46 protein-coding genes (2 of these 46 cut by a window edge) are annotated in these 57,671 nt (G+C 69.4%); 22 read left to right on the forward strand and 24 right to left on the reverse strand.

Going from position 1 to position 57,671, the window contains the following annotated elements; all coding sequences use genetic code 11:
• Together QHF84_RS15415 and QHF84_RS15420 are read left to right on the forward strand one after the other, a co-directional pair.
• Positions 1–1,788: the 3' portion of an IPT/TIG domain-containing protein gene (locus tag QHF84_RS15415; RefSeq protein ID WP_281314055.1), read on the forward strand. 480 nt of this gene lie to the left of the window's left edge; the window shows 1,788 of its 2,268 coding nt (coding positions 481–2,268); its start codon lies off the left edge, out of view; its stop codon occupies positions 1,786–1,788.
• Between the two features lie 32 nt (positions 1,789–1,820).
• Entirely contained in the window at positions 1,821–2,666 is an 846-nt protein-coding gene (locus tag QHF84_RS15420) for a hypothetical protein (RefSeq protein ID WP_281314056.1), read from the forward strand.
• A 6-nt stretch (positions 2,667–2,672) separates the two neighbouring features.
• Here the strand turns inward: QHF84_RS15420 and QHF84_RS15425 are convergent, their stop codons facing one another.
• Positions 2,673–3,977, reverse strand: a complete 1,305-nt coding sequence (locus tag QHF84_RS15425) for a hypothetical protein (RefSeq protein ID WP_281314057.1) — start codon at positions 3,975–3,977, stop codon at positions 2,673–2,675.
• Positions 3,978–4,141: 164 nt separating this feature from the next.
• Between QHF84_RS15425 and QHF84_RS15430 the strand changes: the two genes are divergently transcribed.
• From QHF84_RS15430 to QHF84_RS15440, 3 genes are read left to right on the forward strand one after another with little or no spacing between them, the layout of a single operon-like run.
• Complete coding sequence (locus QHF84_RS15430; RefSeq protein WP_281314058.1) at positions 4,142–5,800, forward strand: hypothetical protein; 1,659 nt, start codon at positions 4,142–4,144, stop codon at positions 5,798–5,800.
• Positions 5,797–6,522: a hypothetical protein gene (locus QHF84_RS15435; protein ID WP_281314059.1), complete on the forward strand. Its 726-nt coding sequence runs from the start codon at positions 5,797–5,799 to the stop codon at positions 6,520–6,522. Before QHF84_RS15430 ends, QHF84_RS15435 begins: the two co-directional genes overlap by 4 nt.
• Before the next feature lie 13 nt (positions 6,523–6,535).
• Positions 6,536–7,987, forward strand: a complete 1,452-nt coding sequence (locus tag QHF84_RS15440) for a DUF1501 domain-containing protein (RefSeq protein ID WP_281314060.1) — start codon at positions 6,536–6,538, stop codon at positions 7,985–7,987.
• Positions 7,988–8,048: 61 nt separating this feature from the next.
• Here the strand turns inward: QHF84_RS15440 and QHF84_RS15445 are convergent, their stop codons facing one another.
• The 3 genes from QHF84_RS15445 to QHF84_RS15455 all read right to left on the reverse strand — a co-directional run bounded on the left by QHF84_RS15445 (position 8,049) and on the right by QHF84_RS15455 (position 14,552).
• A complete protein-coding gene (locus QHF84_RS15445; protein ID WP_281314061.1) occupies positions 8,049–10,625 on the reverse strand; it encodes an EGF domain-containing protein in 2,577 nt (858 codons plus the stop codon).
• 25 nt (positions 10,626–10,650) lie between these two features.
• Positions 10,651–13,227, reverse strand: coding sequence for an EGF domain-containing protein (locus tag QHF84_RS15450; RefSeq protein WP_281314062.1), 2,577 nt, complete (start codon positions 13,225–13,227; stop codon positions 10,651–10,653).
• Between the two features lie 65 nt (positions 13,228–13,292).
• Positions 13,293–14,552, reverse strand: a complete 1,260-nt coding sequence (locus tag QHF84_RS15455) for a vWA domain-containing protein (protein WP_281314063.1) — start codon at positions 14,550–14,552, stop codon at positions 13,293–13,295.
• Positions 14,553–14,805: 253 nt separating this feature from the next.
• On the opposite strand from QHF84_RS15455, the gene QHF84_RS15460 reads away from it, so the two are divergent.
• Positions 14,806–15,525, forward strand: coding sequence for a hypothetical protein (locus tag QHF84_RS15460; protein WP_281314064.1), 720 nt, complete (start codon positions 14,806–14,808; stop codon positions 15,523–15,525).
• Between the two features lie 4 nt (positions 15,526–15,529).
• Here QHF84_RS15460 and QHF84_RS15465 read toward each other — a convergent pair whose 3' ends face one another.
• Positions 15,530–16,798, reverse strand: a complete 1,269-nt coding sequence (locus tag QHF84_RS15465; RefSeq protein WP_281314065.1) for a hypothetical protein — start codon at positions 16,796–16,798, stop codon at positions 15,530–15,532.
• Between the two features lie 62 nt (positions 16,799–16,860).
• On the opposite strand from QHF84_RS15465, the gene QHF84_RS15470 reads away from it, so the two are divergent.
• Positions 16,861–18,033 carry a metallophosphoesterase gene (locus QHF84_RS15470; protein WP_281314066.1) on the forward strand — a complete coding sequence of 391 codons (1,173 nt, stop codon included), beginning with the start codon at positions 16,861–16,863 and terminating at the stop codon, positions 18,031–18,033.
• A gap of 8 nt (positions 18,034–18,041) precedes the next feature.
• Positions 18,042–18,551 (forward strand): peptidylprolyl isomerase, encoded by a 510-nt coding sequence (locus tag QHF84_RS15475; RefSeq protein WP_281314067.1) that lies wholly within the window; start codon positions 18,042–18,044, stop codon positions 18,549–18,551.
• 22 nt (positions 18,552–18,573) lie between these two features.
• Here the strand turns inward: QHF84_RS15475 and nadE are convergent, their stop codons facing one another.
• Together nadE and QHF84_RS15485 are read right to left on the reverse strand one after the other, a co-directional pair.
• Positions 18,574–20,493 (reverse strand): NAD(+) synthase, encoded by a 1,920-nt coding sequence (nadE, locus tag QHF84_RS15480; protein ID WP_281314068.1) that lies wholly within the window; start codon positions 20,491–20,493, stop codon positions 18,574–18,576.
• Between the two features lie 38 nt (positions 20,494–20,531).
• On the reverse strand, positions 20,532–21,482 hold the full coding sequence (locus QHF84_RS15485; RefSeq protein ID WP_281314069.1) for a hypothetical protein: 951 nt from the start codon (positions 21,480–21,482) through the stop codon (positions 20,532–20,534).
• 47 nt (positions 21,483–21,529) lie between these two features.
• Here QHF84_RS15485 and pfp point away from each other — a divergent pair, with 47 nt between their 5' ends.
• Entirely contained in the window at positions 21,530–22,852 is a 1,323-nt protein-coding gene (pfp, locus tag QHF84_RS15490; RefSeq protein ID WP_281314070.1) for a diphosphate--fructose-6-phosphate 1-phosphotransferase, read from the forward strand.
• 11 nt (positions 22,853–22,863) lie between these two features.
• Positions 22,864–23,328 carry a GNAT family N-acetyltransferase gene (locus tag QHF84_RS15495; RefSeq protein WP_281314071.1) on the forward strand — a complete coding sequence of 155 codons (465 nt, stop codon included), beginning with the start codon at positions 22,864–22,866 and terminating at the stop codon, positions 23,326–23,328.
• Positions 23,329–23,336: 8 nt separating this feature from the next.
• Here QHF84_RS15495 and QHF84_RS15500 read toward each other — a convergent pair whose 3' ends face one another.
• From QHF84_RS15500 to QHF84_RS15515, 4 genes are all read right to left on the reverse strand, one after another.
• The gene (locus QHF84_RS15500) at positions 23,337–24,950 is read right to left on the reverse strand and encodes a DUF4139 domain-containing protein (RefSeq protein WP_281314072.1); all 1,614 of its coding nucleotides are present in this window, start codon (positions 24,948–24,950) and stop codon (positions 23,337–23,339) included.
• Positions 24,943–27,045 carry a DUF4139 domain-containing protein gene (locus QHF84_RS15505; RefSeq protein ID WP_281314073.1) on the reverse strand — a complete coding sequence of 701 codons (2,103 nt, stop codon included), beginning with the start codon at positions 27,043–27,045 and terminating at the stop codon, positions 24,943–24,945. Before QHF84_RS15505 ends, QHF84_RS15500 begins: the two co-directional genes overlap by 8 nt.
• 67 nt (positions 27,046–27,112) lie before the next feature.
• Entirely contained in the window at positions 27,113–28,918 is a 1,806-nt protein-coding gene (locus QHF84_RS15510; RefSeq protein ID WP_281314074.1) for a hypothetical protein, read from the reverse strand.
• A 102-nt stretch (positions 28,919–29,020) separates the two neighbouring features.
• Positions 29,021–30,889, reverse strand: coding sequence for a MutS family DNA mismatch repair protein (locus QHF84_RS15515; protein ID WP_281314075.1), 1,869 nt, complete (start codon positions 30,887–30,889; stop codon positions 29,021–29,023).
• Between the two features lie 65 nt (positions 30,890–30,954).
• Between QHF84_RS15515 and coaBC the strand changes: the two genes are divergently transcribed.
• Complete coding sequence (gene coaBC / locus QHF84_RS15520) at positions 30,955–32,178, forward strand: bifunctional phosphopantothenoylcysteine decarboxylase/phosphopantothenate--cysteine ligase CoaBC (RefSeq protein ID WP_281314076.1); 1,224 nt, start codon at positions 30,955–30,957, stop codon at positions 32,176–32,178.
• Entirely contained in the window at positions 32,175–32,927 is a 753-nt protein-coding gene (locus tag QHF84_RS15525; protein ID WP_281314077.1) for a CPBP family intramembrane glutamic endopeptidase, read from the forward strand. Before coaBC ends, QHF84_RS15525 begins: the two co-directional genes overlap by 4 nt.
• Positions 32,928–32,990: 63 nt before the next feature.
• Here QHF84_RS15525 and QHF84_RS15530 read toward each other — a convergent pair whose 3' ends face one another.
• Together QHF84_RS15530 and QHF84_RS15535 are read right to left on the reverse strand one after the other, a co-directional pair.
• Positions 32,991–33,833: a hypothetical protein gene (locus QHF84_RS15530; RefSeq protein ID WP_281314078.1), complete on the reverse strand. Its 843-nt coding sequence runs from the start codon at positions 33,831–33,833 to the stop codon at positions 32,991–32,993.
• 201 nt (positions 33,834–34,034) lie between these two features.
• Positions 34,035–34,784, reverse strand: a complete 750-nt coding sequence (locus QHF84_RS15535; protein WP_281314079.1) for a YebC/PmpR family DNA-binding transcriptional regulator — start codon at positions 34,782–34,784, stop codon at positions 34,035–34,037.
• A 275-nt stretch (positions 34,785–35,059) separates the two neighbouring features.
• Between QHF84_RS15535 and thrS the strand changes: the two genes are divergently transcribed.
• Genes thrS through QHF84_RS15555 form a run of 4 tightly spaced genes read left to right on the forward strand, consistent with a single transcriptional unit; the run spans position 35,060 to position 39,936 of the window.
• Positions 35,060–36,889 carry a threonine--tRNA ligase gene (gene thrS, locus QHF84_RS15540; protein WP_281314080.1) on the forward strand — a complete coding sequence of 610 codons (1,830 nt, stop codon included), beginning with the start codon at positions 35,060–35,062 and terminating at the stop codon, positions 36,887–36,889.
• Positions 36,890–36,905: 16 nt separating this feature from the next.
• A complete protein-coding gene (locus QHF84_RS15545; protein ID WP_281314081.1) occupies positions 36,906–38,225 on the forward strand; it encodes a hypothetical protein in 1,320 nt (439 codons plus the stop codon).
• Positions 38,222–39,565 carry a hypothetical protein gene (locus QHF84_RS15550; RefSeq protein WP_281314082.1) on the forward strand — a complete coding sequence of 448 codons (1,344 nt, stop codon included), beginning with the start codon at positions 38,222–38,224 and terminating at the stop codon, positions 39,563–39,565. Before QHF84_RS15545 ends, QHF84_RS15550 begins: the two co-directional genes overlap by 4 nt.
• Complete coding sequence (locus tag QHF84_RS15555; protein ID WP_281314083.1) at positions 39,562–39,936, forward strand: zf-TFIIB domain-containing protein; 375 nt, start codon at positions 39,562–39,564, stop codon at positions 39,934–39,936. Before QHF84_RS15550 ends, QHF84_RS15555 begins: the two co-directional genes overlap by 4 nt.
• Before the next feature lie 6 nt (positions 39,937–39,942).
• Here the strand turns inward: QHF84_RS15555 and QHF84_RS15560 are convergent, their stop codons facing one another.
• Positions 39,943–40,551, reverse strand: coding sequence for a hypothetical protein (locus tag QHF84_RS15560; protein WP_281314084.1), 609 nt, complete (start codon positions 40,549–40,551; stop codon positions 39,943–39,945).
• A gap of 17 nt (positions 40,552–40,568) precedes the next feature.
• Positions 40,569–41,399 (reverse strand): PPK2 family polyphosphate kinase, encoded by an 831-nt coding sequence (locus QHF84_RS15565; protein WP_281314085.1) that lies wholly within the window; start codon positions 41,397–41,399, stop codon positions 40,569–40,571.
• Between the two features lie 108 nt (positions 41,400–41,507).
• Between QHF84_RS15565 and QHF84_RS15570 the strand changes: the two genes are divergently transcribed.
• A complete protein-coding gene (locus QHF84_RS15570) occupies positions 41,508–42,683 on the forward strand; it encodes a hypothetical protein (protein ID WP_281314086.1) in 1,176 nt (391 codons plus the stop codon).
• A 27-nt stretch (positions 42,684–42,710) separates the two neighbouring features.
• Here the strand turns inward: QHF84_RS15570 and QHF84_RS15575 are convergent, their stop codons facing one another.
• From QHF84_RS15575 to QHF84_RS15585, 3 genes are read right to left on the reverse strand one after another with little or no spacing between them, the layout of a single operon-like run.
• Positions 42,711–45,968, reverse strand: a complete 3,258-nt coding sequence (locus QHF84_RS15575) for a VIT domain-containing protein (protein ID WP_281314087.1) — start codon at positions 45,966–45,968, stop codon at positions 42,711–42,713.
• A gap of 51 nt (positions 45,969–46,019) precedes the next feature.
• Positions 46,020–46,403 carry an Hsp20/alpha crystallin family protein gene (locus tag QHF84_RS15580; RefSeq protein ID WP_281314088.1) on the reverse strand — a complete coding sequence of 128 codons (384 nt, stop codon included), beginning with the start codon at positions 46,401–46,403 and terminating at the stop codon, positions 46,020–46,022.
• Between the two features lie 34 nt (positions 46,404–46,437).
• Positions 46,438–46,932 (reverse strand): Hsp20/alpha crystallin family protein, encoded by a 495-nt coding sequence (locus tag QHF84_RS15585; RefSeq protein WP_281314089.1) that lies wholly within the window; start codon positions 46,930–46,932, stop codon positions 46,438–46,440.
• Positions 46,933–47,310: 378 nt separating this feature from the next.
• On the opposite strand from QHF84_RS15585, the gene QHF84_RS15590 reads away from it, so the two are divergent.
• The gene (locus QHF84_RS15590; protein ID WP_281314090.1) at positions 47,311–47,859 is read left to right on the forward strand and encodes a YtfJ family protein; all 549 of its coding nucleotides are present in this window, start codon (positions 47,311–47,313) and stop codon (positions 47,857–47,859) included.
• Between the two features lie 28 nt (positions 47,860–47,887).
• On the opposite strand, the gene QHF84_RS15595 is transcribed toward QHF84_RS15590, so the two are convergent.
• Positions 47,888–48,850, reverse strand: coding sequence for a MerR family transcriptional regulator (locus tag QHF84_RS15595; protein ID WP_281314091.1), 963 nt, complete (start codon positions 48,848–48,850; stop codon positions 47,888–47,890).
• A 75-nt stretch (positions 48,851–48,925) separates the two neighbouring features.
• Here QHF84_RS15595 and QHF84_RS15600 point away from each other — a divergent pair, with 75 nt between their 5' ends.
• The 4 genes from QHF84_RS15600 to QHF84_RS15615 are packed head-to-tail and all read left to right on the forward strand — an operon-like array spanning position 48,926 to position 53,673.
• Entirely contained in the window at positions 48,926–50,425 is a 1,500-nt protein-coding gene (locus tag QHF84_RS15600) for a phytoene desaturase (RefSeq protein ID WP_281314092.1), read from the forward strand.
• Complete coding sequence (locus QHF84_RS15605) at positions 50,406–51,431, forward strand: phytoene/squalene synthase family protein (protein WP_281314093.1); 1,026 nt, start codon at positions 50,406–50,408, stop codon at positions 51,429–51,431. The genes QHF84_RS15600 and QHF84_RS15605 overlap by 20 nt, the downstream gene beginning before the upstream one ends.
• Positions 51,428–52,858, forward strand: a complete 1,431-nt coding sequence (locus tag QHF84_RS15610; RefSeq protein WP_281314094.1) for a lycopene cyclase — start codon at positions 51,428–51,430, stop codon at positions 52,856–52,858. Before QHF84_RS15605 ends, QHF84_RS15610 begins: the two co-directional genes overlap by 4 nt.
• Before the next feature lie 8 nt (positions 52,859–52,866).
• On the forward strand, positions 52,867–53,673 hold the full coding sequence (locus tag QHF84_RS15615) for a lysophospholipid acyltransferase family protein (RefSeq protein WP_281314095.1): 807 nt from the start codon (positions 52,867–52,869) through the stop codon (positions 53,671–53,673).
• Here QHF84_RS15615 and QHF84_RS15620 read toward each other — a convergent pair.
• From QHF84_RS15620 to crtD, 5 genes are all read right to left on the reverse strand, one after another.
• Positions 53,627–54,511, reverse strand: coding sequence for an STAS domain-containing protein (locus QHF84_RS15620; RefSeq protein WP_281314096.1), 885 nt, complete (start codon positions 54,509–54,511; stop codon positions 53,627–53,629). The two genes, QHF84_RS15615 and QHF84_RS15620, sit on opposite strands and share 47 nt — an antisense overlap.
• 172 nt (positions 54,512–54,683) lie before the next feature.
• Positions 54,684–55,163, reverse strand: a complete 480-nt coding sequence (locus tag QHF84_RS15625) for a sterol desaturase family protein (RefSeq protein ID WP_281314097.1) — start codon at positions 55,161–55,163, stop codon at positions 54,684–54,686.
• Positions 55,160–56,353 (reverse strand): glycosyltransferase, encoded by a 1,194-nt coding sequence (locus QHF84_RS15630; RefSeq protein WP_281314098.1) that lies wholly within the window; start codon positions 56,351–56,353, stop codon positions 55,160–55,162. The genes QHF84_RS15625 and QHF84_RS15630 overlap by 4 nt, the downstream gene beginning before the upstream one ends.
• Positions 56,350–57,171 (reverse strand): carotenoid 1,2-hydratase, encoded by an 822-nt coding sequence (locus tag QHF84_RS15635; protein ID WP_281314099.1) that lies wholly within the window; start codon positions 57,169–57,171, stop codon positions 56,350–56,352. The genes QHF84_RS15630 and QHF84_RS15635 overlap by 4 nt, the downstream gene beginning before the upstream one ends.
• A gap of 56 nt (positions 57,172–57,227) precedes the next feature.
• Positions 57,228–57,671 carry the final stretch of a 1-hydroxycarotenoid 3,4-desaturase CrtD gene (gene crtD / locus QHF84_RS15640; protein WP_281314100.1) on the reverse strand. Its footprint extends 1,089 nt past the window's final position, so the window shows 444 of its 1,533 coding nt (coding positions 1,090–1,533); its start codon lies beyond the right edge, outside the window; it ends in the stop codon at positions 57,228–57,230.

Raw genomic sequence — 57,671 nt, forward strand, 5'->3', positions numbered from 1 at the left:
ATCGTCGAGCCGCCCGCCGTCGTCGAGCCGCCCGCCATCGTCGACAAGCCGCCGGTGCGGCTCGAGATGCATTCGGCGCTCGACCTCGAAAAGGAGCTGGACAAACCCGCGGCGGAGGCGCCCGCAGAAGGGGCGACGAAGGCCGCGGAGGAGGGTGCCACGTCCGAAAAGCGCGGGACCGAGCCGCCGCCGCCCCCGCCGATGATGGGCGCGCCGGGGCCCATGCTCACCGCGGCGCGGCCGGCGAAGGTGTCGGTGCAAGGCGGCACGAAGATCTCGCTCTACGGCGCGAATTTCGCCGACGGCTGCCGCGTGCTCGTCGACGGCGACGATTGTACGAAGCCGAAACGAAGCGACGATTTCACCTTGGAGATCGAGGCGCCCCCGCACGCGCCCGGAACGGTCGACGTCGTCGTGGAAAACCCCGACGGGCAACGCTCCGTCATCCAGATCGTCTACGACGAGGGCCCGGCGATCGAGCGCTTCTCCCCGCTCGAAGGCTCGCCGCGCGGCGGCACGGAGGTCGTCGTCGAGGGCCGCAACTTCGAGGACGGCTGCCGCGTCACGTTCTTCGGCAACCGCGCGCCCGAGGTCATCTTCGAGAGCGCCTCGCGCATCCGGTTCGTCACGCCGCCGCAGGAGCAGCTCTTCCACGGCGAGCTGCGCGTGACGAACCCCGACGGCCTCTCCGCGCTCGCGGCCGACCTCTTCACGTATCGCCTCGCGACGCCGCACGCGCGCGAGGTCTCGCCCGCGTCGGGCCTCGTGGGCGGCTCGAAGCGCGTCGTCGTGACGGGCGTCGACTTCCATCCGCAATGCGTGGCGCGCCTCGGCGGCAAGCAGGCCTCCGTGACGTTCCGCAGCGCCGAATCGCTGGAGCTCGTGACCCCGCGGGCAAACGAGCCGGGGCTCGTGGACCTCGAAATTGAAAACCCCGACGGGCAAATCACGAAGCTCGAAGGCGCATTCACGTACGAGGCCGAGCCGACGCCGCCGCTGCTCGTCGAGGTGCGGCCGGACCGCGGCTATTGCGCGGGCGGGCAGACGATCCGGCTCGTCGGCGACAATTTCGAGGCGGATACGGTGGTGCGCATCGGCGAGGTGCGGGCCATCTCGCGGACGCGGTCGCGGCACGAGATCGAGGTGGAGCTGCCGCAACGGACGCAGCCGGGCCTCGTGTCGATCGAGCTCGTCGATCGGCACGGCGTCGTCGTGCGCCGCGAGGATGCATTCACGTACGAGTCGCGGCCGGCGCCGCGCGTGGACAGCGTCACGCCGCGCAATGGTCCCATGGTCGGCGGCACGCGGATCGTCCTCGAAGGCGATTTCTTCGACGAGCACGTGTTCGTGCGGATCGGCGGGCAGGCGCCGAAACGCGCCGTGGTCCGCTCGGCGACGACGATCGAGCTCGTGGCGCCGCCGTCACGCGCGTCGGGGTTCGTCGACGTCGAGGTCGGCCGCGGCGATGCGGGCACGACCGTCGTGAAGAATGCATTTCGTTACGACCCCTCGCCCGCCCCCGCGATCGACTCCGTCGCGCCCAACAAAGGCTCGGTCGAGGGCGGCACCGAGGTGAGCATCGAAGGCAAGAACTTCGTCGCGGAGTCTGCCGTGCTCTTCGGCGGCAAGCCTGCGCAACGTGTCAAGTTCGTCTCGGCCTCGACGCTCGAAGTCAAGACGCCGCCGGGCAAAAATGGCGACATGGTCGACGTGGTCGTGCGTAATCCCGACGGCAAAGAAGCCATCACCAAGCGCGCGTTCCTGTACGACGCGCGTTACCGTTCCTGACGTCTCGGCCTCGCGGCTCTATGAGGAGAACCGTGCGAACGTTCTTGGTGGTCACGCTCTTCGGGTTTTTCTCGGCGCTCGGCGCGGCCTGCATCCCCGAGGGCTCGACGACCCTCGATTGCCCGGAGGGAGGCGGCTGCGAGCAGAGCTGCGCGACGAACGAGGATTGCACGTTCACCTGCGAGACGGGCAAGTGTGATCAGACCTGCTCGGACACGCACGATTGCAGCATGGACTGCAACGCCGGCGGCTGCGCGCAGCTCTGCTCGGGCAGTCAGTGCGTGATGACGTGCGACGTCGAGTCGTGCACCCAGGGCTGCGACAGCCACGTCTGCGGCGAGCGGTGCAGCGCGGGCGGGTGTACACAAAAATGCGACAACGACGAGACCTGCGCGCTCGATTGCAGCTTCGGCTGCCCGCAGACGTGCACGAGCCCGTCCTGCGGGCTCGTCTGCGCCACGAGCCAGTGTGATCAGTCCTGCAAGGCGGGCCTCTGCGACGCCTCGTGCGAAGGCGATTGCCTGCAAAACTGCGAGGGCGATACCTGCCGGCTCGAATGCGGGGAGAGCGGCCATTGCACGCAAGCCTGCACGAAGCAGAGCGGCGGCACCTGCAACCAGGCCTGCGCGGGCGGGAGCTGCACGCAGGAGTGTACCCAGCCGACCTGCGTGCTCGACTGCGCCGGCGGCAATTGCAACCAGAAATGCCTCCAGGGCACGTGCGACCTCCACTGCGGCGGCGGCGGGTGCATCGTGGAATGCATGACCACGTGCGTGGTCGATTGCCCCGCCGGCGGCTGCCAGGTGACGTGCCCGGGCGGCACGCCGCCGATCAACTGCCCCGGAGGGACGCTGTCCTGCGGGGCGAATTGCCCGTGAGCCGGCTCAAGGCGCCTTCGTAATCGCCCACTCCTTCACGATCGCGATCTTGTCCGCCGGCAGCTTCTTCTCGTAGTTCGGCGGCGGCATCGATCGCTCCTCGGCCACGCGCGCGACCACACGATCGACGAGGCCGAGCGCGACGTCGTAGTTCTCGAAATCGATCTTCGGCGCGCCGCGCGTGCCCGAACCATGGCAATCGGCGCAATACTCGCGCATGATGGGCCTCACGTCCGTGAGGAACGAGAGCGGCGTGCCGAGCGCGAGCTTGCGCGTCGTTTTCCCCTCGCCCGCATACACGTCGCCGATCTTGTCGACGGCGAGCGAGCGTGGCGCCTCCGCCGGCCCGAGCGTCGCCACGACCTCCGGCACCTCGCCCGCGCGCACGCGGAGCACCCAGCTCCCCGCGAGCGCGTAGAGCCGCTGCTTGCTCGCGTCGAGCGCGAACGCGTCGATCCCGACCGCGGACGCGCCTTCCGCGGCGAGCGGGTAAAGCGAATACTCGCCGCTCGGCGAGCGCTCGACGAGCCCCGCGTCGGACGCGAAATACACGAGCGAGCCGTCCTCGCACGCGAGGCTCCCGCACGCCATGGCCCGGACGAACCCCACGTCGAAGACGAGCGGATACGCTTTGCCGCTCGCCTTGTCGATCTCGTAGACGCGATCGCCGTACGCGAGATAGACGCGCTCCTTCTGCGTGAGAACGGCCGTGGGCGCGCCCTCCTCGCCCTCCACGGTCCACGTCACGAGCGCCCCGCCGCCGAGCTCGTATGCACCTGTTTCGCCACGAATCGCGAGGTGCGTCTCGGCCGTCCCGTCGCCGTCGTCGTCGGCCACGCGCGCGCGCATCGCCTGAATGCCGAGCGGCGTGAGCTCCGCGGCGCCGAGCGATTGCTGGAGCACGCCGCCGGGCGTGAAGAATACGCCGGCCTCGGCCGCGACGAGCACGCCGCTTTCATAACCGACCATCGCGCGCACGGCGCCGGTCTCGCTCGGGAGATCGGGCGCGTCGCCGACGATCGGCAGGAGCGTCGCGCCCGATGCCGCGAGCTCGTAAACACCTGTCGTCGTGCCCACGGTGACGAGCGCGCCCTGGCTGCCCATCGCGGTCGAGTATCCCTCGATCGTGAACGTGGCGGTCTCGGGTTCGGCGTTTGGCGTCGCGGGCGCGCCGTGCACGACGGCGAGCACGGGGGGGCCTTCGGTCCCTCCGCCGCTCGGGCCGGCATTCGTGGGGGGCGCCTCGCTGCAAGCCGCCGTTGTGATCACGGCGAGCATCGCACCGAGGCTCGATAGGAGCCAACGCGGCATTCTTCGATGGGACTGTAGATGGAGGGAGTCGAGCACGGCCTGGCAGGATAACAAATTTCGTCCGTGCTCCCAAGAGATGTTGACGAAACGTTATGGCTCGGTTCCACTGGAAGATGGTCCGCTCCCGCCCGCGGTGCCTCCCCCTTCCGACCCCGAGCTGTAACATGAAAAGCAAACGACGCTGGCAAGCGCTCTGCTTCGCCCTCCTCGCGGCTGCGCCCTCGGTGGCGCTCGCCGAAGATGGAGAGCAATGTTTTTTACACCGGGAGTTGCCTGTCGAACGGCAGCTCCGACGCCTTTCGATCGATCTGCGTGGGACCGTGCCCGACGTCGCCGAGTACGACGCGGTCGCGGGGCTCTCCGAGCTGCCCGATGCGCTGATCGACGAGTACCTCGCGAGTGACGCATTTCGCATCCAGATGCGTCGTTATCACGAGAGCCTGCTCTGGACGAACCCGAACATCGCTCTCGCCGACGTGACGTTTTCGCTGAACACCGTCAACTACGACGGGAGCCCGGTCTACTATGTCCCCGGCCAGGGCAAGAGCGCGCTCTACCGCGGCGGCGATGGCACGCACACCTGCCAGAACAAGCCCCAGGACGCTCTCGGTTACGATCCCGTGACGGGAATGCCAAATACGGAAGTCATGGGGACCGACGGCGTGGGCACGTGGTCCGCCGATGGCTGGGTCGAGGTGCATCCGTTCTGGGAGGCCGACCCGGCGAAAAAGGTGAAGGTCTGCGCGTTCGACGCTCAGACGACGGAGACGTACACCCTGCCGCCCGGGGATCCGGACGCGGGGACGCATTCGTGTGATCACTTGATGGCCACGGGCAAGGCGAAGACCTGCGGTTGCGGGCCGGAGCTCAGCTATTGCATGCCGGCCGGCATCGTGCAGCCGATCGTGCTCGCGGCGCTGCGCGAGCAGGTGCTCCGTCTCGTCGACGAGCACACGGACGGCACGCAGCCGTACTCCGGGCTGCTCACGACGAGGCGCGTGCATTACAATGGCCCGCTCGCTCATTACTTCCGCTACCACGCGCAGCGGCAGACGCTCTCGCGCACCCAGAACGAGCACCAGCCCTCGGACGGCCCGCTGCCCGAGCTCGCGTTCACGGACGTCGATACCTGGGTCGCCGTGGAGCGCGAGGCGCCGCATGCCGGCCTCATCACCCTGCCCGCGTTCCTGCTCCGCTTCCAGACGAACCGCGGCCGGGCGAATCGCTATCGAATCGCGTTCCTCGGGCAATACTTCCAGCCGCCGAGCACGAAGGACACGAACTGCGCGAAGGAAGGCGACGACCTCACGCAGCGCTGCGTCTGCCGGAGCTGCCACGTGACGCTGGAGCCGCTCGCCGCGCACTTCGGCCAATTCACGGAGGCCGGCAGCATGTCCCTGCACGATTTTGCCCGCGAATACCCCACCCGCAAGGCCTGCGCCCAGGGCCTCGCGCCGCAGAGCGCGGCGTGGTGCGACCGCTATTACGTACCGGTCTCGGACGAGACGGACCCCGATCTCCGGACGTACAAGCTGAAGGCGCTTCAATATGCCGACGACGAGCACCCGGAGCTCGCGCCGAATTTCGAGGCGGGCCCGGCCGCGCTCGTGAAGGCCGACCTCGAGAGCGGTCGTTTCCACGAGGTGGCCATCGAGCACCTCTTCTCGTACCTCATGAAACGCGAGCCGAACCTCGATCCGACGACGAGTGATTACGAGGGCGACGCGCTCGCCAAGATCGCCGCGGACTTCCGCGTCCACGACGACATTCGTCAGGCGGTCCGGGATCTCATCAATCTGCCCGCCTACCGGAGGATGCCATGAGCGCGTCTCGCCTCAGTTCCCTCTGCGCGCTCGCCGCGCTCGCCGCGGCCGCGTGCACGAAAGAAGCGCCGTCCGCCGGCACGACCGATCCGCAGGAGCCCTGGGAGGCGCCCGCGGTCGCCGCGAACGGTGATAGCGAAAATGCCCCCGCGGACCTCGGCGGCGGCGCGCTGCCCGGCCCTTCGCGTGGCGTGCGGCGCATGCGCATCGACACGCTCCAGGCCGCCATGAGCAAGGTCGCCGGAAATGACGTTTACGGCGCTCCGATCCTCTGGAAGGTGAACACCAGGGACGGGTTCAGCGACCTCGCATTCGGCAAGGCGCTCGGCCGGCCCGATTATCAAACGTCGACCGAGGAGAGCACGGTCTCGAACGCGCTCTACCTCAAGTTCGTCGGGGACGCGGCGCGCGACATCTGCATGCAGATGGCCAAGAACGACATGAAGCGCTCGGACGCTTCGCGCGCGCTCTTCCCGAAGGCGCCCGCGGACGGGACGGCGACGGACGCCCAGGTGACCGAGAACCTGCAATACCTCGTGCTCCGCTTCCTCGGCCTGCGCGTGGCGGCGGACGATTCGATGGTCACGAACCTGCGCGCGGTCTACGACGCGGGCGTGGCGAGCGTCTCGTCGCCGAACGGCGGCGAAATCACGGCGGCGGCCGAGGGATGGCGGGGCGTGTGCGTCACGCTCTTCGAGTCTCCCCTTTTCCACAACGATTGAGGAGGAACACGCCATGAGCCAAAAAGGCCAGATTTCACGACGCACGCTCCTCGGCGCGCTCGGCGCCGCGAGCGGCGCGCTCCTCCTCGACGGCCTGCTCGGCCTGCGCCACGCGCGCGCGGACAACGTCGATCCGGACAGCGCTCCGCTCCTCGTGATGTGCGAGTTCTCGGGCGGCTGGGACACGCTGTATTGCCTCGACCCGCGCAACCACCACGAGTACGGCGAGCCCGCGGGCGGCATTTACACGGGCTTCGACATGGTGACCGATGGCCCGACGAAAAAGGTCATCGAGGACGATACCGGCGGCACGGGCCTCGTGAAGCCGGTGGGTTCGAGCGTGGCTTACGGGCCGACGATGGCGAAGCTCGCCACGAACCATTACAAGGATCTCTGCGTCGTGCGTGGCATGAGCATGGGCACGCTGACGCACGAGGTCGGGCGGCGGTATTTCCTCACGGGCAAATTCCCGCGGGGCCTCGCCGCGAGCGGCAGCTCCCTGGAGACGTGGTGGGCGGCGGCCTCGGGTATGCTCGAGCATCACGAGATTCCGAACCTCGTCGCGGGCGGCGCGGAGACGTACAACGAGGGGCTCTCGCCGCTCGCGAGTGGCCTCTCGGTGCCGAGCTACAACGAGATGCTCCAGGTGCTCCGGCCGCTCAATGCGTCGCTCTCGCTCGACGGAAAGGTGGAGCAGGCCGCCTCCAAGTTCCACCACGACGACTATTGCTTGCACCAGCAGCTCGACGCCCGGGGCGGGCAGGTCTCGACGCACCTCTCGGCGTGGCGCTCGGCGCAGACGCTCGCGAACGGCGGGCTCTGGAAGCATTTCGACTTCAAGCCGAATCCGCCCGCCACGAGCCAGCTCGCGAAGTTCTACGAGACGTTCGGCGTGAACCCGACGAACCCGGGGGCGACGCTCGCGGGCCAGCCGAAGGGTCAGGCGGCGCTCGCGGCGCAGGCGCTCGTGAATGGCATCTCGCAGGTCGTGCTCCTCAGGCTCGTCAACGTCACGGACGCCCATTTCGATGACGATTGGCCCTCGAACCACCCGGCGCGGCAGCGGGCGGGCTTCGACGCGGTGAGTGATCTCATCACGTACCTGAAGAACACGCTCGATAACAATGGCAAGCCCTACTGGGACCGGACGACGCTGCTCTGCTTCTCGGAGTTCGCGCGCACGCCCCGGATCAACCCGCAGGGCGGCCGCGATCACCACCTCGCGTCGGCCTGCCTCGTCGCGGGCAAGGGCATTCGAGGCAACATGGCGATCGGCGCGACGAAGGACACGAACTACGACGTGCGCCCGATCAACCTCGACACCGGCGCGCCGGACGACGAGATGGGCATGGTCGTAAAACCGTCGGACGTGCACGCGACCATCCTCACGGCCGCGGGTTTGCCCTACGATCACATCTCGAATCAGGATCCGAAGCTCATCAAGGCGATGCTGAAGAACGCCTGATGGCCTGACGCCGAGAGAAGGGCCTCGCCCGGCGGACGAACCGGGCGAGGTCTTTTTCTTTTCAGATGGGATCGAGCACGAGCGTCGGCGTCGAGAGGAACGGCAGGCCGCTGCCGAGCTGCCCGTAATACGCCGCGCCCCAGCACGAGAGCACGCCGTCCTGCGCGATGCCGCAGGTATGCTCGTTGCCGAGGGAGAGCACCTTCCACGGGCCAACGCTCGGGATCTTTTGCGGCGCATTGAAGCTCGACAGGTTGCCGAGGGCGAGCTGGCCGAAGGAGCCGACGCCCCAGCAATAGAGGTCGCCGTTTTTCCTCGTCGCGCAGGTGGTCAAGCCCTGGCCGAGGAAGGGCCGCGCCCAGTCGGTCGCACTGCCGACCTGCGTGGGGGTCGTGATCGGCGTGACGGCATTGCCGAGGCCGATCTCGCCGTTGTTGTTGCGGCCCCAGCACCAGAGCGTGCCGTCGAGGCGCACGCCGCAGGTGTGGTTCGCGCCCGCGTCGATCGCCGCGTACGTCCCCGGGACGGCTTTCGGCACGTTCACGGGGGAGACCGTGTCGCCCTGCCCGAGGTGGCCGAGGTTGTTCAGGCCCCAGCAAAACACGTTGCCGCCCTCGCGGAGGCCGCAGGTGAAATCGCCGCTCGCCACGACGTCGAGCCAATCGGCGGGCTCCGCCGGGGCGATTTGCTTCGGATCGGGCCGGGTCGTCGTCGAGGCGTCGCCGAGCTGGCCGCTCGCATTGCGGCCCCAGCACCAGAGGGTCTTGTCCTGCCTGACGGCGCAGGTGTGGTTGTACCCCGCCGCAATCTCGACCCAGGGCGAATCATTGCCGACGGTGAGGTTCACGGCGGTCGGTACGTTCTGGTTCGTCACGACGGACCCATTGCCGAGCTCGCCGTTTCCGTCGAAGCCCCAGCAATACGGGACGTCCGGGCCGCCGCCGTCGCTCGCGATGCCGCAGGTGTGCGTGCGGCCGAGCGTGATGCGCTTCCAGACCTTGCCCGCGCCGATCTCCACGGGCGTGACGCGCGTGCGCGTCGTGCCATCGCCGAGGTGACCGTAGACGTTGCGGCCCCAGCAGAAGAGCTTTCCGCCGGTGCGAATGGCGCAGCCGTTGTCGAGCTGCGTGTCGACCCGCTCCCAATCCGTATCGGCGGAGAGGGGCGTGGCCTCGGTCCGGTCCGCGGAAAAACCCGCCCCGAGGGCGCCGCGGCTCGCCGAGCCCCAGCAGAGCAGATCGCCGGTTTGCCGGACGCCGCAGGCGAAACGCAGGCCGCTGGAGAACGAGACCCAGTCGCTGATGTTGGCGACGGGGAGCGGCGTCAACGTGGGCCCCTCATTGTCCGGCTGGCCGGTTTGTCCAACGCTGCCATCACCCCAGCAATGGAGCTCGCCGCTCTTCTTCTGGGCGCAGCCGGCGAGATCGCCGACGTCCAGGTTCGCGGACCAATCCGTGGCCATGTCCGCAGCCTTCGGCGTGAGGACGGTCGCGACCAGACCATCGCCGACCTGCCCCAAGGAATTCGTGCCCCAGCAATGGCGCGTCCCGTCGGTCTTCGTGGCGCAGGTGAACGCATTGCCCGTCGACACGCTCGCCCAGTCGGTGGCGGCCGTGAACTCCTGTGTGGGCACGAGCCGCTGCCCGGCGTTCGTGCCGTCGCCGAGCTGGCGGGCATTGTTGAATCCCCAGCAATGAAGCGTCCCGTTCGCCTTGACGCCGCAAGTGAACTCGGTCCCTGCCGAGACCATCGACCACGGGCCCGCGTCGATGAGCACAGGCGAGAGCGCGTTCGTCGTGGTGTTATCGCCGATCTGGCCGCGGTTGTTCTGGCCCCAGCAATAAAGCGCGCCGCCCGTGCGAATGCCGCACGCATGTGTCGAGCCGGCGCTCAGGGCGATCCAGTCCTCGTAGCCGCCCGCGCCGATGGCGGGCGTCGATTGCGCGACGCCGAGGCCGTCGCCGATCTGGCCGACGTTCCCCGAGCCGAAGCACGAGATGCGCTTGTTCTCGTCGAGCGCGCAGGTGAACGTGCCGCCCGCGCTCACGGAGACCCAGTTCGACGCGCCGCCTACGGGCACGGGGCGCAGGAAGATTTGGTCCGACGTGCCGGTGCCGACCTGCCCGCTCGTGTTGAGGCCCCAGCAATGGAGCGTCTTGTCGGTGCGGATCGCGCAGGCGTGGTATTGACCCGCCGAGACGGCCTTGTACTTCGCGTCGCAGGTCTTGCCGTCGCCCGAGAAACCCGCGGGGCACGCGCATTCGAACGCGCCCGGCGTGTTCGAGCACGTCGCGTTCGTGTCGCAGTCGTGGAGGAGCGTCGTGCATTCGTCGACGTCCACGCACGTCTTGCCGTCGCCCTCGTACCCAGGCTTGCAGGTGCAGGTGAAATAACCGGGCGTGTCGACGCACTCGGCGTCGGCCGCGCAATCGTCGAGGCCGAGCGCGCATTCGTCGACCGCAAACGGGTCGCCGCCCGCACCGCCGCTGCCGCCGCTGCCGCCTGGGCCGCCGCTTCCGCCTGCGCCGCCGTTTCCGCCTCCGCCGCTCCCGCCTGCGGCTCCGCCGCCGCCCCCGCACGCCGCGGCGGCGAGCGAAACGAGGACGAACCACGCCCGAGCCCTTGCGCCTCGCAACATCAAAACCGATCTCCTTCAGCTCGACTCAATAGGACGCCGCGATGGGGACGGGCGCGAACGCGAGCCCGTCGCCGCGCGCATTTTGACCGATTTCCCCCGACCCCCAGCACGCGAGATTGCCGGCCTGCGTGACGCCGCAGCCATGGCTGAAGCCGAGGGTCGCCGCGACGAACGCCCCGGAGAGCGCGGTCGGCACCTTGCGCTGGCCCGTGTCCCCGAGCCCGAGCTGACCGACGTTGTTCGCGCCCCAGCATTGCAATCCGCCGCCGACCTTGCCCGCGCACGTCGAGGCGTTCGCCGCGATGACGAAGGCCCAATCCGTGGCCGATCCGATCTGCACGGGGGACGGCCGGTCGACGTTCGTGTTGTCGCCGATCTGGTTGTTCGCGTTCCGGCCCCAGCACCAGAGCGTGCCGTCCTTTTTGATAGCGCAGGTGTGGTTGACGCCGGCCGCCACGGGCCCCTTCCAGTCGTCGCCGAGCGAATAGGGCGCGGTCTTGCCGGCCGCCGGCGTTCCATTGCCGACCTGGCCTTCCACGTTCCGGCCCCAGCAATACAGCGTGCCCGTGGCCCGGGCCGCGCAGGTGTGGAATTGACCGGCCGCGACGCTCACCCAATCGGTGGGCGGGGCCTGGCCGGCGACGAGCTCGAGCTGGATCAAGTTGCCGAGGGTCGGGTTTTTCAGGCCAATCTGCCCCTCGTTCGTGCGCCCCCAGCACCAGAGCGTCCCGTTCGTGGCGATGGCGCAGTTGTGCTCCTCGCCCGCCGCGATCTCCTTCCACTGGAGAGATTCGTAGGGCTTGCCCGTCTTCAGGATCTCGGCGAACGTCGTCGCCGGGGTATTCGTCCCCCGGCCGAGCTGGCCCTGCACGTTGCGGCCCGAGCAGGCGAGCTTGCCCGTGGCCGTGATCATGCACGTGTGCTGGCGGCCGAGGGCCACCTTCGCGGCGGCCTCGAAATCGATCTTGGCCGGCGCGGAGCGGGTCTTGTTGTCGCCGAGGCCGAGCTGGCCGCTCTCGTTGTTGCCCCAGCATTGAAGCTCGCCGGCCCCGTTCAGGGCGCAACCCGTCTCGCCATACGAAACGACGTTCGTGTAGGTCGTCTCCGCGCCGATGTTGGCGATCACGGGCCACATGCTCATCGCGCCGTCGCCGAGCTGTCCGAAGATACGCGAGCCCCAGGTGAGCACGCGGCCGTCGGAGGTGACGCCGCCGCTGTGCACCACGCCGACCGCGAAATCGAGCCATTTCGTCCCCGGCGCGACGTCGATCGGCGCGGTCACCCAGCCCGGCGCGTCGCCCGCGATCTGCGCGGCCTGGTTCCGGCCCCAGCAATGAAGGGCGCTCTGATCATCGAGCGCGCAGATGTGATAAGCATTGGCGCGCACCCGCTTCCAGGTCTTGCCCGCGCCGATCGCCACCGGCGCCGCCGTCGCCGGCCCGAGCGGCGTCCCGAGTTGCCCCTCGTTCCCGCGGCCCCAGCAATAAAGCCGCCCGTCCTTCTTCACGGCGCACGTGGTGAAGCCGATCGACGCCGTCGCCCAATCGGCGTCCGCCGCCATCGGCGCCGTCTCCACGAGGAACGGCGCGGTCACGGAGCCGCCGCCGACCTTCGAGACCTGCAGCTCGTTGTTTTGCCCCCAGCAATAAAGCCGCCCGTCCTGCTTCGTCGCGCACGTCGTGTCGCGGCCGGCGAAGACCTCTTTCCAGTCCTTGTCCGGCGTCGCCGCGAGCGGATCGACACTCACGGGCGAGAGCTCGAGCTTGTTGTCGAGGTTGCCGATGCCGAGCTGCCCTGCCTGGTTGCGGCCGAAGCAGAAGAGCCCGCCGTCGCTCTCCACGGCGCAGCTATGGTTGTCGCCCGCGGCGACGCTCGAGAACGTGCGTTCGAGGGAGAGCCACGCCGGGAGCGTCTGGTTGTCGGTGTACCCGAGCCCGAGCTGGCCAAAATTGTTCGTGCCCCAGCACCAGAGCGTGCCGGTTTTCTTGATCCCGCAGGTATGGGCCGAGCCCGCGACGACCCGAAGCCAGTTGTCCGCCGCGCCGGCCTGCACGGGCGCCGATTGGTTCGTGCCGAGGCCATTGCCGAGCCGGCCGCCGCCGCCGGCGCCGAAGCAGAAGATCGAGTTGTCCATGCGGCGCGCGCAGGTGTGATACGCCGCCGCGGTGATCTCGACGAACCGCTCCTCGCAGCCGGTCTTCGGATCCCCCACGGTGCCCGGCGGGCAAGCGCAGGTGAACGAACCCACGGTATTCGTGCAGGCGGCGGTCGGATGGCAATCGTCGAGCTGCTCGGTGCACTCGTCGAGATCCATGCAATCGCCGCCGTCGTCCACGAAACCCTGGTCGCAAACACACGCGCCGCTCGCGTCGCAGCTCGCATTTTCGCCACAGGGCCCGCACGTCGCGCCGCCCGCGCCGCCTTGCCCTCCGGCACCGCCGGAGCCGCCCGCGCCGCCCGTCGACGACGAGCCGCCGCCCGCGCCGCCCGCACCGGAGCCGCCGGCGCCCGAAGGCGTTTCTTCCGCGCCCCCGCCGGAGCACCCGGCGAGGACGATCGTGATCCACAGGAAAGGAAAGAAAGAACGCGGGCTTCGATGCATCTCGGGTATTTTCGGATGCTACGAAGCAAGCGTGACGACTGTCAACCCTCGATTCCGTGAAATTCTCACTTCACGATGGTTGCGCAGCCGACGAGGACGTCGATCTCGGCTTTGGTGTCCTTGGCGACCTGCGTGCACGTCGCGTCGCAGAAGATGATCTGCTTCGGCGCCCCGGGGACGTCGTAGTACCAGGCGAGCCCCGCTGCGGGGCAATCGGCCGCCGATTTCACCTGCGGGATGACGACCGAGATCCCCGACTCCGGCGTGTACTCGACGTTGATCGCGTTGTAATCGATGTCGTCACCGGGCGGCGGCTGCGGAATGAGGTACGAGCACGAGAGCGCGGCGCCGCGAATCTCGTTCATCGCCTGGAGGAACTCCTCGGTCGCATTCTGGCTCCCGTCGACGATGATCGCCGACCCCGTCCCGCCGGCCGCGGCGACGCTGTTCAGGCTCGCGATGTCGCCGACGCCGATGACGAAGGTCTTGATGCTGGGCACGCCGTTGAATGCATTCGCCGCGGCGTCGACGGAGCTGATGGCGGCCGTGCAGCCGGTCGGCTCCCCGTCCGTCGCGAGCACGACGACCGTCGTGTGCGTGGGGTTCAAGGTCGCCCATTGCTTGGCATAATCGACCGCGCCCTGGAGCGCCGGCCCGGTCGGCGTGCTGCTCCCGGACGGGGAATGGGAGTTGAGCGAGTTGATGATCGTCGTCCCGACCGCCGGCAACGGGGCGATCGGCACGTCGGGCACGGCGTAGTCGGAGGGGTTGCACGAATCGCCGCCGGCGGTCGAGCAGGTCTTGATGGGGAAGCCGGGCGTGGGCGCGGCGCAGGGGCCGCAAGCGGCCGGCCCGCAATCGGCGTCCGTATTGCAGAATGGGATGAGGGGACAGACGACCCCGCTCGACTGCGGGAAATACTGGATACCGACGCCGATCCCCGCGGCGGCAGGCTGCTCGACGAACGCCTTGAGGGCCGCCTTCGTCGAGGTCCACTTCGAGTTATCGGCCATCGAGGAGGACTGGTCGAACATGATGTACATGTCGAGCGGCACCTGCTGGGCCTTGTTTTTCGTGGCCGCGCAGCTATCACCGCCGCCCGCGCCTGCGTTGCCGCTGCCGCCGGCCCCGGCCGGGATGAAGCCGCCGCCGTCGCCGCCCTGGCCCCCGGGGTTGCCCGCGCCCGCGCCGGAGCCATTCGGGCCGCTCGAATTGCCGAATTCAGTGTTGTCACCCGACGCCGAGCAAGCCGCGATCCACGCGCCGGACAGCGCCGCCGCGCAAACGACCCTCGAGATACCCGAAGAAAACCACCCGTTCCGCATGCCTCTGCCCTCCGAGCCGCGGATCGGAACAGCCGAGCGGGCATGGCGTCAAGCCCGGTGAACGGGACGACGTCACAAAATCGACGCGGTTCCGGAGCGGGTTCGTCAATGTCGTCGAAAATGTCCGCGGCGAGCACCCGGACCGCCTCCGAGGGCGAGCCACGGCGCACCGCTGGCGCGGCGCGTCGCTCCGCCGGCGAGGCGCGTAGAAGACTTGGCCCTCGCCTCGCGGCGAAGGTAGCTCCCCCCGATCATGGTGAACCTCGTCCCCGCCCCGGTGAGCGACCGCGCGCCGAAGGGCCCCCTGCTCGAAGGCCGCGGCCGCCCGTTCCAGAAAGCAGCCGCCCCCGGTCTTTCCAGGTTCACCCGCGACGCGGCGCAATCCCGGAATCGAAGCCTCGATATCAGCTCTTTCCAGGTTCCGGGCGCGACGGTCATCCATCCTCTGCCCGCTCGCCTCGAATGGCGTGCCCGTTGCCCCAGCGCGACCGGCGAGGCGATGATGGGTACACAGAGCACGTCCACGCACGGGAGCGGACGCAGGAGCCTGGTGGGGAATACCCTCGTCACGGTGGGCGCGCTGTCGAGCGCGTTCGGGGCGGTCGGTTGGCTCTCCGCCCTGCGTTCCCCCTCGATCCTGACGATCGCGCTCGGGTTTGTCCTGTATGGCCTCCTGCCGCTCGTGGTGGGCGTCGCCTTCGTGTGGCGCGGCCTCGGCGTGATCGAGGAGGCCGAGTCCACGCGGCGCGCGGACGTGGTGAGCCGCGCGGCGCTGCTCGACGCCCTGCGCGGCGGCGCGACGGCCCGCGAGGTCGCCACGAGGCTTTGCATGCCGAGCACGCACGACGCCGAGCGCGCGCTCGACGGGCTCGTGCGGGACGACCTCGCGAAGCTCGACGTCACGGACGACGGCGAGCTCGTCTACCGGCGTGATCCGGAGACGCTCCTGCTCCGCGACCGCGACGTGAACTGACCCTTCAATCGAGGACGCGCCGCAGCGTGCGCTCGCCGAGCTCGCCCTCGGCCGCTTCTTCGAACGCGCGCTTCATCGTCTCGTCCGCGCACGCATCCGCGGCCACGCGAATGCGTACACGCGCGTCGGGGTGCTGCGCGATCCGGAGCGCCATGGCCGCCCCGAGCCGCTGCCCCGGCGGCAGGTCGGGATCGTCGACCACGGAGAAGAGCTCCTCGTACGTCACGGCGGATTTTCGGTATCCCGCGTCGAGCAGGAGGGCCTGGAGTTTGTCCTTCCATTCCGTGAACGACTTGCCCGCGGGATCGAGCTCCGCCCCCACGGGCGGGCCGCCCGCGCCGTTCGACCCGAGCGCAATCGCGAGGCGCAACCGGCCGGCCACCGCCATGATGAAGCTCGGGTCGCCCGTCGCGGCCGCGATCCGTCGGCTCGACTTGCCGGCCTCGCCCACTTCGAGGAACAGCTCGCGTTGCTTCTCCTCGATCGTGCGGATGTGTGAATGCGGGATCCATCGATCGCCGAAGCCGCCGCGGATGCGCAGCCCGTCATTGCCGACGATGATCTCGCGCGGCCGCGTGAGCCGCACGATGAAGGACATCGTGAGAATCACGGCCCAGGCGAAGGCGGCCGCGGGCCAACGGGCGGCGGGATATTCGGTGACGAAATACCCGAGCGGGATCAAAAAGAGGATGCAGACGATCGGCAGGCTCGCGCAACCCGTGACGAGCGGCCGGTATACCGAGCCGCTCAGGACGGCCACGCGCCGCCGCGCCGCGTCGACGCCGAGCCGGTCGAGCAGCCGATGCGCCGCAATGCCCTCGGGGACCTCGGCCGTGAGCACCGCGCCGTTGCGGAGATGAAGCTCGACCCGCGGGTGTTTTCCATCGAGGCGCGTGCCCGGGAGCACGAGCCCGCCCTCGATCGCCGCGCGCGCGAAATGGTGCTCCTTTCCTCCCTGCACGACCACGAGGCCCTGATCATCGGCCCGGAGCACACCCGAGCCACGCAGCGGCAGCGATAACGACGTGAGGACGGCGCCGGCGAGCGACACGAAGGGCGCGACGACGAATCCGAGGAGGCCGAGGAAGACGTGGATGACCGCGAAGGTCATCCACGTGTCGAATGTCTCGGGCCCCGCGATCGCCAGGTCCGTCACGATGAGCGCGGGCAACCCGATGAAGGCGCCGAATCCCGCGCGCATGAGCCACCCGCCGAGCCGGGGGCGGCGGTGCTCGATGGACGGGCTCGCGAGGACGAGGGGCTCTGCGCTCATGGGGGACGAGGGGCGGAGCCTATCATAACGACATCCGCGGACGAATTGTGTACATTGCCGCCATGGCCGACTTCGGACGCTCTCGTTCGCGGACGCGGCGCCTCTTCGCCTCGTCCCTCGTCTTGTGCTGCTTCGGGCCGCTCGGCATCGCGAGTTGCAGCTCGGGGGACGCGGTGAACACGTCCACGACCACGGGCGGCACCGCGACGACCGGCGCAGGCGCGTCGGGCGCCGGGGGCGCGGGAAACGGCGGCGCAGGGAGCGGCGGCGCAGGGGCCACGGGCGGGACGGGTGGTGCAGGCGGGACGGGCGGGACGGGCGGATCGTCGACGTCGAGCACGGGCAATGGTGGCTCGGGCGGAGGGCCGGCGGCGAAGGTGGTCCGCCTGCTCGCGATCGGCGACACGGGCGAGGGCAACGAGGCGCAGCACGCCGTGGCCGATCGAATGAGCGAGAAATGCGAGAAGGTGGGCGGCTGCGACGCCGTGCTCGTGAACGGCGACAACTTCTACGACAACGGCGTGGAGAGCGTGAACGACCCGCAATGGGCCGCGAAATTCGAGGAGCCGTACGACCGGCCGCACCTCGACGGCGTGCCGTTTTACGTGGTGCTCGGCAATCATGATCACGGCCCCACGTCGAGCGGGAACAAACAAGCGCAGATCGACTACTCGTCCTTGCCGCTCGGGAGCGGCCCCGGGATGCGGCCGAGCGACAAATGGCACATGCCGGCGGCGTGGTACGACGTGACGATCGGCCACGTGCACCTCTTCGCGCTCGACACGGTCGATTTCTTGAACGGGACACAGAAAGATCAGATGAGCGCGAAGGTGAAGAATTCGAAGGCGACGTGGAAGATCGTCTTCGGCCACCACCCGCGGTTCACGTCGGGCGAGCATTTCTGGGACAACAACTTGCTCGGCATCGCGGGCATGTTCGCGTTCCAGAAGGCGATCTATTGCGGCGCGGACATGTTCATGACCGGGCACGACCACAACCTGGAGTTCATCGACAGGGGGCGTGACGGTGATTGCCCCGGCACGTATTTCGTGGTGAGCGGCGCGGGCGCGAAGACGCGCGACACGTTCGAGTTCGTCCCGAAGGACGAGAGACAGCTCTACTTCGCGGACGGCTTCGAAGGGTTCGCATACCTCGAGTTCGACGGGCCGAAGCTCTCGTTCGAGTTCATCGACAAGAACGGCGCCGTGGTCTTCTCGAAGACGATGACGAAATGAGGATCCCCATGCTCTCCCCGCGATCTTTGCTCCTGCTCGTTCCCGCGCTGCTTTTCGCCTGCCAAGAATCGCCGCCGGCGCCCGCGCCCGCCACGTCCGCGGCCCCCGCGTCCGCGCCCACGCCCACGCCCACGCCGACGGCCGCGCCCGCGCCCACGCCCGAGAAAACGGCGGCCGCGCCGGAAAAACCGCCGGAGTGGATCACGGCGCAGCACGTGCTCGTCGCGTACAAGGGCGCGAAGAACGCACCGAAGACGGTGACGCGTTCGAAGGCAGACGCGAAAAAGAGGGCGGAGGAGGTCGCCGCCAAGGCCAAGGCCGGCGAGGATTTCACGGCGCTCGTGAAGGAGTATTCGGACGACGCGGCGACCGTGGAGAGGCTCGGGAGCCTCGGGAAGTTCAAGGCCGATGGAATGGTAAAACCCTTCAGCGACGCGGCATTCGCGCTGAAGGTGGACGAGACGAGCGGCGTGGTGGAGACGCCGTTCGGGTTTCACGTGATCAAACGCAATCAGTGAAATCCGAGCGGCGCCGCTCGGTTCACTCGCCCTTCCACTCCGTCCGCTGCACGACGGGCAATTGCAGCGCGCGCTCGCGGTCGAGGTCGAGCGAGCCGAGGTGAATCGCCAGCGGCGATTGCACCCACTTGAAGATCGATTGCGTGAACAGGCGCGCGAACTTCTCCGCCCAAGCCGTGAGCGTCGCCGGATCCCGATCCGGGAACACGCTCGTCAAGGCGAGCGCCACCTCGTTCGGCGCGAGTTTTTCCGCGCCGTAGAGGTAGAGACAAGCGTCGAGCACCTCGAACGGCATGAGCTCGGCCTCGCCCGACTGGTTCGCCGCGAGCTCGGGGCCCGCCGTGGTCTCCAGCGTCGCGCGAATGCCGGGATAACCGAACCGCTTCTCCAGCCGTTCGAGCATCGCGATGACCACGGTCTTCGGCAGGTTCGCGATCACGCTGAACGCGCCCTCCAGATCACCGCCGACGGTCGTGTACCCGAGCGCCTTCTCGCTCATGTTGCCCGTCTGCAGGAAGAGCGCGCCGCTCGTATTCGACCAGTTCCACATGCGCTGGCCACGAATCCGCGCCTGCACGTTCTGCTTCGTGAGCTCGGTCGGCTCGGGTCCGCCCGGTCCGAGCAAGGTGCGCGTCGCTTCGAGCTCGCGCACGAACGCATCCTCGATCGGCACGACCATGAACGAGACGCCGAGGTCGGCGCAGATCCGCGCGGCGGCGTTCTGCGTGGCGTCGCTCGAATACCGCGACGGCATGTAAAACGCGCTGATCATCCTCCCCGCCGCCTCGCGCCGCGCCGCGCCCTCGAGCTCGGGGTGGAGCAATTCGGCGGCGCGATGCGCGATGAGCAACGTGAGCAGCGAGTCGCGCCCGCCCGAGAGCGCGAGGCCGATGCGGCGGAACGCGCCGATCTTGCGATAATAGTCGGCGACGCCGAGCGCGAGCGCGTCGTGAAAATCGTCGAGCAGCTCGTCGCGCGGCGTCTTCGCCGGCAGGCTCGCCGAGGGCAAGAAGAACGAGGTCCCGGGCGGAGGCGCGGGATACCGCAGCTTCGAGCGATCGGCCGTTTTCTCGTGCATCACCTGCACGGGCACGGGCTTCTGCTCGCGCCGGAAGGTTTCGAGATCGCTCCGCCAGGTGCTCGCCTCGCGCCGGCTCCGGACCGTGCGATCGAGGTCGACGACCGTCGCCGCATATCCCTCGCGGAACCGCGCCGCCTCCAGCATCGGCCGGCCGTTTTGATTGACGAACCCGCCGCCGTCGAAGACGAGCCCGTCGTTGCCGCCGACGAGGTTCGCGTACGCGATCGTGCACTGGTTGTCCGCGGCCCGCGTGGCGATCATCTCGCGCCGCGTGCCCACGATGCCCGCGCGGAACGGCGAGGCCGAGAGGTTGCAGACGATCTCGGCGTCCGAGTAACAACGCCGCCGCATCGGTCCGTCGGGCGACCAGATGTCCTCGCAGACCTCGATCGCGACGATGCCGAAATCGAACTGGAAGATCCGATCGCCGCAGAACACGCCGCGCGCCTCGCGGTCCATGCGCGGCATGCCGCGGGAGAACACGCGCGACTCGTAGAAGACGTTGTACGTCGGGAGTTTTTCCTTGGGCACGAACGCGAGGATCTCGCCGCCGTGCACGAGCGCGCCGACGTTGAAGAGGTCGCCTTCGACGCCGACGGTCAGGCCGAGGACGAACACCGTGCGTAGGCGCGCGGTCTCCGCGGCGAAGCGCTCGAGCTCGCGCCGCTGGCTGTCCACGAACGCCTGCCACTGCACGAGGTCCTCCGCCGCGTACCCACCGACGACCTGCTCCGGGAACACCGCGAGCGTGACGTCGTCCTCGGCCATCGCCGTCGCGAGGCGGATGCACCGATCCACGTTCGAGCGGACGGCGCCGACCGTCGCGTTCACGCTGGCAACCCCGATCTTCACGAGCCTCATGGGGGCCGAGCGTAGCAGTGGGACGACGCGAAGGTCAGCTAGCGCGGCATGAAGGTATCGGCGAGCGTGAGCAGCCGATCGATCTCGGACTGCGTGAGGTGAAGATCGCTCTTCACCTGCGCGCCCTCGGCGCGGAACACGACGGGCGCGAAGAGACGAACCTTCACGATCCCGAGATTCAACGAGGTCGCCCGGTCGACCGAGGCCGTGAGCGCCGCCGCGTCCGCGCTCGCCTGCACCGGGTCGGTGCTTTCACCCGTGCTCGACACGTCGACGCCGCCGTCGGCGGCGAGGCGCAAGCGCGCGACGGCCGAGCGAATCGTCGGCGGAACACGCGGCGCGTGCGAGCCCGCGAGGCTCTGCGAAGGCTCGATGGCGGTCGCGACGACGGCCTCGGGGCCTTCGGGGTCCGGAAACCCTCCCGTGCCTTCGAAGCGCGCCGCCTGCGGCGCGAGCGATTCCGGCAAGACCGCGAGGAAGCCGTCCTCGACGAGGGCGACGACGCGGGTTTGTCCACGCACCGTGACGCGCGCCGAGGGCACGCTCGCCGTCGTGATCCACTCGCCGCGCGGCTCGCTGCGGGCGACCATCGTATTCAGGCCCTGGCGCGCGCGCTGCTCGTCGAGCTTGTGCTGCACGATCGCCACGGCGAGGTCGCTCTGCGTGACGCCGGTCGAGGCGACGTAGGCCGCGACGACGTCGCTCGTCGCGTCGATGCCCGTGCCTTCGAGCATGCTCCGGAGCGGGTTCATCGCGCGCACGCGGAGCTCGAGCGGATGGCCTTTCAGCCGCTCGGGCCAGACCATCATGCCGACGCGCCCGTTCACGATCGAACGCGCGATCTCGGCGGCGTTCTTCGGTCGGGGCGGGGGGGGCGTGGCTGCTTCGGGGGCCTGCTCTTGCGACGCGCAGCCGAGGAGCCCAAATGACGCAAAGGGCGACGCGGCGAGCGAGAGCAGCAGAACAAGCGAGCGAAAGCGCCTCGTCACCAAACCAGGTTAGCGCCAGCCCGAAGGGGATGCTAGGGGCCGAAGTCATGAGCCACGGTCCGAAAAAGGTGGGAATCCTCGTCGGCGGCGGGCCCGCGCCGGGCATCAACGCGGTCATCGGCGCGGCCACGATCCGCGCGGTCCTCTCCGGCTACGACGTGGTCGGGATCCAGGACGGATTCCAGTGGCTCATGAAGGGCGACCTCGAGCACGCCCGGCCGCTTTCCATCGACGACGTGAGCCGCATCCATTTCCGCGGCGGCTCGTACCTCGGGATCTCGCGCGCGAACCCCACGAAGTCGCAGGACCTGCTCGAAGAGACCGTGCTCTCGCTGCTCCGGCTCGAAGTGGACAAGCTCATCACGATCGGCGGCGATGACACGGCGTTCTCGGCGTCGCAGGTCGCGCTTCAATCGAAGGGCCGCCTGCGCGTGGTGCACGTGCCGAAGACGATCGACAACGACCTCGATCTGCCGGGGCAGGCCGATACGTTCGGCTTCCAGACGGCGCGGCACATCGGCGTCGAGCTCGTCGAGAACCTGATGGTCGACGCGAAGACCACGCACCGCTGGTACTTCGTGGTCGCGATGGGCCGCAAGGCCGGGCACCTCGCGCTCGGGATCGGCAAGGCCGCGGGCGCGACGCTCACGCTGATCCCCGAGGAGTTCCCGCGCGAGGGGCACGTGCCGCTCCGGACCGTGGTGGATCTGCTGGCAGCCGCAATCGTGAAACGCCTCGCGGCGGGGCGCGCCGACGGCGTGGCCATGATCGCCGAGGGGCTCGTCGAGCGCATGGAGGAGCACGACCTCGAAGGCCTCGCGGGCGTGGAGCGCGACGCGCACGGGCACGTGCGGATCGCCGAGATCGCGTTCGCCGACATCCTCAAGGCCGAGGTGCAGAAGCGGCTGAAGCAGTTTGGGGTCAAAGCGACGATCATCCCGAAGAACATCGGCTACGAGCTGCGCTGCGCCGATCCGATCCCGTACGACATGGAGTACGCGCGCGACCTCGGGTATTGCGCGGCGAAGTACCTCGCAGAGGGCGGGACGGGCGCGCTCGTGGCGATGGTGCAGGGCTCGTTCAAGGCCGTGCCGTTCGACACGATCATGGACCCGAAGACGGGCCGCATGCGGGTACGGATGGTGGACATCGCGAGCGACCGCTACATGATCGCGCGACGGTACATGCTGCGGCTGCGCAAGGACGACTTCGACGATTCGAGCCAGCTCGCGCGGTTCGCGAGCGTGCTCGACATCTCGATCGAGGATTTCCAGAAGGAGTTCGGCTATCTCGTGGAGCACGAGCCGATCCCCCGCACGTTCTACCCGGACGAACGGCCGAAGCCCTCGATCGCGCCGCCGGGCAAGTGAGGCAAGAACCGATGGAGCCCGTTTCGATTCGCCTCGCGCATGCGGGGGACGTGGAGACGCTCGCGCAAAACCACCGCGCGATGGCGCTCGAGACCGAAGGAAAAACCCTCGATCCGGAGACGACGATCCGGGGCACGCGCGCGGTGATCGAGGACCCGGCGAAGGGGTTTTACCTCGTGGCCGAGCGCGGCGGCGCAGCCGTGGGGCAGCTCCTCGTGACGTTCGAGTGGAGCGACTGGCGGAACGGGACGTTCTGGTGGATCCAGTCGGTCTACGTCGCCGAGGGCGCGCGGCGCACGGGCGTTTATCGCGCGCTGCACGATCACGTACTCGCGAAGGCGCGGGCCGACGAGAACGTTTGCGGCGTGCGGCTTTACGTGGACAAGGAGAACCACCACGCGCAGGCGACGTACGCGGCGATGGGGATGCGCCCGGCGCATTACGACTTCTTCGAGATCGATTTCGTGCTCGGCTGAGATCGACGTCAGAACGCGGGCAGCATGACACGCGCGCCCGCGCGCACCTCGAACGTGTAGACGAGCGTGCGCGTCGCGTGCGGGCCGACGTCGACCGTGGCTCGCAAAAAACCGTCCTTGTCGAGGGAAAAACCGCCGGCGTCGGCGAGGTGGATCTCGACGTCCTCGATCTCGCTGACCGGGATCCGCTCGGTGACGACGACCTTCCGCGCCTTGTTCGAGAGGTTCGAAAGGTACAACGTGACCTTGCGTTCGAGGCGTTGCGCGCCGGTGATCGCTTGTGTGTCGCGCTTCTCGTCCTCGCTCCTGCGCACGCGGATCGCGTCGTCCGGGCCGAAGCCGAGCTCGAAGGGCTCGCCCTTGCCCACGAAATCGAGGCGCGCGCGGCCGACGAGGCTCGCCCCGCGCGCGAGGCGCACCGGGCCCGCGAGCAGCGGACCCGCGCCTTCGAGCGTGGCCGTGGCGCGGAGGTGCGCCGCAGGCGAACGCACGGCAATGACCACGCGCGCGAGCTCGGCCTTCACGCTCACGCGGCCGATCTCCACGCGGCACGGCCGTCCGTTCGAGGGGAGCGAGGCGCGCTCCTTGCCGGCGTAGGTGATCGGCTCGCCGCCGTCGTCGACGCCGGGCATCTCGGAGGCGGCGCGATCGCCGCGATCGAGGCCCGCGAGCTGGATCGATTGCTCGCGCGCGGCGATGACGATGTTGCGGCGCTCCTCGTCGGTCTTCTTGCGGCTCGCGAGCACGTCGTCCGCGAGCAGCGGCGGCGAGGCCGCGCGGGTAGGCCGCGCCGTGGAGAAGCGCAGATCGACGTCGTCCCACGATTCGCCCGTGCGTTGCCAGGCGGTCGCGTACGTGACGATTTCGATCGTGCCCGCGGTCGCGTCGGGCCCGTCCGAGACGAGGCGCGCGAGGTGCTCGGGGCGCCAGAGCGCGCAGGGCAGGCGGTAGGTGACCTCGATCTCGACGTCGCCTGCCTCGGCCGCGTCGATCTCGACCTCGATCACGGCGTCGTACCGCGGTTTTTCCGCGCGTCCCTCGGAGAGGCGCGCCTCGGCGCGGCGACGATCGAGATCGGCCTGCGCGCGCTCCTCGCGGACGCGGGCGACCTCGTCGAGCGAAGCCTTCGCGGCCCCGTCGATCGCACGCCAGCCGTCGCGGTACGAGCCCGCGACCTCCGGATCCGACGCCTTGCGCGGGCCGAGCGAGGCGCTCTTCACCCATTGCGTGGCGAGCTCGTAATGGTGCTGGAGGCCGCGCTGCAAACGCTCGATCGATCGGTCGGCCGCGGCCACGCGATCACGGGCTGCGCGCGCCTCGCGTTCGAGCGCCTCGATCTCCTCGCGCCCGAGCACGCGCTCCTCGTGCGCGCGCCGCAGGACGCGCGCGGAGAGCACGCGCGCCCCGCCTTTCGTGACCTTCGCTTGCACCGTGCCGTCGTCGACGAGGAGCGAGACGCCGGCGATGGCCTCCCAGCGCGCGCCTTTCTCGGCGCGGAAGGAGGCGCGACGCACGACCTCGGCGCGATCCTCGAACAAGGTGACGCGCGCGGCACGGCTCGGATGGGCGCGATCCTGCGAGGGTTCGTCCGAACGAACCTGCTCCACCACGGGCTCACTCACGGCGGTTTCCTCCGACGATCTCGCTCTTGGCAGGCAGCTTGATGCGATAGGCGTAGGTGATCTTCGACTTGCCGCCCGCGGGCACCTCGACGCGGAAGCGGCGGCCGCCACGCACGGGCGCGCCGATGTCCGCTTGATCGTAGGCCTCGGACTCGGGCTCGGTGGACGTGAGCTTCACCGTGACGTCCTTGTCGTCGGTGACGGGGATCCGTTCGAGGATCTCGATCTGGATCGGGACACCAAGCGACGAGGTGAGGTCCACCGTGACGTGGTGATCGACGACGGTGGATCCGCCGAGCAAGCCGGCCGAGCTCTCCTCGGTGCGGGCGTTTCGCGCGATGCGCACGCGATCCTCGACGCCGAGGCCGACCTGCACGTAGCCGCCTCGATCGACGGCCGCGATCTCCGCGGTCGTGACGAGCGCGCCTTCGAGGAAGACGTCGACCGGGCCGGCGCAAAGCGGCGCGCCGAGGGGATTTTCGATGCGGGCCTCACGGTAGACCTCGCTCGATTCGCGCGGAACGGCGCGGAAACGCGGGCTCGCAGGGCCCTCGCCGACCTTGACGTGCACGCGGTGCGGGCGGCCGTTCGAGGGGACGTCGCCGCGGCCCTCGGCGTCGTAACGGTGGTCGAAGCGACCGCGGGAGATGAGCGGATCCTGCGTGCGCGCGGGGTTCGGCAGAACATCGACGCGCTCGCGGGCGAGGCTCGCCTCGCGGCGGGAGGCGTCGTCGGGGACGCGTCCGAGGCGGCCGCGTCGCTGTTTGTCCTCGGCGGGGGCGAGCACGAGGGCGTCGAATTCGAGCCAGGTATCGTCGGGCTCGGGCGGCGGCGCGGGTTCGTCGTAGGCGCCGGCTCGCGTTTCTTCGAGGTAGCCCTCGGGGCCGCCTCCGCCGGCGGCGCGGAGCTCCGCGAGCGAGTACAGGACCGAGTCCTCCTCCTTCCTCGCCGCCTTTTTGGCGGGCGCAGGCGCAGAGCGAGCGGGCATCGGCATGGCGGCGGGCGCCGGCATATCCATCGGTGGTGCGAACCCCGGCGCCGGGGGCGGCGCGCCGAGCGATTGCGGCGCCACCATGACCGCCGCCCTGGGCGGCGCCGCCGCATTCGAAGGCGGAGGCGGCGGCGCCCCGGGCCGCGGAGCGGGCGGCGGCGGAACGTCGGTTCGCGCGGGGCGCGGCATCTTCGCCATACCCGCGTCGTACGATTCGAACATCGCGTCGAGCCCAGGCGGCGGCGGGCGATACCCACGTTTCGCCGGGGGTTGCGCCCGGCCAAACCGGAGCGATTGAAGCTCGGGCAAACGCGCGTCGTGGACGAGATCGGCGGTCGAGAGGGAAAGCTCGACGTCCTTCCAGTCCTCGCCCGAGTCCTGCGCGACGAGCGCGTCGAGCTCGAGCCGCACGCGCGTCGCGTTCTTCGTGAGCCAAGCCTTGTACGTCGGCCACCAGCGCGCGGCGAGCACGACGTACTCGATTTCGAGGGACTCGATCACGCCCTGCCCCGCGCCGAGGCGCACGTGACACGCGAGGGTCGGTCGGGACGAACCCGCGCGCTCCTCGGCGCTCGCCTGCGCTTCGGCGAGCTGCGCGGCCTCGATGGCGCGGTAGACACGTTCGAGCGAGGCCTCGATCTCCGCGAGGCGTGCATCGAGCACGGCGAGCTCCTCCTGCGCGAGGCCCGAGGTCGCGAGGGCGTCCTCGATCCGCGCCCGGGGATTTGCCTGCCGGAGGCGTCGATCCATCCCGAGGTCGAAGGACAAACCGGCGAGCAGGTTGCGGCGGCCGGTGACGTGCGTCCGCGTGTCGCTGAGCGCGTCGCGCTCGGCTTCGAGGGCGCGCAGGCGTTCGCGCGCCGAGCCGCGTTTCGCCGGTCCTTCGGGAACGACGAAACGCGCGCCGACGGAGACGACCTCGCGGCCGCCCTGCGCGAGGGCGCGGAAGCTCGACGGCTCGGAGAGCGGGGTGACGCCGGGGACGACGAGCTCGCACGGCTCGCTCGGGAGCGCGGGCGGGAGCGTGACGACCCGGGTGACGAGGGCGCCGCGCGCGTGCACGACGACGCGGCGGATGCGGCTGCCGAGGGTGAGCGCGGTCATGTGCGAAGGGAGGATACGCGAAATCGCGCCGCGATTGCCCGCAAATCTGCCGCGCCGAAAAGACGGGTCAGGGCTCGAGGCGCGCCACGAACACGTCGAGCACGCCCTGGCTCACGAGCGGCGCGGCCGCCGTGTCGAAATCGATCGTGCCGGCAAACCCGCCCGAGAGGAGCATCCTCGAATCCGGCAAGGCCGCGATGCCAAAGCCGCGCTGCGCCTCCGCGTCGCCTTCCGTCTTCGCCCAGAGGAGCGCGCCGTCGGCCCCGGCGTATTTCGCGACGAATACGTCGGCGGTCCCCGCGGAAGGGATCGGGCCGGCGCCGAAATCGATGGAGCCATCGAAGCTGCCGGTCACGACGACATTGCCGGCCGCATCGAACGCGACGCCCATGCCGATCTGATCCCCGCCGGTCGTGTCGCCGAGCTTTTTTGCGAAACGGAGCGCGCCCTCGGGCTCGAAGACGACGAGGAAGGCGTCCACCGACGTCAGGCTGGTGAGCGTCGTGTCGGCGATCGTGATCGATCCGGCGAACGTCCCGGTCACCGCAATCTCGCCCGAAGGGCCGACGGCGACCGCATACGCGCGCTGCAGGAGCGCGTCGTCGCCGAGCTTGACGCTCCATTTCGCATTCGTATCCACGCCCGAGAGCCGCGCCACGAAGGCGTCGCCGCCGCCCGCGGATTGCAGGGCGCCATTGCCGAGGCCAAAATCGAGCGACCCGTCGAATTCCCCCGCCACGACGACGTCGCCGCCCGCGAAGGCGACGCCGTAAGCCGCTTGCGGGGCAGCGTCGCCGTAGACGCGGCTCCAGATGTGTTTGCCCTCGGAGTCGAGGATGGCCACGAACACGTCGGCGCCGCTCGCCGTGCGCGGGCCGCCGCCGAACTCGACGACGCCCGAGGCCTCGCCCGCGACGGCGATCCAGCCGTCCGGCCCAGCCGCGACGGCATTCGCGAGCTGGACTTGCTCGTCGCCGAACGCGCGCGCCCATTTCACGGCGCCCGACGCGTTCACAGCGACGACGAACGGGTCGATGCCATTCGCCGCGCTCGTGATCACCTTGCCATTGCCGAAATTCATCGAGCCCTGGAACTCACCCGCGGCGATGATGTCCCCGGACGCGGCCGCGACCGCGACGCCACGCGCCGCCGCCCGGCCGCCCATCGCGGGGACCTCGAGGCTCCACGTCGAGCCGAGGCTCGCGACGCGCCGGTCCACGTACAACGTTCCGGCATTCACGGTCCGGAACGTCACGTCGCCGTCGATCACGCCGGCCGTCGCATGGACGATTCCGTTCGTCGCCACCGCGAACGCGACATCCGAGAGCGCGCCGCCGCGGGACGCGCGGAGATCGACGGTTCCCGTGCATCCGGGCGCGGCGCCGTCGCAATCCTCGTCGGCTTCGTCGGCGCAATCCTCGGGGTGCGGCGTGACGAACGGGAGACACTGGCCGAAGGAGAGGCCGTCGGGCGCGCAGGTGCGGGCGCCCTCGGCACACGGGCCGGGCTGCCCGGTCTCGCAAGGCAACGTGTCGCCGGGCGCGCAGAGGCACTCCTCGTCCCCGCGGTCTTTGCCGTCGCAATCCTCGTCCTCGGGCGTGAAGCAATCCTCCTTTTGGGGGACGACCTCGCCGACGCACGCGCCGAACGTGCGATCGATCCGACAAACGTGCGTACCCGACTTGCAAGCCCCGACGCCGGCCGTGCCGAGCGGGCCCGTGTAGCAGGGCGCGGACACGCCGACGGCGCAAGGCGCGTCGGGATCGTACGAGCCGTAGACGTCGAGCGCGCAGGCCGAAGGAAGCGCGGAGGCGAAGAGCGAGACGAGCCCCACGGCGGCGAGGCGCAGGTAGGTTCGTCTTCGGCAAACCATGACGAGGCTCCTCGGGGCGAGGCCCCAGAGACCGAGCGAGAAAAAGCGAACACGTATTCTACGGAATCCCGGCCCCCCGGATCAACTCCGCGGCGCGTGCTGTCACGCGTCAGGGAGCGCGACGTTGATCCCCACGAGCCGCATGAGCCGGAGCGCGTTCGTGGTGGACACGACGCCGGGCCGGAGCACGTAATCGAACGTCATCTTCCCCTCCTCGACGTGCTCCTCGAAATGCACGTTCACGACCCGGCCGCCCGTCTGCTCGGCGAGGTCCGCGAGCGCGAGGTCGTGCGAGGTGACAGCGCCGATCGCGCCCTTGTCGAGGAGGTGGACGACGACGGCGCGCGCGCCGATGTGACGCTCGCGCGAGTTCGTTCCGTGCAGGACCTCGTCGAGGAGGAAAAAGACGGGCTCGCCGCGATCCGCCGCGTCGACCACGGATTTGAGCTTCTCGAGCTCGGCATAAAAATGGGAGACGCCCTGCTCGAGCGAGTCGCTGATCCGCATGCTCGTGCGGACCGAGAGCGGCGTCATGCGGAGGGATCGCGCGCACACGGGCGCCCCCGCCTGCGCGAGCACGGCCGCGAGGCCCATCGAGCGGAGCCACGTGCTCTTGCCGCTCATGTTGGAGCCGGTGACGAGCATCCCCCGCCCCGCGCCGTCGATCGCGAGGTCGTTGTCCCGTCGCGACTGCGCCGAAATCAGCGGATGCCCGAGCCGCTCGGCCACGAAGCACGGCGGGCCCTCCTCGACGACGGGGAACGCGAACGCGGGATGCTCGTACGCGAACGCGCCGAGGCTCGCGAGCGCCTCGATCTCGCCGAGCGCCGTGAACCAGCCTCGCACGTGGCGGCCCGCGCGCAGGCGAAAGCGCTCGAGCGCGGCGATGCAGAAGACGTCCCAGAGCAAGACGACGTTCAAGAGCAGATGCGCGAGCCCCGAGTGCCGAAGCTCGACGAAGCCGAGGACACGCTCGAACGTGGCAAGCTCGCGGCAAGCCGAGGCGCCGTCGTCGCCGCCGAGCAAGGCAGAGCGTAGCTCGACGAGGCGCGGCGCGCGCAGCGGCTCGGCCTCGATGCGCGCGAAGAGGTCGCGGTAACGGCCAAACGGCGCCTCCTTCGACGAGGCCTGCGCGAGCACGGGCTGGATCTTCGCGCTGAGGACGAAGAGGACGACGATCTGCAGGACGAACGGCACGAGGTACGCCCGGCGGAGGATCGGCGGGAGCGCGCTCCCGAGGCCGTGCGAGAGCGCAAAAAGGCCCACGGTGAGGGGCACGAGGACGAACGCCGCGCGCACGAGCGTACGAGACCAGCCCTCGCGGAGCACGGGCTCGGCCTCGGCCCACGCGACGAGCGGTTCCGTGGCGCGACCACGCGTCCCCGCCGAGGCGCCGATCGCAGCGAGGTCTTCGCGAAACGCAGGCAGGCCCGCGAGCTCGCGCACGGCTTCTTGTCGCGCCGCGATCTCGGCGGGCGAGGCGCGCTCGCCGATCCAGCGCGCGAGCGTCGTGGTGCCCGGCGCGGTGCGGGTCTCGTCGAGGAGGCGGAAGATCGAGGCGGATCCGAAGACGTCGAGGTCGATCGCATACGGATGCTGCGGCTCGGCCGAAGGCCCGTTCGGCAGCGCCTCGGGCAATTTGCCGGCGAGGCGAGCGAGCGAGCGGTCGACGATCCCGAGCCTCGTCTGCACCTCGGCCTCGCGCGTGACGAGCGCGCCGTGCACGGCGACGACGGCGATGAAGACGGCCCAGCCGAGCCCGACGAAGACCCAGCCGATCGTCGGCAGAGACCGGAAAAACCCGTAGCCGAGCGATCCGAGCGCGACGAGAAAGAGAAGTCCGCGGAGACCCGAGAGGCGCGCGGACCTCCGAGCGAGGTCGTCCGCTTCGGCCGCGAGCGTGTCCCTGCGGGCCCGTTGCGCGGCGTGTGGATCGGCAGAAGTCGAAGTGGTTTCGCGCGCGTCGGACACGGCCGGAGCCTACCGCGGCGGGGGGCATGTACGCTCGCCCCTTTTCGTGCAACCTTTCCGGCCCCGTGTTCGCCGCCCTGCCCTCGTCCGTCCCCCCCACGATCGTGCTCGCCGTGAGCGGGAGCATCGCCGCCTACAAGGCCGTGGAGGTCGCGCGGCTGCTGAAGAAAGCCGGGGCGCGTGTCATCCCGCTCCTCACCCGATCGGCGCGCGAGTTCGTGGGAGCTCAAACGCTCGCCGGCATCACGGGCGAGCCGGCGCACGAGGAGATGTTCGATCCGGGCTACCCCGGGGAAAAACACGTCGATCTCGCGCGCGCCGCGGACCTCGTGTTGATCGTGCCGGCGACGGCGGACCTCCTCGCGCGGCTCGCCGCAGGCCGCGCCGACGATCTGCTGACGGCGCTCGTGCTCTGCGCGCGAGGGCCCGTGCTCGCGGCGCCCGCGATGCATCCGCGCATGTGGGGGCATCCGGCGACACAACGAAACGTGGCGACGCTCGCGGCGGACGGGCGCGTATCGCTCATCGGTCCGGTCGAGGGCGAGGTGGCCTCGGGCGAACGAGGCATGGGGCGGATGGCCGATCCCGCGGAGATCGCGCACGCGGCGCTCGCAGCCGTGGAGGCGCGGGATCTCGCGGGGATCCGGATCGTCGTGACGGCGGGGCCGACCGTGGAGGATCTCGATCCGGTGCGGTTCCTCGGCAATCGATCGACGGGGAAGATGGGCTTCGCGATCGCGGAGCGCGCGGCGTCGCGGGGCGCGTCCGTGACGCTGGTCTCGGGGCCGGTCGCGCTCGGGACGCCGCGGGGCGTGAAGCGGGTCGACGTGCGGAGCGCGCTCGCGATGAAGGAGGCGCTCTGGGAGGTGATGGGCGCGGATCTCGGGCGCGCAGACGCGCTGATCATGACGGCCGCCGTGGCCGATTACCGGCCCGCCGAGCAAAGCGCGACGAAGCGCAAACGCTCGGCGGAGCCGCTCGAGATCAAGCTCGTGCCGAACCCGGATCTGCTCGCCGAGGTGGGCGCGGCGCGGACGGGGGCGCGGCCGGTGCTCGTGGGGTTCGCCGTGGAGACGGCCGACGACGCGGGGATCGTGGCGTACGCGCGGGGCAAACTGCAGGCGAAGCGCGTCGACATGGTGATCGCGAACCACGCGCAGGACTCGTTCGGCCGCGAGGACAACCGGGCGACGATCGTGACGGCGCACGGCGCGGAGGCGCTCGGAGTGATGTCGAAGCGGGATCTCGCCGATCAAATCCTCGATCGCGTGGCGCAGAGGTGCCGGTGAGCGAGGGTTCGGACGACGACGTCCCGGACGAGGACGCGGGCGCAGGCGAGGACGTCGACGAGGAGCCCACGTCGAAGCGGGAGGCGCTCTTCATCGCGGGCGGCGTGACCGTGGCGACCGCGCTCGCCGTGGGGTTCGCGTTCTCGGACGAGCACGCGGGCACGCCGTGGATGCTCGGCTCGCTCGCGATCGTGTACACGGCGCTCGCGGCGTTCACGGTGTGGCGTTTGCGCGCGCGGGGCGAGCTCGACGAGCAGCTCCGGCCGCGCGGCGGGGATCTGACCATAGGCGCGATCGTGGCGGCGGTGCTTTATGGCGTGGCCACGGGCGTGCACCTGCTCGTGACCTCGCCGCCGTCGCCGCGGGCCGCGTGGATCATGCACATCTATGCCACGCTCGGCGATCCGGCCGCGGAAGGGCGGCACCTGCTCGGCGGCGCGGTCTTCGTGATCGCGGCCCTCGAAGAGCTCGTCTGGCGTGGTCTCGTGCAGCGCGTGCTGCTCGCGTCGTTCGGGTGGCTGCGCGCGTGGCTCCTGCAGGCGGCGCTGTTCGGCGTGGCGCACCTGCCCACGATGTTCCTGCTCGGCGATGCGCGCGTGGGGCCGAATCCGCTGCTCGTCGCGGCCGGCGTCGCCTATTCGCTCGTGTGGGGCCGGCTCGCGATGCGGATGGATCGCTTGCCGCCGGCCCTCTTCGCGCACGCGCTCTTCACGTGGGGCGTGTTCGAGTTCCCGATCTGGAGCCCCTGAAACACGAAGGCGCCCGCGGACGGCCCGCGAGCGCCTCGTGCACGCTTCGATCGAAGACGCGAATCAGCCGTTCTTGCGATTGCGACGCCGCGCGGCCGAGATGCCCATCGCCGCGATGCCGAGCGCGATGCCCGTCACGGCGAACGGCGACTCGGTTTGTCCCGGCGACGCCGAGCAGCCGAGGCCGCTCGCCTCGCCCGAGCCCGAGCAATCCGCGCCGCCGAGCGTGATCGTGCACTCGCCCTGCGCCTGGGCCGAGACGTCGACCTGGAGGCCCTGCTCGATGAGGGCGTTGATGCACCCCTTCACGTCGGAGGCGAACACGTACTGGTCGTTGCAGAAGAGCGCGCCCGTGGGCTCGCGGCACTGCACCCTGCAGCCGCCTTCGAGCTTCGCGTAACAGGCGAGGTCGCAATCCATGTTGATGTTCGCCGTGCACGCGCCCGTGCAGCACGTGTCGCAGTGCTCGATGCAGTTGCTCGGCTGGACCTGGCACTGGCTGCGGCAACGGCTCGTGCAGCTCGCCTTCGCGTCGGTCACGCAATCGCGGTCCGGGTGCTTCGTCTGGCAATCCGCGATGAACGGTTGTTCGCATTCGTCGTGGCAACCCTGGATGCAATCGAGCTTCGAGGGGTCGCACTCCGCGATGCAGCTCACGCCGCAGTTATCGGTGCACGACGTCGACGCCGATGCGGTGCATCCGCCCTCGCAGCCGGCGGTGAACCGAAGCGACGTGCAGTCGGCTTCGCAGCCGCCCTCCACGCGGATCTCGCAGCCGAGGCCGTTCTTGTTGAAATCGAATTTTCCGCACTCGGCAGGTGTTTCGATGGCGAGCGCCTGCGAGGACGCGAGGAGCAAAGCCGGGAACGCGAGGACCGAAAGCACGAGCTTGCCGAAGTCAGCCATGGGGTCTCCTTCCGATGCGAAGGCAGAGGGGTTCGAAAAACCGTTCGATCGAGGCCCACGCGATCACGCGGGCAGCTCCGTGAGACGGTCCTTCCCCAGGCTCGTTGCAGAGCTCGGACGAGTCCGAATGTTGCTCGCTGGACAGGCGACGAACGAAGGACGCGAGAGCGCTCTCGTCTCGCGTCCTCCTCGGGACTCGACTCAGCCCGCGATGCGGGAGAGCTCTTCTTCGGAGACGTCGAAATCGGCGTAGACGTTCTGCACGTCGTCGTGATCGTCGAGCGCGTCGAAGAGGTTCAGGCAGAGCTCCGCGTCACGGCCCTCGACCTGCTTCTTGTTCTTCGGGACGTACGCCGGGCCGCTCGACTTGACCGCGATCTTCGCGTCCTCGAGCGCCTTCACGACGGGATCGGTGAGCTCGACGGCGCACGTCACCTGCCACTCTTCGCCCTGGTCGGTGTAGTCGTCGGCGCCCGCGCCCACGGCGATCTCCATGAGCTGGTCCTCGGTCGCCACGTCCTTCGCGAGCGTGATGAGGCCCTTGCGATCGAAAGCCCAGCCCGCCGAGCCGGACGAGCCCATGTTGCCGTTGCTCTTCTCGAAGATCTTGCGGATCTCGGCGACGGTGCGGTTCTTGTTGTCCGTCATCGCGTCGACGATGAAGAGCGTGCCGCCGGGGCCCGTGCCCTCGTAGACGATCTCCTCGTAGTTCACGCCCTCGATCTCGCCGGTGCCGCGCTGGATCGCCCGCTTGATCGTGTCGGCGGGCATCGCCTGGCTGCGCGCGTCCGTGACCGCCTTGCGCAGGCGCGGGTTGCCGTCGACGTTGCCCCCGCCCATGCGCGCCGCGACGGTGATCTCCTTGATCAGCTTCGTGAAGAGCTTGCCGCGCTTCGCGTCGAGCGCGCCCTTCTTGCGCTTGATCGTGGCCCATTTGGAGTGGCCGCTCATGCCTTCACTACTCCTCGAAAGTGTGCGCCCCGGGCGCACCGCGCCGCAAAGCGCGCGGAAGGTAGCGAGATGGCCCCCCGGAGGCAACCTCGGCTTGCGCTCCCCCGGGCGTTTTTCCGACCCCGAGGCGAGCCGTAGGGGCGGACCTCGCTTGCTTTCGGGGCCGCCGTGGCGCACGTTCTGCGCCCCAAACCAAGAGCTTTGTGCCGGCCGGGACCTCGACCGAGAGGGCTCGACCGGTGGACAGGGCCGAGCCCAACCGAGAGATCCGAGCCATGCCCGTCATCGAAGAAAAACCCCAGGACGAGAAGCTGTTTCGCATCCGCCACTCACTCGCTCACGTCATGGCGCAGGCGGTCCAGACGCTCTACCCGGGGACGAAGCTCGGGTTCGGCCCGGCGATCGACGACGGCTTCTACTACGACTTCATCCTGCCGAAGACGCTGAGCGACACGGAGCTGCCCGCGATCGAGGCGAAGATGCGCGAGATCATCGCGGCGGGGCAGACGTTCTCGCACGAGGACCTGCCCCTCGACGCGGCCCTCTCGCGCATCGAAGGCCAGATGGGCGAGCCCTTCAAGGCCGAATACGCGCGGGAGCTCGCGGACAAGAAGGGCCACCGCGAGATTAGTTTCTACACCAACGGTGGCTTCGTCGACATGTGCGAAGGGCCGCACGTCTCGACGACGAGCGACATCCCGGCGGACGCCTTCAAGCTGCACGCGCTCGCGGGCGCGTACTGGCGCGGCGACGAGCGCAACGCGATGATGACGCGGATCTACGGCTACGCGTTCAACACGAAGGCGGAGCTCGACGAGTACGTCGCGGCCGTGGAGCAGGCCAAGCAGCGTGATCACCGCAAGCTCGGGCAGGAGCTGCGCATCTACGCGATCCGCGACGAGATCGGCAAAGGCCTGCCGCTCTGGCTGCCGAACGGCGCGGCGATCCGGCACGAGCTCGAGAAGCTCGCGCACGAGATGGAGTTCCGCGCGGGCTACAAGAAGGTCGCGACGCCGCACATCACGAAGCGCGGCCTCTTCGAGACCTCGGGCCACATCCCGCTCTACGAGGACGGCATGTACCCGCCGATGGTGCTCGAAGAAGAGGGGCGCGGCGCGGGTGGGCCCGAGGAGTCGTACTACCTCAAGCCGATGAACTGCCCGCACCACCACATGGTGTTCGCCTCGGAGAAGCACTCGTACCGCGATCTGCCGCTGCGTTACACCGAGTACGGCTCGGTCTACCGCTTCGAGCGCGCGGGCGCGCTCCAGGGCCTCACCCGCGTGCGCGGCATGACGATGAACGACGCGCACATCTACGTGACGCCCGAGCAGCTCAAGGAGGAGTTCCAGGCGGTCATGCAGCTCCATCAGCGGTACTATTCGCTGTTTGGACTGACGAACTACTTCATGCGCCTGTCGCTCTGGGATCCGGCGGATCCGAAGCGCGGCTCGAAGTACGTCGACGATCCGGAGAACTGGGCGCTCTCGGAGCGGCTCGTGACCGAGGCGCTCGAGGAGATGGGAGCGAACTACAAGGTTTCGCCCGGCGAGGCTGCGTTTTACGGGCCGAAGGTGGATTTCCAGTTCATCACGGTGACGGGCCGCGAGTTCACGCTCTCCACGAATCAGCTCGATTTCGCGGTCCCGCCGCGCTTCGGGCTCGCGTACACGGACAAGGACGGCAAGGAGAAGACGCCGTACTGCATCCACCGCGCGCCGATGGGCACGCACGAGCGCTTCATCGCGTTCCTCATCGAGCACTTCGGCGGCGCGTTCCCGACGTGGCTCGCGCCGGTGCAGGTCGTGGTCATCCCCGTGAGCGACAAGTTCCTCGCGTACGGCAAGAAGATCGAGGCGCTGCTCCGCGAGGATCTCGTGCGCGTGGAGCTCGACACGAGCTCGGCCACGATGGGCAAGAAGATCCAGGAGGGCGCGACGCGCAAGGTGCCGATCCTGCTCGTCGTCGGCGGAAAGGAAGAGACGGAGCAGACGGTGACCGTGCGCAGGTACGGCATCAAGGAGCAGAAGGCGATGCCGCTCGCGAGCTTCGTCGAGATGCTCACGCAGGAGATCAAGGAGCGGCGCCACGTGAAGTCGTGGTAATTCTCGGGGGGACTCGATGATCCCCCCGGCGCGCCTCGCAACGTTCGTCCGGGAGGCGCCCAAGCTCGCGCTCGTGACGCTCGCGCCCCTCGCAGGGTGCGTCCTCATCACCGACGTCGACGAACGTCGGATCCACGAAGAACAGGCTTCGTCCGCGTCATCATCCTCCGCGTCGTCGTCGTCCGCGTCCACGGGCGCGGGCGGCGGCGCGCCTGCGTGCACGCGCGACGCGGATTGCCCAGGGCTCGCCTCCGCGTGCGGGGAGCCGCGGTGCTTCGAGGACGGCCGCTGCGGCTTCGACAACCAGCCGATCGGAGCGCCCTGCGACGAGGGCGGCGGGGCCGCGTGTGACGGCAAAGGGATCTGCGTGGCGTGCACGGCCGGCGTGCACTGCGCGAGCGGCAAGTGCGGGCCGGATCGGACGTGCCTCCCGGCGACGTGCAACGACGCGATCGAGAACGGCGACGAGACGGACGTCGATTGCGGCGGATCGTGCGTCGCGGATTGCGGGCCCGGCGCGGGATGCGTCGGGGACGACGATTGCGTGGGCGGGCTCTGCGAAGCGGGGATTTGCGCGCCGACGTGCACGGACAGCGCGAAGAACGGCGCGGAGACGGGCGCCGATTGCGGCGGGCCGACATGTCCCGCTTGCCCGCTCGGCTTGGCCTGCGAGATCGACGCGGATTGTGTCTCCGGGTTCTGCGAGGCCGGCGTCTGCGCGGCGATCCCCACGTGCTCGGACGGCACGAAGAACGGCAGCGAGACGGACGTCGATTGCGGCGGGTCGGATTGCAAGAAATGCGGCGTTGGCGGCGCTTGCGAGAGCGGGATCGATTGCGACAGCGCGTCGTGCGTGGACGGCGTGTGCGCGGGGCCCACGTGTGCAGACGGCGTGCAGAATGGGAACGAGGCGGGTGTCGATTGCGGCGCAGTTTGTCCGAGTGGATGTGCGCCGGGCGCGCCGTGCGTGAACGGGCTCGATTGCGCGAGCAAGATCTGCGAGGGCCCGGCGGGCAGCAGCGTCTGCTCCACGCCCTCCTGTTTCGACGGCGAGCACAACGGCGACGAGACGAGCTACGACTGCGGCGGCTCGTGCGAGGTGAAGTGCCCGCCATTTTACCCGTGCCTCGTCGACGCCGATTGCAAGGGCGGCGCGTGTGATCCCGAGAAGCTCACGTGCAAGCCGACCTGCACCGACGGCTACCAGAACGGTAGCGAGACCGACCCGGATTGCGGCGGCTCCTGCGCCGCGAAATGCCCCGAGGGCGGCCATTGCCTGACGAGCCTCGACTGCGTGCCCGGTACGTCCTGCTTCCAGGGGCATTGCTTGCCATGAGGCGCCTCGGAGGCCTCGCGGCGCTCGCCGCCCTCGTGCTGTCTTCGGGCGCGGCATCCGGAAATGGTCGATTTCCTTCGGCCGGGCACGTCGAGGTCGATCCGATGGATCCGGCGCACGTGGTCTTGCGGGCGACGTACGGTCTCGTCGTGAGCACGGACGGGGGCGCGCGCTGGTCGTGGGTGTGCGAGGAGGCGATGTCGTTCGCGGGGATCTGGGACCCGCCGATCGGCATCACGGCGGGCGGCGCGCTGCTCGTGGGTTTGCCCGATGGGCTCTCGGTCTCGACGCCGGACGGATGCGGCTTTTCGAGGGCGGGCGCGCTCGAAGGAAAGCTCGTCGTCGATCTCGCGGTGGACAAGACAAACCCGGCCCGCGCCGTGGTGCTCACGTCCTCGCCGCTCGGTTCGGGCTTCGAGACGCGGCTCTTCTGGACCGAGGACGGCGGGGCTTCGTTCACGGATGCGGAAGCCGTTTTTCCGGCCAATCTGCGCGGGTTGACGGTCGAGCTCACATCGGATCCGGCGGTCGTGTACGTGAGCGGCGTGCTCGGCGGGCCCATGCCGATGGGCGTCGTGCTGCGCTCGGCGGACGGCGGGAAAACCAACGAGGTCACGCCGGTGCCTGGGAGCGACGACACGCACGGGCCTTTCATCGGCGCGGTGGATCCGACGAATGCAGATCGCGTGTACGTGCGGCTCGACGGCGCACCGGGAAGGCTGCTCCATTCGGCGGACGGCGCGAAGACGTGGGAGGAGCTTTTCGTCGGGGAAGGAGCGCTCCTGGGTTTTTCTTTGTCACCCGACGGCAGCGCGCTCGTCGTGGGCGGCGAAAAGGATGGGATCTGGCGCTCGCCGGCGCCCGCGTGGGCCTTCGAGCAGGTCTCTCGATTGCACGCGCGGTGCCTGCGCTGGGCGGAGGCGGGCGTGTATGCATGCACCGAGGAGGTGCTCGACGGGTTTTCCGTGGGTTTGTCCGTGACCGCGGGATCGACGTTCGGCGTGGCCGCGCGCCTCGCGGATCTCTGCGGACCACTCCCCTGCCCCGCGGGCAGCACGACCCGCTCGACCTGCGAGCCGCGATGGCCCATTCTGCAGACGACGCTGAATGTGGTGCCCTGTGATGGCGCCGGCGGAGGGCCGGTGGATGCGGGCGTTCCGCCCGGGGAGGTCCCGGCGACCGAGCCGCCGGGCGATTGCGCATGTGGCCTCGCGCGTGGGGTCACGGGCGGCGAGGCAGGAGTTTTCGGGGCGGCCCTCGCCGCCATTGGATGCATCGGGGCGCGGCGCGCGCGCCGAAGAGGTTTTCGCTCGTACGAGCCGAGAGGAAGGCGTTCGTGAACTGTCCCAAATGCAAAGCGGCGATGGAGATCGTGGTGTTCGAGGACGTCGAGGTCGATCGCTGCACGGCCTGCAAGGGCCTCTGGTTCGACAGCCGCGAGAACGAGCGGCTCAAATCGAAGCGAGGCTCGGAGATCATCGATTCGGGTGATCCGAAGACCGGGCGGAAGAACAACACGATCCCGTACGTGCGTTGTCCGCGGGACGGCAATCCCATGGTGCGGATGGTCGACCCGGCGCAGCCGCACCTCTGGTACGAGACGTGCTCGACGTGCGGCGGCGCGTATTTCGACGCGGGCGAGTTCCGCGATTACAAGAACCTGACGGTGCTCGATTTCATCAAGGATCTGTTCGCGAAGCCGCGGGCTTGAGACGGATCAAACCCGGAACGTGTCGCAAGCTTCGTCCGGAAAAACGCATCCGTAAGGCGGACAGTTCATTCCACCATTGGGGGTGCGGATGCAGCGGCGCTCGCGTCGCCAGCCGTCGGTCGGGTCGTCGAAGGGAGGAGGCGGAGGCGGCGGAGGCGGGGGTTTGCGAACGACGGTTCGGCCAGCGTCGGTAACGCCGGCATCCGCGGGCGCGACGTCCACGCGCTGGGGCAATTCGGGCAAGGGAGGCGGGTCGCTCGTCGGGGCCCCGACGAGGAACGGGCTCGGGGGCGGCGGGGCCTCGCGCGCACGGTCCTCGGGCGGCGGCGAGGGACGCGGCGGTTCGGGCGTGGCGAGGGGCGCGGCGCTCTCGGCGGCATTCTCGGCGGATTCGGGCTCGACCGGAGCCGATTCCTCGGTTTTGCAGGCCGTGCCCGCGAGGGACAGGGCGACGGCCGCGCCGAGCGCATACCGCTGCGCGCGCGACATCTCCGGGCAGATGCGGGGCGCGGGTGATGGGTCTGCGGCGGAAAGCGTAAGGCCGCAAAACGGACACGCGGGCTCGGACGAGAAAACGTGCCGCTTGCAAGCCGCACAGAGGATCATCGTTCGCATGGCGAGGCGCCTCTGGCTCAGGGTTTGCGGGCCCGGTACGCGTCGAGCTCGGCTTTGCGCTGCTTGCCGACCTCATCGAGCTTGTCCTGCCAGACCTTTTTGTACGGCCGGAGCGTCTGCGCGAGCTCGCGGGCGATGACGAGGTTCCGGTACCATTTCGAGTCCGCGGGGACGATCGTCCACGGGGCGCGCTTCGTCGCGGTGCGCGAGATGGCGTCCTCGTAGGCCTCGGTGTACTCGCCCCACTTCTCGCGCTCTTTCCAGTCGCCGGGGTTCAGCTTCCAGGCGGTGCGCGGGTCCTCCTCGCGCTCGAGGAGGCGCTTCTTTTGCTCGTCCTTGCTGATGTGCAGGAAAAACTTGAGCACGATCGTCCCGTGCTCGCAGAGCAGCTCCTCGAAATCGCGGATGTGGCCGAATCGCTCGCCCCAGACCTCGCGCGGGACGAGGTCGTGGACGCGCACGACGAGCACGTCCTCGTAATGGGAGCGGTTGAAGATCGAGAACTCGCCCTTGCGCGGCGTGTGGCGGTGGATGCGCCAGAGGAAATCGTGCTCGCGCTCTTCCTCGGTGGGCACGCCGAACGAGGTGACATGCACGCCGCGTGGATTGAGCAGGCCCACCACGTGCTTGATCGCGCCGTCCTTGCCCGCGGTGTCGCGCCCCTGCAAGACGACGAGCACCGAATGCGTGCGCGCGCCCCAGAGCAGATCCTGCAGATCGAAGAGCTCCTCGCCGAGCGTCTCGAGCTCGCGCGCCGCCTCCTCGCGCGAAAGCCCGCCGGGCGGCGATTCGCTGATCGCGCCGAGATTCACCTTCTCCCCGGTCTTGTCGAACGTGACGACGCCCACGCGCTTTCTCCTTTCGAGGTCCGATGACCACGGGGCCCGCCCCGCGCACCGAGCAAACGCAAAGATCTGCCGCACGTCAAGGGTCATTCGTGTATCGTCGGAGGTCGTATGGTCAGCGCGAGCGGGACGGATCCGGCGGCGGAAGCGGAGACGAAAGCGCCGCTGCTCGAGCGGCTCGGGGTGCTTTATTTCCAGCGGCTCTCGGCGTCCTCGCCGCGCGTCGCCGCCGCCGACGCCGTGAGCGTGCTGAACGCCGAGGAGCGCCGGCATCTCTCGGCCGTGGTGCGCGGCGCCGTGATCCGCGCGAGCCTCGCAGGCGCGGTGAGCGCAGCGCTCGCGGCAGGCGCGGAGGTGCTCGCGGAGCGGCTCTACGGGGCCGAGCAACAAAGCTTCGACGCCGCGGCGCGATACTGGGCGCTCGTCGGCGGGGTGACGATCGTCGCAGCCGTGGCGGAGATCCTGTTTCTTTATTGGGATTCGCTGCGCGCCGTGCACCGGCTCTCGCGCGCCGCGGGGCTCGATCCGTTCGCGACCGCGTCGAACGGCGACGGCGCGGCCGTGGCCACGGCGCTCGCGCGCGCGGCGCTCGAATTGCCGAATCCGACGGAGCGCGTGTTCGGGGTCGATCCACGGCGCGAGGCGTCGAAGCTCAAATTGGCGGTCGCGTCGCTGCTCTACAAGGTGAAGGTGAGCGTCACCAATTTCGCGGTGAAGGTGCTCGTCCGTCGCCTCGCGGGCCGCGCGCTCGTACGCACGTGGCTGCCGTTCGTCGCAGTGCCGGGCACGGCCGCGTGGAACGGGATCGTTTGCTGGATCGTGCTGCGCGAGGCGAAGATCCGCGTGATGGGCCCGTCGGCGGCGCGCGAGCTCGTGGGCGCGATCTTCGATCAGGGAATCACGCTCTCGACCGAGGGGCGGCTCGCGCTCGTGCGCGCCGTGGCGAGCTCGATCGTGCGCACGGAGGACCTGCACCCGAATCTGCATGCGGTGCTCGTCGAGGTATTGCGGCGCGTGGACGATCCGCTGCCGGAGGGCATCGACGATTCGCGCGTGTTCCTCGACGTGCTTTCGCGCCTGCCGCCCTCGGAGCAACGCGTGGCGCTGCAGGTCCTGCACGCGGCGGCGATCATCGACGGTCGCTTCACGAGCGCCGAAAAACTCCTTCTCCAGGAGGCACAAGCCGCCTGCGGAAGGACCCCGGACGTGAAGCCGGCCGAAGAGCTTCGCCGCGCATTCGTCAACGGCGCGGGATCCCTCGACGAGCTGATTCGCGCGCTCCTCTGAACGGTCACGCGAAGCCCATGCGCGAATTCAGCGCGGCGCCGGCAGCTTGCCGGTGACCACGCCGAGATCCACGAATGCGCGGTCGGTCATGACCACGAAGGGCCGCTCTTCGAGCCGGATCTCTCCATTTCCGTCGTGCTCGACGATCTGGAGCTTGCCCATGCCGTAGCCCATCGGGCCCTTCGAGTAATAATGGGCCTGCAAGCGGTACGGGTAGGCCGCGGCGCGGCCGTCGATGGCGAAACATTCGGGGCCGTACCCCGTGGTGACGTCGGCGAAGAGCTCGCCGCCGGAGCGGAGCTTTCGGTGGCCGTAATAGGCGTGCCCGCGGCGGCTGTCGCGAATGTGGAAATCGACGTCGTTCGCGTCCGTCTCCCACGTGAGGACGAACCGGAGCGAGGGGCGCGTGGCGAGGGGGACGCCGAGCTCGTTCAAGGTCTTCTGGACCGCGGCGCGGCGCTCGGGTTTGGCGTGGATGAGCGCGGCGGCGAGAATGCCGACGTCGTCGGCGAGGACGCGGCGAACGCCGGCGAAACGGCCGCTCGGATAACGACGCGCGAAGGCCGCGGTGATGACCTCGAAGGCCTCGGCGTATTTTCCGGCGCGGGCGAGCGCATAAGCGAGGAGCCGGTGGCCGGAAGGATGATCGGGGCGCGACGCGACGGCCTTTTCGTAAGTGTCGACGACGAGGAAGGGGACGCCTTCGGCGCGAGGGCCGATTCGTTCGAGCCGGGCGCCGGCGAAGCGGCGGAGATCGGCGCGGGACGGGAAAAGGTCGATGATCGAGCCATAAGCACGCGCGGCCTGGGGGAGGTTGCCGAGGCCCTCGAAGGATTCGCCGAGCGCGATCAGCGCGAGCGCGTCGCCCGGCTCGGCGTCGCGCCAGGCAGAGGCCATGGACAGCGCTTCCGCGTGCTTTTTCGCCTGGATCAGGCTCATGACCTCGGCGAATTTGCCCTCGTAGGGCAGGACGCCGGAGCCGCTCGTATCGTCATCGTCCTCCTCGAATTCGCTCGGCGGCCGGGGCGGCGGTCGCCAGGACGGCGGCCTGCGGGGGCTCGGCGCGTCGTCGAATGGATCCAGGATCGATTCGGCATCGATGCGGCGGGGACGCGACGCGCCGGCGGCCGAGGGAGCAGCGGGCTTTGCGGCCGCGCGGGGCGCGCTCGCGGGGCGCGGGGACGGCTCGGCCTCGGCGGGCTCGGGTTTGGCCTCCTGCTTGAGCTCTTCGCGCGAAAGGGTCTCCGTTTGCGGAGGAGGAGGCGGTGGGGCCGCCTCGCCCGCCGGCGCGGCAGCGGGCTGCGCGGGCGGGGCGCCGGGCGGGGCGCCGCCCGTATCCTTCTTTTGGCCTGCCTTGGTCTCGGTCTCGTTCTTTTCCTGGGCCACCTTCGCGGGTTCGTCCGGGGACGCCGCCACAGTCACGGGGCCGCCTTTGCGGCTTTGCAGCTCGACGCCCGAGCGGCCGACCACGAGGATGTCCACGAGCGCGGTCCGGTCGATGCCAAAACGAGCGTAATCGTTTTCGGTCTCCAGGACGAGCAGCGCCGTAAGGTCGGAGAGGACCCGGAAGCGCGTGGAGAGCGAGACGATCTCGCGCCCGATCGCGGCGCGTCGGCCCTCGTCCGGCGCGGCTTCCATCTGGAGGGAGAGGCGCTCGATGTTCGCCCGCGCCGCCGCGCGTTCGAGCAGCGGGCGCTCGGCGAACTCCGTTTCGACCTTCGTCCGCGCCGTGCCGGAAGGACCCTCGACCTCGACCTCGAACGGCGCGCTCGAAGGAATCTCCGCATACACGAGCGCCTCGTCGCCGGGCTGGACGGCGTCGAGTTTTTCCGGGTACACCCATTTCGCGCCGGGGACCCGCACCTTGAGGCCCGAGACGGTGGCGCGACCGAGGCGATCGGCGAGCGTGCGCGGGCTCTCTGCCGCGTCGAGGACCACGCCGTCCTGCGGGAACGTGCCCGTCGTGAGCCTGCGGAGGAGCGCCTCGTCGCGGATGCCGCCGGCCACGAGGGCGTCGAGCCTGCGAATGCCGGCGTCCCGCAATTGCTGGAGGTCGGCCGCGATCTCGCCGGGCGTCGTGGGGCCGGCCGTGGGAATGCCGTCCGTGAGGAGCAAGGCGCGGGTGAAGCGGCCGCCCTGCTTTTTCGCGTACCCCGCCGCGCTCTCCAGCGCGAGCCCGAGGTCGGATGCGCCGAGCGCCTTTCTCTGCAGAATGGCCTCGATCTCCTTGCGGCCAAACCCCTTCTTGGGCCCGACGTACACGGGTTCGAGCCCTTGATCGAAGCAGGCGACGGCAATGGGCATGTCGCTGCCCGGCTCGTCCGGCAGCGCCGTGAGGAGCGCGGCGAGCCGCTCGGCCTGCGTGGCGAGGTCGAGCGCGCGCGAGGCGCTCGTGTCGAGCAGGACGAGCAGGTCCCGGACGGGCTCGAGGCGATTCTCGGCAATCGGCGTGACCCGCCCGACCGCGAGCTCCTCGTGGCGCAAGCCGACGGCCTTCGTGCCGGCCGCGAGCGGGAGAACGAAATCACGGTCCGGGGCGAAATCGGCCTGCTTGAAGGAGTGAATGCGGCGCACGGGCTCGCCCTTGTCTCCGCGGCGGCGCTCGATGACGCGCATGTCGAATTTGCCCATGCGCGGCAGGCCCCGGAGGTAGGCGCGGTACGGCTCGGCGCGCGAGGCGAGCGATTGCGAATAGGAGACGATGATCTCCTTCTCGCCCGAGGCCGGAATGGGGAACACCCGGGCTTGAAAGCGGTTGCCGGCCTGTTTTTCGAGCAGCGCCGGGTCGGCCCTGCGGTGGAGGAAATCCTCGTACGCGACGCGCGCCGCCTGAAGCTCGACGACCTCGCCCTCCTTCCAGCCGTCCGCGTTTTTCATGGCGAACCGGCTGATCGTGGCCCCGGGCGGCAGGACCAGCTCGAAGCGGCCCTCGATGGTGCGCGCCTCGGGGTTCTTGAAGGTGAAATGCAGCTCGGTGAACGCGAGCGGATCCTCGACGGCCGCCGCGACTTCGAGCGAGGTGATCACGAGGCCGACACCGTCGGGCGAGGTGAGCGAGACGGGCGCGCCGCCGCGATCGCCCCCGGCGACTTCGAGCGCCTGCGTCGGCTGCTCCTCCCAGCGCACGGGGACCATCGGGAGATCCCCGGGCGCGCGCCCATTCCCGTCGGACGCGCCGCCGAACTCCGCGGACTGCGGGCCCGTGACGACCGTGGGTCCCGGGCCGCAGCTCGCGAGGGCCTGGGCGAGGACGAGGAGGGCGAGTCGGGAGAGACGGCGGCGCATACGGTCGAGAATACGCCCACCGCCGGGCGGAGCGGAAGCCGATCTCGCGAATCAGTTCGCTTTGACTGCGATTTGCCTGGGCTTCTGCGCGGATACCTTGGGCAGGCGGACCTTGAGGACGCCCTGGGCCACCTCGGCGGTGATCCCGTCGGCCACGATGCCCTGCGGGACCAGGAACGTGCGCGTAAAATCCCCGGGCCGGCCCTCGACGGCGAGGGCGTTGCCCTCCGGCGCGCTCGCTCGCTTGCCCGCAATCGTGAGCTCGTTCTTGTCGAGGCGCACCGCGATATCACCGGGGCCGACGCCGGGCAGGTCGGCGACGATGAGGAGCTCGGTCTTGTTCTCGAAGATATCGACCGCGGGCGCCACGCCGCGCCGCGTCTCCAGCGTCTCGGTTTGGTTGTCCCGCTCGTCACGGCTGATCTGCGCGCTCATGGCTGATCTCTCCTTTTCCTTCCAGAATCGTTTTTCACGTGGCCGATTTCACGGCGATCTGCCGGGGCTGCGCCTCGGGCGACTTCGTGAGCGTGAGCGTGAGGACGCCGTCCTTCAGCACCGCGCTCGCCTTCTCCGTGTCGACCTTGCAAGGCAAGGCCACGCTGCGCGAGAACTTCACCGGGACACGCTCCTTCTTGTGGAGCGCATACCCCTCGGGGACATCCGCCTTCCGCTCGCCGGAGAGCGTGAGCACGTCCTGATCGATCTCCAGCTTGATGTCCGATTCTTTCATTCCGGGAACATCGGCCGCGATGACCAGCGCGTCGCCCTTGTCGTACACCGAGAGCCGCGGCCACGTCGCGACCGTGCGCGACGAATGGGCGGCCTCGAACGGCTCGAAGAAGAAGGGAGATCGCGGCCAGGCACCTCCGCGCGAATCGTACTCGTCGAACAGCCGGTCCATTCTCCGGCGAAGCTCATCCATGGCGGCAAAGGTCCTGTTCACGTCGCCGAATCGCATCAACATGGTCGCCTCCGTATGCCCTCGCGGGGCATGGCTCCGCCCCCACGGGCCCCGAGCGCCGCCGGCAGGGCGAACCATGCCCACACCGCGGACGCGCTCCCGGGCCCGTCTCGTGCACCCATCCCCAGCAGCGGAGAATCGTCCTCGATTCTCTTCCGCCACTCGGGTTCGGACGCGGTGCAATCTCTACATGGGTCGGCCGCTGTCAAGACCAGCCCCCGCAAAGCCGTCCCCACCCCCGGGAGGCCCGCCCTCGCCCCGCCCCCCGAGGGCCCGACCGTCCGACCGTATGAACACGAAACAAAGGTTGACTTCTGCGTCGAACCTTGTACAAAGCGTATACAGCCTTGACGTGACGCGTGCTACGCGGAGGAATCGGCGATGCGTTCCAGGGGAAAAGCTTCGAAGTTCATGACGGCGGCCGCGCTCACGGCCGCGCTCGTGCCCGGTGTCTCCCTCGCCCTGCCCAAGGAAGGCGCCGAAGCGCCCAATGCGCGGGTGGAAGACGCCGACGGTCGCGCGTTGCAGATGAGCTCTCTCAAGGGCAAGCCGATCCTCATCGTATACGAAGACAAGGACTCCGCGGCGCAGAACCAGCCGCTCAAGGACGACCTGTCGAAGCTCGCCCAGGGCGACAAATACAAGCAGAAGATCGCGCTCGCCGCGGTCGCGGACGTGAGCGGCTACGACTGGTGGCCCGCGAAAGGCTTCGTGAAGGACGCGATTCGCGAGGAATCGAAAAAGCAGAAGACCACGATTTATTGCGACTGGGACGGCTCGTTCCGGAAGGCCTACGGTATTCGTCAGGGCGTGAGCAACGTGATCCTCGTCGGCAAAGACGGGCGCGTGCTCTTCGCCGGCTCGGGCGCGCTCGGCTCCGCCGACCGGAAGAAGCTCATCGAGCTGCTCGGCGCGCAGGTCGAAAGCTGAACGTCACCCCCGCCCTCTCCCCTCGCGCTCAGTCCTTGCTCCCCCGCGGCGAACGCCTGCGCTTCTGCGCGGCCACGACGCGCTCGATCGTCTGCCGCGCGCCCGCGAGGTCGCGGCCGACGCAAATGCCGCCGCGATCCTCGATCCACGAGCGCATGGCCTCCGAGCCGTCACCGCCGACGAGCCACGCCGCCCCGCGACAAGCGTCGGCATACGCGTCGACGAGCTCACGCGCGCGCGGCGGCGACGGGGCAATGGTGACGCTGAGACCGACGAGGTCGGGCGCGAGCGAGTCGACGACACGCGAGATGGCCGGCGGAGGCGTGCGCGCGCCGAGCATGAGCGTGCGGAAGCCCCACGAGGCGAAGCGCAGGCCGACGCCGTAAAGGCCGAGGACGTGATCCTCGTCGGCGAAACAAGCGAGCGCGATGCGGCGCGTGGCGTCCGCGGGCTGCGCGAGGCGCAAGAGGTGGATGAGGGTGCCGCCGAGCACGTTGGAGGCGAGGTGCTCCTGCGCGACGGTGATCGCACCCGCGTGCCAGAGGTCACCGATCTCGCGGAGCGCAGGGCCGATCGTTCGTTCGAAGATCGCCACGGCGGGGCCGAGGGTGAGGGTCTTCGAGACCTCTTCTTCGAGCGCGTCGGGGTCGAAGCGGCGCGTGGCCTCGACGATGCGATCACTCGCGGCGGTGAAGGGATCGGCGTCGAGGGCCACCATGCCGGGCGAAGGCACGGCGGGCGCGGCGCTGATCGCGGGCTCGCTAAGCAGGAGGCGCGCGGACTCGGCCGGCGCCATGCCCCCCTTGACGAGGTCGCGCATCTTGACGATGAGCGCGACGTCCTCGTCGCTGTAGAGCCGGTAGGCGGAGGGCGTGCGCGACGGCGCGGGGACGCCGTAACGACGCTCCCAGGCGCGCAGCGTCGCAGAGCTCACGCCTGTCAGTTCCGAGACGGTGCGAATTCGGTAGAGGCTCAACGGATCGCTCTCCACGGTCGCCCCGACCGATCGTCAGGACCGACCAAGAGAAACCTTTTCCAAACTTGATACAGACCTTATACTGTTCGCATGCAAGGTTCAACCCCCAAGCCTCACGCGGTCGTCATCGGCAGCGGTTTCGGTGGTCTGGCTGCGGCGGTCCGGCTGGGCGCGCGCGGTTATCGGGTGACGGTGCTGGAGAAGCTCGATGTCCCGGGCGGTCGAGCCTACGTGCACCGGATCAACGGCTTCACCTTCGACGCGGGGCCGACGGTCATCACGGCGCCTTTCCTGCTCGAAGAGCTGTGGACGCTCGCGGGCCGGCGCATGAGCGACGACATCGACATGCGTCCGGTCACGCCCTTCTACCGCATCCGGTTCCACGACGGGGCGGTGTTCGACTACACGGGGGACGCCGCGGCGATGCGCAAGGAGGTCGAGCGGCTCGCGCCAGGCGACGTGGAGGGGTACGAGCGGTTCATCCGCACGAGCGAGGAGATCTTCAAGGTGGGCTTCGAGGAGCTCGCCCACGTGCCGTTCGGCTCGTGGTGGGACATGGCGAAGATCGTCCCCGACATGATGAAGCTCGAGAGTTATCGCTCGGTCTACAACCTCGTCGCCAAGCACGTGAAGGACGACCGGCTGCGGCAGGTGATGAGCTTCCACCCGCTGCTCGTCGGGGGAAACCCCTTCTCGACGACGTCGATCTACACGCTGATCGCGTTTCTCGAGCGCAAGTGGGGCGTGCATTTCCCGATGGGCGGCACGGGCGCGCTCGTGAAAGGGCTCGTGCGCCTCATCGAGGGCCAGGGCGGCGAGGTGCGCTGCAACGCGGAGGTCAAACGGATCCTGCTCGCCGGGCGAAAAGCGCGCGGCGTGGAGCTCGCGAGCGGCGAGACGATCGCGGCCGACGTGGTGGTGTCGAACGCGGATTCGGCCTGGACCTATCGACACCTCGTCGACGAGAACGTCCGCAAGCGCTGGACGAACGAACGTTTGGAGAAGCAACGTTATTCGATGGGGCTGTTCGTCTGGTATTTTGGGACCAAACGAAAATACGAAAACGTCGCACATCACACGATCTGCCTCGGCCCGCGCTACGAAGGGCTGCTCGACGACATCTTCCAGAGGCACGTGCTGGCGGATGATTTCAGCCTGTATCTGCACCGGCCGACGGCGACGGATCCGTCGCTCGCGCCCGAGGGCTCGGACGCGTTTTACGTGCTCTCGCCCGTGCCGAACCTTTCGAGCGGGACGAACTGGGAGAGAGAAGCCGAGCCGTATCGGAAGCGGATCGAGCGGTATCTCGCGGAGACGCTGATGCCCGGGCTCGAAAAGGAGATCGTGGCGTCGCGCGTGACGCACCCGCAGGAGTTCCAGGACCGGCTGCTCTCGTTCCGCGGCGCGGCGTTCGGGATGGAGCCGGTGCTGACGCAGAGCGCGTTCTTCCGCCCGCACAACGAGAGCGAGGACGTGGAGCGGCTCTACATCGTGGGCGCAGGGACCCATCCAGGCGCGGGCCTGCCAGGCGTACTCTCTTCGGCGCGGGTGCTCGACAGGGTGGTGCCCGATGCAGCCTCGCTCCATTGAACAGACGATGACCCTCGGCGCGCCGCTCCTCCCCTCGTCGGCCGAGCGCGCGGCGTCGGCCGACGACCTCGCCGCGTGCCGGGAGCTTCTGCGAAAAGGCTCGAAGAGCTTCTTCGCCGCGTCGCTGCTCCTGCCGAAGCGAGTGCGCGTGCCCATGCTGCCGGTCTACGCGTTCTGTCGCGTGGCCGACGACGTGGTGGATCAAGCGAGCGAGCCGGGCGCGGTGGAAGCCCTGAAAGCGCGGCTCGCCGCGGCATACGAGGGCAGGCCACACGACTCGCCGGTCGACCGGGCGTTCTCGGACGTGGCGCGCGCGCACGATCTGCCGCGCGCCGTGATGGAAGGTCTCATCGAGGGGTTCGCTTGGGACGCCGAGGGGCGAAGATACGAGACGCTGTCGGATCTGCACGCGTACTGCGCGCGCGTGGCCTCGACGGTCGGCGTGATCATGAGCGTGCTCATGAGCGTGCGTGATCCGAAGGCGCTCGCGCGCGCGTGTGACCTCGGCGTCGCCATGCAGCTCACGAACATCGCGCGCGACGTGGGCGAGGACGCGCGAAACGGGCGCGTGTACCTGCCGCTCGTGTGGCTCGAAGAGGCCGAGATCGACGTGTCGAAATGGCTCGCACGGCCGGTGTTCACCGCGGCGCTCGGCGGCGTGGTCGAGCGGCTCTTGCAACACGCGTCGGTGCTCTACGCCCGCGCGGATCTCGGGATCACGATGTTGCCGCGCGACTGCCGGGCCTCGATCCGCGCGGCGAGTTTGATCTACTCGGACATCGGGCGCGTGGTCACGCGCGCGGGCTTCGACTCGGTGACGAGCCGCGCCTACGTGCCGCTCGGGCGCAAGCTCTGGCTGCTCTTGCGCGCGCTCGCAGCGCCCACGCCGAGGACGCCGCTCCCGGTCGTCGCGTGCGAGGCAGAGGTCGATCCGCCGGCGCTGCCGGAGGTGCAGTTCCTCGTGGATGCCTGCGCGCGGCCTGCCCGCAAAGGGGACCGCGCATGATGCCCGAAGACGAGGCGCGGCAGAGGGTGCGCGAGTCCGGCGGGGACGAGCTCTGCGAGCGGCTCCTGCACCTCGACGCGATCCGCGCGGCGCGAGCCGAGCGCGTGCCCGTGATCGGGCCCGCGCGCCCGGACGAGGGCGTGACGCCGGACTACGACGTGGTGATCGCGGGCGGTGGTCTCTGGCTCGTGGTGGCGCCGCTGCTCGCGGCGCGTGGGCTCAGGGTCGCGGTGTTCGATCGGGCGCGGATCGGACAGGCGCATCGCGAGTGGAACTGCTCGGCGAAGGAGCTCTCGCCGCTCGTGTCGTCGGGGCTGTTCACCAAGCGCGAGGTCGCGCGGCTCGTGGTCGCGAAGTACGATCACGGGGTTTGTCGGTGGCACGGGGGCGGCAGCTACCCGGTGCGAAACGTGCTCGATCATGCGGTGGATGCAGGGAAGCTGCTCGCCGCGGTGCGCGCGCGCGCGGAGGCGCGGGGCGTCGCGCTGTACGATGGGGAAGCGGTCGTCGCGCATGCCGAAGGGCCGGAGGGCGTGGCGCTGTCGACGAGCGCGGGCGCGACGCTGACGGCGCGGATCCTCGTGGATGCGCGCGGTGCGTCGAGCCCGCTCTCGACGGCGGACCTGGTTTGTCCGACGGTGGGCGGCGTGCTCGCGGGCCTCGAAGAGGGCGACGCGGCCGATCAGATCCGCCCCGACGTGGGCGAGATCCTGGCGACGACCGAGGGCGTGGAGGAGGGACGCCAGCACATCTGGGAGGCGTTCCCGGGCAAACGCGGCGAGGTGACCGTGTACCTCTTTTACTACGCGCTCGCCGATGCCCCCGGAGCCTCGCTCGTGTCGCTCTACGCGCGCTTCTTCCAGAAGATGAAGGCGTACAAGCGCGGTGATTTCCGGCTGGTTCGACCGACGTTCGGGTTCATCCCGGGCTGGTCGAGGCTCGGGCCGGGGCCTGCGTCGGGTCGCAGGGTCGTGCTCGTCGGTGACGCGGCGGCGCGGCACTCGCCGCTCACGTTCTGCGGTTTCGGCAGCGCGCTGCGATCGTTCGAGGGCGTCGCCGACGCGATCACGCGCGCCGCGGAAGATCCCGGGGGCAAAGGGGCGAACGTGCTGCCGAACGACGCGCCGATCCACAAGGGTACGGGCGCGCTCACGTGGCTCATGGCGACGCCGCCGCAGGAACCCGCGCGCGCCGGCGAGCTGAACGATCTGCTCGACACGGCGTTCGCGACGCTCGCCGACATGGGCGACGAGGCGTACGGCGCGCTCCTCCGCGACGAGATGTCGGCGAAGGACTTTGTCCGCTTCTTGCGGACCGTCGCGGGCAAACGGCCGCGCGTGTATCGCGACGTGCTCGGCCGCCTGCGGCTCTTCGGGCTCGGTCGATGGGGGTTCGGGGTGGCGCGCGAGCTTCTGCGCGCGAGCTGAGGTCGCGGATGATCCCTGCACGCAAGGTGTCGTGGTTCAACACCTGGTTTTCGGGCCACGCGCGCTCGAGGATCCAGGCGGCGTTCGGCGAGGTGCGCGTGCAGGGGCTCGATCGGGCGCGCGCGCTCGCGAAGGAGGCGCCGCTGCTCGTCGTCTCGAACCACACGTCTTGGTGGGATCCGCTCGTCGCGATGCACGTCTCGACGCACCTGCTCGGCACGGACGGGCACGCGATGATGGACGCGAAGAACCTGCGGCGCCTGCCGTTCTTCGCGCTCGTCGGCGCGTTCGGGGTGGACCTCGACAAACCCGCGGACGGCGCGCTCGTGATGCGTTACGCGGCGCGGCTGCTCGACAAACCGGGCAAGCTCGTGTGGGTGTATCCACAAGGGCAGGAGCGGCCGGTGACGGAGAGGCCGCTCGGGTTTCGGCCGGGTTCGGCGGAGATCGCGCGCGTGTCACGCAAGGCGCGCACGGTGCCGGTGGGGCTCCGGTACGAGTTCGGCGGAACCGAACGGCCGGCGTTGTGGCTCTCGTTCGGCGAGCCCGTGCCGGCCGAGCGGGACACGACGAAGGGGCGCGCGGCGCAGGAGGAGGCCGTGGAGGCGGAGCTTTTGCGGATCGAGCGCGCTGTGCGCGGTGAGGGCGCGGAGGGCTTCGAGGTGGTGTATCGCGCGGCGCCGTCGCGTGTGGGCGGCGTGCTCGAAGCGATGCTCGCCGCGATGACGCGGCCGTGGGTGATGCGAGCGCCGAAGGCCGCGCCCGAGCTCAGCGCCGGGGGCGATCGTCCGAAGGTGACCTCATCGCCGCCTTGATCGCCTCGCGCAGGTTGCTCCGCACCGTCGTCGTCGTGAGGTCGGCCCCGAGCGCGACGAGCGTCTGCGCCACGGCGGGCCGGACGCCCGTGATGATGCTTTGAGCTCCAAGGAGCGTCGTGGCGCGGATGATGCGCAGGAGGTGATCGGCGGTCGCGTCGTCGACGGTCTCGACGCCGGTGAGGTCGAGGATGACCTGCGACGCGGCGAGCGAGACGACGCTCTCGAGGAGCCGCTCGGTGATGTCCGCGGCGCGCGCCTCGTCGAGCTGGCCCACGACGGGGAGCGCGAGCACGCCGTCCCAGACCTGGATGATCGGCGCGGACATGGAGTGGATCGTCGAGCGCTGCTGCTCGATGATGGTGAGTTTTTCCTGGACCTCGATCTCGCGCCGCTTCTTGTCGTCGATGTCCTGGAAGGCGCCGAAGATCCGCACGACCTTGCCGTCCTCCACGTGCGCATGTCCGGCCGCGCGGACCCAGAGCCTGCGCTTCTTGTAGGTGAGGAGCTCGAGCTCGAGGTCGAACGGCTCTGCCGCCCCCACGCATCGCTCGACCGCCTTCGAGATCGCCGGGATCCACTCGGGCGCGTAGAAGTTGATCGCGGTCTCGAGCTCCGGCGCGAAGCCGGGCGGCGTCTCGTGGATGCGGTAGGTCTCCTCGGTCCAGAAGAGCTGGTTCGAGCGGCAATCGAGCTCCCAGCCGCCGACCCTCGCGAGCGCCTGCGTCTGCTGCAGGAGAATGACGGTGCGCCGGATCGTGTCGTCGCTCAGGGTGCTCGGGTCGACATCACGACCGACGGTGTCCTCACGGCGTGCGTGCTGGGCAGGTTGGTTCATAGGATCTCAAACGTTTGCAAGACGTGACGACCGAAGAGCCCCCGGCGCGTGGATCGATACCACGAAAGCCCCGAGGCCGAACGCGGCTCCACGCGCGCTTTTCGGCCGCGAAATGCGCCAAATCGCCGACGACACGCAGGCGTCGGCACACACCGCCAAGGCGTCGACGGTATTACGAGGACGTACGTTTGGTTTGCTTGGTCTGCCAACCGAGCTCCCACGGCCCGAGGAAGAGGCCGTAGGGTCCACGCGCGCCTCGCGCATGGTGTACGAGGTGCGCGTCGCGAACACGCGCAAAGTAGGGAATCCTGGCAAGGGCCTGGACCGGGAGGCGGCCGTGGACGAGGCCGTCGTGCACCACGAGGTACGCGACGCCGAAGAGGGTCATGCCGATGCCGACGCCGAAGAAGATCTCCCGCAGGAGGGAGGGCGCAGCGGTGCAGCCGTGGAGAATTGCGGCGATGGCGATCGGGGCGTGCAGCACGCTGAGGGCGTCGTTCGCTTCGAGCGCGCCGCGGCGCTTTCGGTGATGCGAGCGGTGCAAGCGCCAGAGGAGCGAATGCCAGACGCGGCCGTGAAGGAGCATCGCCCAGAGCTCCATGGCCAGCGCGACGACGAGCGCGACGGGGATCCACACGAGGGCCGCGCTCATGGTTTCACGGCGGAGGGCTGGCGCAGAAGGCCGGTGCGGTCGACGACGAGGACACGATCACGCCAGGTGACCGTTCGAGATCGCAAGGCGCGCGCGAAGGCGAAGGCGAGCACGACGTCGGCGAGGACGGCGTCTCGCAGCGCGGAGACGAGGCCGACCGGGCGCCCCGCTGCCCGCGCGGCCACGAGCGCGATGACGAGGCGCGCGAGCAGCGCGAGCAGCGCCGCGCCGAAGGCGACCTGCGGGACGACGAAGGCAAACGCGGTCGCGAGCAGGACGATGGGCCAGGTGGCGAAGAAGAGCGCGGGGTAGCTCCACAAGAGGAGCGGGCGCTGCGCGCGGATCACCGTGAGCCACCGGGAAAAGCGCGCGATCACGGCCTCCCACGATCGACCCTGGGCGAGCGAGCGCGCGACGATCGGCACGGCCACGACCGAGCCGCCCTTTTCGCGGACGCGCCGCGCGATCTCCATGTCCTCGCCGAGATAGTCGACGAGCGAGCCGAAGCCGCCGATCGCCGCGAGCGCGCTCGCGCGGATGGCGAAGAGCTTGCCGACGAGGCCACGCGGATCGAGCCGCGCGAGCACCGGGAAGGCGTGGAGCGAAGCGCCGAGGACGGCCGCGGAAGCGTGATCGCCGAGCGTCCTCGGAGGTGCATGCTCGGCCGGCGGAGCCCACGCGACCCACACAGGCGAGGCAGCGGCGAGCGGCGCGACGAGGGCATCGAGGTCCACGCCGGCGAGGTCGACGTCGCTGTCCGTGACGATGAGGACGTCGGCGCCCTCGGCCGCGGATGCGAGCTGCGCGGCCTTGCGGTTCGGTCCGCCGCCGCCGGTGAAGACGATCTCGGCCTCGATGCCGGCACGCGAGAGCGCCTCGGCGGCCCTCTGCGCCGCGGGCAAGGCGAGGTCGCATTCGTTCTCGATCGCGAAGCGGCAGCGGACGTCGAAGGAGCGTTTCGCGCGGGCGAGCGAGGCGAGCGTCCGTTCGAGCGAGGGCTCGCTGCCCGCGCACGGGCGCACGACGAGGACGGAGGGTTTTTCCTGCCGCACGGCTCCCTCGGCGCCCTCACGCAGGACGGTGCGCGGGGCGAAGGTCGTGCGCCGGACGGCCTCGAGCGAGGTCGAGGCGACGGCGAAGGACCAGCCGAAGAGCAGGAAACCGAGAATGCTCGGAACGTCTGTCGTCATAACGAGACGCGTCGCATCCGATACGGCAGCATGAACTGCACCACCCGGGTCCGGAACCGGTCGAGCGAGAGCGCCTCGTGCACGCCATGCGCGTGTTCGCCGAGGTAACGGCCCGAGAGCTGCGAGCGCGCATAAAAGGGCGTGTCTTCGAGCGTGCGCACGAGCCGCGGGGACGTGCCCGGATCGACCCGGACAGGGCGCTCCATGCCCCAGAGCGTGCGCGGTACGCGCGCGAGGGCGAGCGGCTCGATCGGCTCGGATCGTCCGTCGGCGCCGAAGCTGTGCTGGATGAGATCACGCGTTCCATCCCGACGAACCGAGTCGTACGTCACGACCGTGCGGCGGCGCGTGGTGGCGCGGCTCCAGTTCCAGCCGGAGAAGCCGTCCTCGATCGGCTCGTCGCCGAAGTTCGAATCGACGTAGGCGAGGCCCGTCCAGCGCGTGCATTTGGGGCGGCGGATGTCGACCTCGGCCCGGGCGATCGGCGCAATCGGGGCCCAGCGGTGGCGGCCGTTCGAGTCGATGACGAACGACTGGTCGGCGACCGCGAACGGATGGATCCGGACGGTGCCGGAGACGCGGCCGGGCAGCGGCGCGGTCTTCTCCTCGAAGCGCACGATGAAGGTGTCGTCCTGCCATTCCATCGAGCTCGGGCCGATGACGAGCGCCGTGCGATAACGGCGCACGTCGGAGCCGCCGCGCTCGGTGAAGGACCAGGCGTCGCGCCCGGGGCCATACAGCGCGACGTTCATCGAGCAATGGGCGAGCGGGTCGGCCGGGCCGCGCTTGCGTGCGGCCGCGTAAAACGGCGAAAACACGCTGCCGAGCAGGCCGATGATGGTGACGCCGTGACGGCCGTCGTCACTGAGCGCGTCTAGATACCACCACGCATAACCGTTTCGCGCGATCGGCTCGTCGAAGCGAGGTCCTCGATCACGGCTTTCGCGCAGAGGCGACCGCTGAGCGCCGCCATCGGCACGCCCGCCCCCGGATGGGCGGCTCCACCCGCCAGGTAGAGGCCCGGGATCTTCGTGCGTGACGCCGCCCGGACGAACGGGGATTTCCACCCGTGGGATGCCGGGCCGTACAGGGCCCCCCCCGTCCCCGGGAACATGCGGTCGAACTCGCTCGGCGTCGTCACGACGGGCGGCGCGGCAAACTGCGGAAAGACGAGACCCGCCCGCTCGAGGAGCGAGAAAGCTGCTGATTCGCATTGCTTGATCTCCGAAGTGGTGAGGGCGCGCTGATCCCCGCGGGCCGGGGCATTGACGAGGCAGAGGAACCGCTCGGGGCCCGCGTGCGCGCGCTCGCCGTCATC

This window comes from Polyangium sp. y55x31, from assembly GCF_029946505.1.
Lineage (GTDB): Bacteria > Myxococcota_A > Polyangia > Polyangiales > Polyangiaceae > Polyangium.

Coding starts and splice junctions, on each gene's coding strand:
- QHF84_RS15545 (WP_281314081.1), top strand. CDS start 36,906: ATGATCCCCCCGGCGCGCCTCGCAACGTTCGTCCGGGAGGCGCCCAAG.
- QHF84_RS15600 (WP_281314092.1), top strand. CDS start 48,926: ATGCAAGGTTCAACCCCCAAGCCTCACGCGGTCGTCATCGGCAGCGGT.
- QHF84_RS15425 (WP_281314057.1), bottom strand. CDS start 3,977: ATGCCGCGTTGGCTCCTATCGAGCCTCGGTGCGATGCTCGCCGTGATC.
- QHF84_RS15535 (WP_281314079.1), bottom strand. CDS start 34,784: ATGAGCGGCCACTCCAAATGGGCCACGATCAAGCGCAAGAAGGGCGCG.
- QHF84_RS15465 (WP_281314065.1), bottom strand. CDS start 16,798: ATGAGCGCAGAGCCCCTCGTCCTCGCGAGCCCGTCCATCGAGCACCGC.
- QHF84_RS15440 (WP_281314060.1), top strand. CDS start 6,536: ATGAGCCAAAAAGGCCAGATTTCACGACGCACGCTCCTCGGCGCGCTC.
- QHF84_RS15585 (WP_281314089.1), bottom strand. CDS start 46,932: ATGTTGATGCGATTCGGCGACGTGAACAGGACCTTTGCCGCCATGGAT.
- QHF84_RS15620 (WP_281314096.1), bottom strand. CDS start 54,511: ATGAACCAACCTGCCCAGCACGCACGCCGTGAGGACACCGTCGGTCGT.
- QHF84_RS15460 (WP_281314064.1), top strand. CDS start 14,806: ATGGTGAACCTCGTCCCCGCCCCGGTGAGCGACCGCGCGCCGAAGGGC.
- QHF84_RS15580 (WP_281314088.1), bottom strand. CDS start 46,403: ATGAGCGCGCAGATCAGCCGTGACGAGCGGGACAACCAAACCGAGACG.
- QHF84_RS15450 (WP_281314062.1), bottom strand. CDS start 13,227: ATGCATCGAAGCCCGCGTTCTTTCTTTCCTTTCCTGTGGATCACGATC.
- QHF84_RS15630 (WP_281314098.1), bottom strand. CDS start 56,353: ATGACGACAGACGTTCCGAGCATTCTCGGTTTCCTGCTCTTCGGCTGG.
- QHF84_RS15435 (WP_281314059.1), top strand. CDS start 5,797: ATGAGCGCGTCTCGCCTCAGTTCCCTCTGCGCGCTCGCCGCGCTCGCC.
- QHF84_RS15510 (WP_281314074.1), bottom strand. CDS start 28,918: ATGGTTTGCCGAAGACGAACCTACCTGCGCCTCGCCGCCGTGGGGCTC.
- thrS (WP_281314080.1), top strand. CDS start 35,060: ATGCCCGTCATCGAAGAAAAACCCCAGGACGAGAAGCTGTTTCGCATC.
- QHF84_RS15560 (WP_281314084.1), bottom strand. CDS start 40,551: ATGCGAACGATGATCCTCTGTGCGGCTTGCAAGCGGCACGTTTTCTCG.
- QHF84_RS15615 (WP_281314095.1), top strand. CDS start 52,867: ATGATCCCTGCACGCAAGGTGTCGTGGTTCAACACCTGGTTTTCGGGC.
- QHF84_RS15625 (WP_281314097.1), bottom strand. CDS start 55,163: ATGAGCGCGGCCCTCGTGTGGATCCCCGTCGCGCTCGTCGTCGCGCTG.
- QHF84_RS15475 (WP_281314067.1), top strand. CDS start 18,042: ATGCTCTCCCCGCGATCTTTGCTCCTGCTCGTTCCCGCGCTGCTTTTC.
- QHF84_RS15445 (WP_281314061.1), bottom strand. CDS start 10,625: ATGTTGCGAGGCGCAAGGGCTCGGGCGTGGTTCGTCCTCGTTTCGCTC.
- QHF84_RS15495 (WP_281314071.1), top strand. CDS start 22,864: ATGGAGCCCGTTTCGATTCGCCTCGCGCATGCGGGGGACGTGGAGACG.
- QHF84_RS15455 (WP_281314063.1), bottom strand. CDS start 14,552: ATGCGGAACGGGTGGTTTTCTTCGGGTATCTCGAGGGTCGTTTGCGCG.
- QHF84_RS15575 (WP_281314087.1), bottom strand. CDS start 45,968: ATGCGCCGCCGTCTCTCCCGACTCGCCCTCCTCGTCCTCGCCCAGGCC.
- QHF84_RS15605 (WP_281314093.1), top strand. CDS start 50,406: ATGCAGCCTCGCTCCATTGAACAGACGATGACCCTCGGCGCGCCGCTC.
- nadE (WP_281314068.1), bottom strand. CDS start 20,493: ATGAGGCTCGTGAAGATCGGGGTTGCCAGCGTGAACGCGACGGTCGGC.
- QHF84_RS15590 (WP_281314090.1), top strand. CDS start 47,311: ATGCGTTCCAGGGGAAAAGCTTCGAAGTTCATGACGGCGGCCGCGCTC.
- QHF84_RS15530 (WP_281314078.1), bottom strand. CDS start 33,833: ATGGCTGACTTCGGCAAGCTCGTGCTTTCGGTCCTCGCGTTCCCGGCT.
- QHF84_RS15470 (WP_281314066.1), top strand. CDS start 16,861: ATGGCCGACTTCGGACGCTCTCGTTCGCGGACGCGGCGCCTCTTCGCC.
- QHF84_RS15430 (WP_281314058.1), top strand. CDS start 4,142: ATGAAAAGCAAACGACGCTGGCAAGCGCTCTGCTTCGCCCTCCTCGCG.
- pfp (WP_281314070.1), top strand. CDS start 21,530: ATGAGCCACGGTCCGAAAAAGGTGGGAATCCTCGTCGGCGGCGGGCCC.
- QHF84_RS15570 (WP_281314086.1), top strand. CDS start 41,508: ATGGTCAGCGCGAGCGGGACGGATCCGGCGGCGGAAGCGGAGACGAAA.
- QHF84_RS15505 (WP_281314073.1), bottom strand. CDS start 27,045: ATGACCGCGCTCACCCTCGGCAGCCGCATCCGCCGCGTCGTCGTGCAC.
- QHF84_RS15550 (WP_281314082.1), top strand. CDS start 38,222: ATGAGGCGCCTCGGAGGCCTCGCGGCGCTCGCCGCCCTCGTGCTGTCT.
- QHF84_RS15610 (WP_281314094.1), top strand. CDS start 51,428: ATGATGCCCGAAGACGAGGCGCGGCAGAGGGTGCGCGAGTCCGGCGGG.